49 protein-coding genes (2 of these 49 only partly in view) are annotated in these 57324 nt (G+C 72.2%); 24 read left to right on the top strand and 25 right to left on the bottom strand.

The features are described 5' to 3' along the window. The 5 genes from AERO9AM_RS12795 to AERO9AM_RS12775 all read right to left on the bottom strand — a co-directional run. Positions 1-270 carry the start of a hypothetical protein gene (locus AERO9AM_RS12795; RefSeq protein ID WP_159576479.1) on the bottom strand. The gene continues 303 nt to the left of window position 1, outside the view, so 270 of the gene's 573 nt are visible here — the first part of the coding sequence; its start codon is at positions 268-270; the stop codon falls past the left edge of the window. Further along, positions 270-1232 (bottom strand): glycosyltransferase family 2 protein, encoded by a 963-nt coding sequence (locus AERO9AM_RS12790; protein WP_159576478.1) that lies wholly within the window; start codon positions 1230-1232, stop codon positions 270-272. Before AERO9AM_RS12790 ends, AERO9AM_RS12795 begins: the two co-directional genes overlap by 1 nt. Continuing rightward, positions 1229-3136: a glycosyltransferase gene (locus AERO9AM_RS12785; protein WP_159576477.1), complete on the bottom strand. Its 1908-nt coding sequence runs from the start codon at positions 3134-3136 to the stop codon at positions 1229-1231. Before AERO9AM_RS12785 ends, AERO9AM_RS12790 begins: the two co-directional genes overlap by 4 nt. 109 nt (positions 3137-3245) lie before the next feature. Beyond that, the gene (locus AERO9AM_RS12780; RefSeq protein ID WP_159576476.1) at positions 3246-4541 is read right to left on the bottom strand and encodes an O-antigen ligase family protein; all 1296 of its coding nucleotides are present in this window, start codon (positions 4539-4541) and stop codon (positions 3246-3248) included. After that, positions 4538-5944, bottom strand: a complete 1407-nt coding sequence (locus tag AERO9AM_RS12775) for an O-antigen ligase family protein (RefSeq protein WP_159576475.1) — start codon at positions 5942-5944, stop codon at positions 4538-4540. The genes AERO9AM_RS12780 and AERO9AM_RS12775 overlap by 4 nt, the downstream gene beginning before the upstream one ends. A gap of 212 nt (positions 5945-6156) precedes the next feature. Here AERO9AM_RS12775 and AERO9AM_RS12770 point away from each other — a divergent pair, with 212 nt between their 5' ends. The 3 genes from AERO9AM_RS12770 to AERO9AM_RS12760 all read left to right on the top strand — a co-directional run bounded on the left by AERO9AM_RS12770 (position 6157) and on the right by AERO9AM_RS12760 (position 11222). Further along, entirely contained in the window at positions 6157-6471 is a 315-nt protein-coding gene (locus AERO9AM_RS12770) for a WhiB family transcriptional regulator (RefSeq protein ID WP_159576474.1), read from the top strand. Positions 6472-6594: 123 nt separating this feature from the next. Continuing rightward, positions 6595-9825, top strand: coding sequence for a glycosyl transferase (locus AERO9AM_RS12765; RefSeq protein WP_201298633.1), 3231 nt, complete (start codon positions 6595-6597; stop codon positions 9823-9825). Then, positions 9822-11222: a DUF5719 family protein gene (locus AERO9AM_RS12760; RefSeq protein WP_159576473.1), complete on the top strand. Its 1401-nt coding sequence runs from the start codon at positions 9822-9824 to the stop codon at positions 11220-11222. The genes AERO9AM_RS12765 and AERO9AM_RS12760 overlap by 4 nt, the downstream gene beginning before the upstream one ends. Before the next feature lie 51 nt (positions 11223-11273). Here AERO9AM_RS12760 and AERO9AM_RS12755 read toward each other — a convergent pair whose 3' ends face one another. Beyond that, the gene (locus AERO9AM_RS12755) at positions 11274-11720 is read right to left on the bottom strand and encodes a hypothetical protein (RefSeq protein WP_236602612.1); all 447 of its coding nucleotides are present in this window, start codon (positions 11718-11720) and stop codon (positions 11274-11276) included. Between the two features lie 49 nt (positions 11721-11769). On the opposite strand from AERO9AM_RS12755, the gene AERO9AM_RS12750 reads away from it, so the two are divergent. Next, positions 11770-11976: a DUF3499 family protein gene (locus AERO9AM_RS12750; RefSeq protein ID WP_159576472.1), complete on the top strand. Its 207-nt coding sequence runs from the start codon at positions 11770-11772 to the stop codon at positions 11974-11976. Between the two features lie 51 nt (positions 11977-12027). Here AERO9AM_RS12750 and AERO9AM_RS12745 read toward each other — a convergent pair whose 3' ends face one another. Continuing rightward, positions 12028-12873 carry an RDD family protein gene (locus AERO9AM_RS12745; protein WP_159576471.1) on the bottom strand — a complete coding sequence of 282 codons (846 nt, stop codon included), beginning with the start codon at positions 12871-12873 and terminating at the stop codon, positions 12028-12030. A 16-nt stretch (positions 12874-12889) separates the two neighbouring features. Between AERO9AM_RS12745 and AERO9AM_RS12740 the strand changes: the two genes are divergently transcribed. Next, positions 12890-13882, top strand: a complete 993-nt coding sequence (locus tag AERO9AM_RS12740) for a stage II sporulation protein M (protein WP_159577535.1) — start codon at positions 12890-12892, stop codon at positions 13880-13882. Positions 13883-13921: 39 nt separating this feature from the next. Here the strand turns inward: AERO9AM_RS12740 and AERO9AM_RS12735 are convergent, their stop codons facing one another. The 8 genes from AERO9AM_RS12735 to AERO9AM_RS12700 all read right to left on the bottom strand — a co-directional run bounded on the left by AERO9AM_RS12735 (position 13922) and on the right by AERO9AM_RS12700 (position 23554). Further along, positions 13922-14701: an aquaporin gene (locus AERO9AM_RS12735; protein ID WP_159576470.1), complete on the bottom strand. Its 780-nt coding sequence runs from the start codon at positions 14699-14701 to the stop codon at positions 13922-13924. A 178-nt stretch (positions 14702-14879) separates the two neighbouring features. Continuing rightward, the gene (gene katG, locus AERO9AM_RS12730; RefSeq protein WP_159576469.1) at positions 14880-17123 is read right to left on the bottom strand and encodes a catalase/peroxidase HPI; all 2244 of its coding nucleotides are present in this window, start codon (positions 17121-17123) and stop codon (positions 14880-14882) included. 82 nt (positions 17124-17205) lie between these two features. Continuing rightward, positions 17206-17625, bottom strand: a complete 420-nt coding sequence (locus AERO9AM_RS12725) for a Fur family transcriptional regulator (RefSeq protein WP_159576468.1) — start codon at positions 17623-17625, stop codon at positions 17206-17208. 169 nt (positions 17626-17794) lie between these two features. After that, complete coding sequence (locus AERO9AM_RS12720; protein ID WP_159576467.1) at positions 17795-19105, bottom strand: DUF58 domain-containing protein; 1311 nt, start codon at positions 19103-19105, stop codon at positions 17795-17797. Between the two features lie 18 nt (positions 19106-19123). After that, positions 19124-20047 (bottom strand): AAA family ATPase, encoded by a 924-nt coding sequence (locus AERO9AM_RS12715; protein ID WP_159577534.1) that lies wholly within the window; start codon positions 20045-20047, stop codon positions 19124-19126. Positions 20048-20223: 176 nt separating this feature from the next. After that, entirely contained in the window at positions 20224-21375 is a 1152-nt protein-coding gene (locus tag AERO9AM_RS12710; RefSeq protein WP_159576466.1) for a DUF4350 domain-containing protein, read from the bottom strand. A gap of 74 nt (positions 21376-21449) precedes the next feature. Beyond that, the gene (locus AERO9AM_RS12705; protein ID WP_159576465.1) at positions 21450-22148 is read right to left on the bottom strand and encodes a DUF4129 domain-containing protein; all 699 of its coding nucleotides are present in this window, start codon (positions 22146-22148) and stop codon (positions 21450-21452) included. After that, positions 22145-23554, bottom strand: coding sequence for a glycerophosphoryl diester phosphodiesterase membrane domain-containing protein (locus AERO9AM_RS12700; protein ID WP_159576464.1), 1410 nt, complete (start codon positions 23552-23554; stop codon positions 22145-22147). Before AERO9AM_RS12700 ends, AERO9AM_RS12705 begins: the two co-directional genes overlap by 4 nt. 197 nt (positions 23555-23751) lie before the next feature. Between AERO9AM_RS12700 and mtrA the strand changes: the two genes are divergently transcribed. From mtrA to hpf, 5 genes are all read left to right on the top strand, one after another. After that, the gene (gene mtrA, locus AERO9AM_RS12695; RefSeq protein WP_159576463.1) at positions 23752-24432 is read left to right on the top strand and encodes an MtrAB system response regulator MtrA; all 681 of its coding nucleotides are present in this window, start codon (positions 23752-23754) and stop codon (positions 24430-24432) included. 58 nt (positions 24433-24490) lie between these two features. After that, a complete protein-coding gene (mtrB, locus tag AERO9AM_RS12690; protein WP_159576462.1) occupies positions 24491-26182 on the top strand; it encodes an MtrAB system histidine kinase MtrB in 1692 nt (563 codons plus the stop codon). Continuing rightward, on the top strand, positions 26179-27879 hold the full coding sequence (locus AERO9AM_RS12685; protein ID WP_159576461.1) for an LpqB family beta-propeller domain-containing protein: 1701 nt from the start codon (positions 26179-26181) through the stop codon (positions 27877-27879). The genes mtrB and AERO9AM_RS12685 overlap by 4 nt, the downstream gene beginning before the upstream one ends. A 96-nt stretch (positions 27880-27975) precedes the next feature. Further along, on the top strand, positions 27976-28656 hold the full coding sequence (locus tag AERO9AM_RS12680; RefSeq protein WP_159576460.1) for a ComF family protein: 681 nt from the start codon (positions 27976-27978) through the stop codon (positions 28654-28656). Between the two features lie 154 nt (positions 28657-28810). Continuing rightward, positions 28811-29464 carry a ribosome hibernation-promoting factor, HPF/YfiA family gene (gene hpf / locus AERO9AM_RS12675; protein ID WP_159576459.1) on the top strand — a complete coding sequence of 218 codons (654 nt, stop codon included), beginning with the start codon at positions 28811-28813 and terminating at the stop codon, positions 29462-29464. Between the two features lie 92 nt (positions 29465-29556). Here hpf and AERO9AM_RS12670 read toward each other — a convergent pair whose 3' ends face one another. Together AERO9AM_RS12670 and AERO9AM_RS12665 are read right to left on the bottom strand one after the other, a co-directional pair. Further along, the gene (locus AERO9AM_RS12670; protein ID WP_159576458.1) at positions 29557-30894 is read right to left on the bottom strand and encodes a hypothetical protein; all 1338 of its coding nucleotides are present in this window, start codon (positions 30892-30894) and stop codon (positions 29557-29559) included. An 83-nt stretch (positions 30895-30977) separates the two neighbouring features. Continuing rightward, positions 30978-31571 carry a PadR family transcriptional regulator gene (locus tag AERO9AM_RS12665; RefSeq protein WP_159576457.1) on the bottom strand — a complete coding sequence of 198 codons (594 nt, stop codon included), beginning with the start codon at positions 31569-31571 and terminating at the stop codon, positions 30978-30980. Positions 31572-31821: 250 nt separating this feature from the next. On the opposite strand from AERO9AM_RS12665, the gene secA reads away from it, so the two are divergent. From secA to AERO9AM_RS12650, 3 genes are all read left to right on the top strand, one after another. After that, positions 31822-34623, top strand: a complete 2802-nt coding sequence (gene secA, locus AERO9AM_RS12660) for a preprotein translocase subunit SecA (RefSeq protein ID WP_159576456.1) — start codon at positions 31822-31824, stop codon at positions 34621-34623. A gap of 118 nt (positions 34624-34741) precedes the next feature. Beyond that, a complete protein-coding gene (locus AERO9AM_RS12655; RefSeq protein ID WP_159576455.1) occupies positions 34742-35401 on the top strand; it encodes a GntR family transcriptional regulator in 660 nt (219 codons plus the stop codon). Positions 35402-35520: 119 nt separating this feature from the next. Then, complete coding sequence (locus AERO9AM_RS12650) at positions 35521-36744, top strand: pyridoxal phosphate-dependent aminotransferase (protein ID WP_159576454.1); 1224 nt, start codon at positions 35521-35523, stop codon at positions 36742-36744. A 25-nt stretch (positions 36745-36769) separates the two neighbouring features. Here the strand turns inward: AERO9AM_RS12650 and AERO9AM_RS12645 are convergent, their stop codons facing one another. Both AERO9AM_RS12645 and AERO9AM_RS12640 read right to left on the bottom strand, forming a co-directional pair. Beyond that, positions 36770-38023 carry an AAA family ATPase gene (locus tag AERO9AM_RS12645; protein ID WP_236602611.1) on the bottom strand — a complete coding sequence of 418 codons (1254 nt, stop codon included), beginning with the start codon at positions 38021-38023 and terminating at the stop codon, positions 36770-36772. Beyond that, the gene (locus tag AERO9AM_RS12640; RefSeq protein WP_159576453.1) at positions 38020-38637 is read right to left on the bottom strand and encodes an SAF domain-containing protein; all 618 of its coding nucleotides are present in this window, start codon (positions 38635-38637) and stop codon (positions 38020-38022) included. The genes AERO9AM_RS12645 and AERO9AM_RS12640 overlap by 4 nt, the downstream gene beginning before the upstream one ends. A 97-nt stretch (positions 38638-38734) precedes the next feature. Between AERO9AM_RS12640 and AERO9AM_RS12635 the strand changes: the two genes are divergently transcribed. Further along, a complete protein-coding gene (locus tag AERO9AM_RS12635; RefSeq protein WP_159576452.1) occupies positions 38735-39013 on the top strand; it encodes a helix-turn-helix domain-containing protein in 279 nt (92 codons plus the stop codon). Positions 39014-39058: 45 nt separating this feature from the next. Here AERO9AM_RS12635 and AERO9AM_RS12630 read toward each other — a convergent pair whose 3' ends face one another. Then, the gene (locus AERO9AM_RS12630) at positions 39059-39655 is read right to left on the bottom strand and encodes a hypothetical protein (protein WP_159576451.1); all 597 of its coding nucleotides are present in this window, start codon (positions 39653-39655) and stop codon (positions 39059-39061) included. A gap of 137 nt (positions 39656-39792) precedes the next feature. On the opposite strand from AERO9AM_RS12630, the gene AERO9AM_RS12625 reads away from it, so the two are divergent. Both AERO9AM_RS12625 and AERO9AM_RS12620 read left to right on the top strand, forming a co-directional pair. Then, positions 39793-40176 carry an Rv3235 family protein gene (locus tag AERO9AM_RS12625; protein ID WP_442923282.1) on the top strand — a complete coding sequence of 128 codons (384 nt, stop codon included), beginning with the start codon at positions 39793-39795 and terminating at the stop codon, positions 40174-40176. 65 nt (positions 40177-40241) lie between these two features. After that, positions 40242-41726 (top strand): sensor histidine kinase, encoded by a 1485-nt coding sequence (locus AERO9AM_RS12620; protein ID WP_159576449.1) that lies wholly within the window; start codon positions 40242-40244, stop codon positions 41724-41726. A 111-nt stretch (positions 41727-41837) separates the two neighbouring features. Here the strand turns inward: AERO9AM_RS12620 and AERO9AM_RS12615 are convergent, their stop codons facing one another. Beyond that, the gene (locus AERO9AM_RS12615; RefSeq protein WP_045249333.1) at positions 41838-42086 is read right to left on the bottom strand and encodes a WhiB family transcriptional regulator; all 249 of its coding nucleotides are present in this window, start codon (positions 42084-42086) and stop codon (positions 41838-41840) included. Between the two features lie 251 nt (positions 42087-42337). Here AERO9AM_RS12615 and AERO9AM_RS12610 point away from each other — a divergent pair, with 251 nt between their 5' ends. After that, on the top strand, positions 42338-42742 hold the full coding sequence (locus AERO9AM_RS12610) for a hypothetical protein (protein ID WP_159576448.1): 405 nt from the start codon (positions 42338-42340) through the stop codon (positions 42740-42742). Positions 42743-42775: 33 nt separating this feature from the next. Here the strand turns inward: AERO9AM_RS12610 and bcp are convergent, their stop codons facing one another. From bcp to aroA, 3 genes are read right to left on the bottom strand one after another with little or no spacing between them, the layout of a single operon-like run. After that, a complete protein-coding gene (gene bcp / locus AERO9AM_RS12605; RefSeq protein WP_159576447.1) occupies positions 42776-43252 on the bottom strand; it encodes a thioredoxin-dependent thiol peroxidase in 477 nt (158 codons plus the stop codon). Positions 43253-43288: 36 nt separating this feature from the next. Next, entirely contained in the window at positions 43289-44362 is a 1074-nt protein-coding gene (gene rsgA, locus AERO9AM_RS12600) for a ribosome small subunit-dependent GTPase A (RefSeq protein WP_159577532.1), read from the bottom strand. 5 nt (positions 44363-44367) lie between these two features. After that, positions 44368-45705, bottom strand: a complete 1338-nt coding sequence (gene aroA, locus AERO9AM_RS12595) for a 3-phosphoshikimate 1-carboxyvinyltransferase (RefSeq protein ID WP_159576446.1) — start codon at positions 45703-45705, stop codon at positions 44368-44370. Between the two features lie 63 nt (positions 45706-45768). On the opposite strand from aroA, the gene AERO9AM_RS12590 reads away from it, so the two are divergent. From AERO9AM_RS12590 to AERO9AM_RS12575, 4 genes are read left to right on the top strand one after another with little or no spacing between them, the layout of a single operon-like run. Beyond that, complete coding sequence (locus AERO9AM_RS12590) at positions 45769-46467, top strand: sigma-70 family RNA polymerase sigma factor (RefSeq protein WP_442923257.1); 699 nt, start codon at positions 45769-45771, stop codon at positions 46465-46467. After that, positions 46464-46709: a zf-HC2 domain-containing protein gene (locus AERO9AM_RS12585; RefSeq protein WP_159576445.1), complete on the top strand. Its 246-nt coding sequence runs from the start codon at positions 46464-46466 to the stop codon at positions 46707-46709. Before AERO9AM_RS12590 ends, AERO9AM_RS12585 begins: the two co-directional genes overlap by 4 nt. 57 nt (positions 46710-46766) lie before the next feature. Beyond that, on the top strand, positions 46767-48080 hold the full coding sequence (locus AERO9AM_RS12580; protein WP_159576444.1) for a GNAT family N-acetyltransferase: 1314 nt from the start codon (positions 46767-46769) through the stop codon (positions 48078-48080). Between the two features lie 29 nt (positions 48081-48109). After that, a complete protein-coding gene (locus AERO9AM_RS12575) occupies positions 48110-49453 on the top strand; it encodes an APC family permease (protein ID WP_159576443.1) in 1344 nt (447 codons plus the stop codon). A 7-nt stretch (positions 49454-49460) separates the two neighbouring features. Here the strand turns inward: AERO9AM_RS12575 and AERO9AM_RS12570 are convergent, their stop codons facing one another. Beyond that, positions 49461-53168, bottom strand: a complete 3708-nt coding sequence (locus AERO9AM_RS12570; protein ID WP_159576442.1) for a multifunctional oxoglutarate decarboxylase/oxoglutarate dehydrogenase thiamine pyrophosphate-binding subunit/dihydrolipoyllysine-residue succinyltransferase subunit — start codon at positions 53166-53168, stop codon at positions 49461-49463. A gap of 238 nt (positions 53169-53406) precedes the next feature. On the opposite strand from AERO9AM_RS12570, the gene AERO9AM_RS12565 reads away from it, so the two are divergent. The 3 genes from AERO9AM_RS12565 to AERO9AM_RS12555 all read left to right on the top strand — a co-directional run. Then, positions 53407-54870, top strand: a complete 1464-nt coding sequence (locus tag AERO9AM_RS12565; protein ID WP_159576441.1) for a GuaB1 family IMP dehydrogenase-related protein — start codon at positions 53407-53409, stop codon at positions 54868-54870. 158 nt (positions 54871-55028) lie between these two features. Continuing rightward, entirely contained in the window at positions 55029-56342 is a 1314-nt protein-coding gene (locus tag AERO9AM_RS12560; protein WP_159577530.1) for a hemolysin family protein, read from the top strand. Then, positions 56339-57324, top strand: the 5' portion of a protein-coding gene (locus AERO9AM_RS12555; RefSeq protein ID WP_159576440.1) for a hemolysin family protein. 76 nt of this gene lie beyond the right edge of the window; 986 of the gene's 1062 nt are visible here — the first part of the coding sequence; the start codon lies at positions 56339-56341; the stop codon falls past the right edge of the window. The genes AERO9AM_RS12560 and AERO9AM_RS12555 overlap by 4 nt, the downstream gene beginning before the upstream one ends.

Below are 57324 nucleotides of genomic sequence, written 5' to 3'. Positions count from 1 at the left end.
GGGAGGCGGCGTCGTCGGACCGGTGGTCGGGGCGATGGTCGGCTCTGCGGACGCACTGGGGGAGACCGTGGGCCCCAGGGTTGCGGGCGTCGACGCCGACGGGGTCGGCGTCGCCACGGGTCCTGGGCCGTGCGGGATCAGGAACAGGGCCACGACCGCCGCGGCGATCAGCGCCGCCACCACGAGCCCGATGACGAGGGCGATCCTGCCCCCGCGCCGCTTCTTCTCCTCGGGGAAGATCCAGACCGCTTCCGGCTTCTGCTCGCTCATCAGTCCTCCAGGGCCGGCATGGGGCGCCAGCTGCGGTCTCGGCCGATCTTGCCGCCCTCACGCAGGCCGCGGAACAGGTTGCTCGTGCCCCGCACCGTGCGCTCGACGAACACGAGGCGGATGAGCTCCTTGGCGAAGGTCATCGCGGTGCCGAGCCCGAACAGCACGGGGTTGTAGACGCCGTGCACGCGGTAGTACTGCTTCAGATACGCGCGGTTGCGCATGATGTAGTACCGGTACGCGTTGCTGGAGGCGTTCATGTGCCGGATGCCCATGTCCCACTGCTTGATCTCGCGCGTGCGGCGCAGCACGAATTCGTCGACGATCACCGCCTGGGTCTTGCGCGAGGCCAGCCAGCCGTACATCTGGTCGTCCCAGTAGATGAAGAACCGCGGGTCGGGCAGACCGATCTGCTTCACGATCGAACGGTGGATGAACATGCCCTCGAAGCAGCCGCTGTTCATCGGCTTGAAGCCGGTGGCGTCGAAGCCGGCCGGCGCGAACGGGATCGGGATGCCCATCCGCTCGGCGATCCGGTACTGCCAGTAGAAGGCGCTGCCGTCGTAGTCGTAGCGGCGGCCCTGGATGCTCTTGAAGCGCGGCGCCCAGGCGCCCATCCGGGCGAGGCCGTCGGGGAGCACCTCGACGTCGTCGTCCATCATCCAGATCCACTCGGACCCGAGCTCGTACGCGGTCCGCATGCCCTCGCTGAACCCCCCGGAGCCGCCGGTGTTCGTCTCGAGCCGGCGGTACACGATCTCCGCGCCGAGGCGGTCGCGGTACGACTCCACGACGTCCGTGGTGTCGTCCGAGGAGGCGTTGTCGATGATGACGACCCTGCCGGGCTTCGGATCCATCTGCACGATGCTGTCGAGCAGCCCCTGCAGCAGGTGCGAGCGGTTGAAGGTGACGATGACGATCGTCGCAGTGGCGGGATCGAACCCGGTGGTCGGTGCCGTCATGAGCGTCCTTCGAAAGTCGTGCGCCAGGCATCCGCCGAGACGAGCTCGGACAGATGGGCGCGGTAGGTCTTCTGCAGGTCCGGCCAGCGGCGCCGCAGCTCTGCATGCAGCTCAGCGCTCTCACGCATCAGCGCGCGATGCGTGGCACGATCCCGTCTGTACACGGTGTGCCCGGTTCCATCCGCCGTGCTCACCAGCGCGCTGTCGTACCGCGCCAGACGCCACCACTGGGCGTCGCTCTTGCCGAACTCGGCCTCGGGGCGATCCCGGTGGTGGGGACGCGGAGCGCGGAACCAGTGCGACACGAGACTCGATGCCGTGATCCAGCGCAGTCGCAGACCGGTCGGTGCGGACTCCCGTCGGCGAGAGCGGCGCAGCTCCAGGCGGCCCCGCACGGTGCGGATCGGGCGCTCCGAGGACACGTGCACGACGGTCTCGGCATAGTCGGCGGCGATGGCCCGCGCAGTCGGCATCGCGGTCGCGAGGTCGCGCCGCATGTGCTCCGGTCCTGACAGCACATCGCGCAGCGCCTGCATCCGCAGCGCCGTGGGGTAGTACTGCATCGACATCAGGTGTTTGAGATCGACCCGCCTGCTGTACTTCAGCAGCGCGCCTCCGCGCGGAGCCGTCGAGTGCAAGAGCGCGGCGACGATGCGATTGCGGGCATGGAAGTAGGCCTGCCAGTCGATCTGGTCGTCCTTGCCGACCCACGCGACATGCCAGAGCGCGACTCCGGGCAGGGAGACCGTCGGGAAACCGGCTTCGCCCGCGCGGAGGCAGAACTCCGCGTCATCCCATTTGATGAATGCCGGCATGGCCAGTCCGACCGCACGGATCGCCTCGACCGGGATCAGGCACATCCACCACCCGTTGTACCCGGCGTCGAGTCGCATGTGCAGGGTGGGGTTCTGACGCAGGTTCGACTCGGAGAAGTCGTGCGGCATGTCGTCCTCGAAGAGCCGTCGCCACATGAAGGGGCCCTCATCGACGACTTCGGCCCACGCGTGCAGCGAGGTCCGGTCGAGCAGGTCGAACATGTGCGCCCCGACGAGCGTGGGGGTGGACGCATAGCGCCCGAAGGTGATGGAGCGGCGCAGCGCTTCCGGCTCGATGCGCACGTCGTCGTCGAGAAGCTGGACGAACCCGCTGTCCGGTCGCTTCAGAGTCTCCAGCATCGCTCGGGAGAAGCCGCCCGATCCGCCGAGGTTCGGTTGTGCGATGACCTGCAGCGCGTCGCCGAGCCGGCTGCTGATCTCGGGGAACTCGGAACGCGACTCGACGCGCTGGTCGCCCTGGTCGATCAAGAAGATCCGATCGACGAGTTTCATGACCTCCGGAGCATCGGCGAGCGCCTCGAGCGTGCGGATGCAGTACTCCGGCTTGTTGTACGTGGTGATGCCGAGGGAGGCGAGTCCCGTCCGTACGGGCTCGTGATCGGTGGACCAGTGCGCGCTCTCGAGGATCGTGTCCTCGCGATCGGCGACCAGATCGAACCAGATCCAGCCTCCGTCGCTGAAGCGGTCGAGACGGATGTCGAAGGACTCTTCGGCCTCGGCGTCGACCGCCCGGCTCTCGACGCGCTGGCGGATGCCGTCGCCGTTGGACCGGTACACGATGATCGTCGCTCGTCCCCGGGTGCGCACCGTCAGCCGGACGGCCTCCACCGTCGTCCAGTGCTGCCAGTACGAGGCGGGGAAGGCGTTGAAGTACGAGGCGAACGACACCCTGCGACCTCGGCCGACGCGCACGGAACGCCGGTCCAGCACATCGCCGATGTGTGCCCGGGCGCTGACCCGCACCGACGCGCCGCCGATCGTCGCCCACGTCTCCGGGTCCATGTACAGCGGGAGCAGATCGGGATCCCGTTCGAGGGGGAAGACGACGTGCTGCAGGACGTGGGTCAAGACGGAGCTCTCCGGTGGTGTGGATGGACTCGAACCGAGCCGCCCTCAAGAATACCGTCAGCCTCCGTCGAATCCGCCGCACACGGTGCCGTCCCGGTGATGGCGGGGCTCAGCGATCGGGCAGCGGCGTAGAGCTCGTCTGCACCGCGTCGATGTTCTCCCGCCAGGATCGCGACTGCCCGGCGCGCAGGGCGCACAGCACGAGCAGGAACCAGCCGGGGCCGGTGAGCGTGAAGCTCTCGAACGCCGAGTCCACCGCCAGCGCCACGAGCACGAGAGGAGCCCACGCGTACACGACCGAGCGTCGCACGCTCGCGACGAGCCAGGACCGCACCAGGGCGATGCCGCCGAGCAGGCTGAACAGCAGCAGGCCTCCGCCGCCGACCTGCAGCAGGGCGTCGAAGAACGCGTTCAGGGCGCTGCCGTGATGGTCGTTCGTGAAGTAGTTGATGCTGTTGAACGGGTACAGGTCGTCGTTCCACAGGCCGAACCATCCCCATCCCTGCGCCGGGCGCTGCTGCACGTAGCCGAGCAGCGTCGTCCACAGCTCCACCCGGGTGTTGAAGTCGCTCCCGGCGTCGAGGAGGGCGATGATGCGCCGGCGCAGCACCGCAGCCGCGATGAGGGCGACCAGCACCACGGCGCCGATGGTCCACTGCAGCGGCCGTCTCCTCGCGGGCGGAGCCTGACGCACCATCACGAGCGCCACGCTCGCGATGCCCACGACGGTGGCCAGCACGAGCACGGTGGGGGAGGCCGAGAAGAGCGCCAGGAACCCGGCAACGACGACCGAGGGGATCGCGACGGCCGCGCCGAGCGACTGCGAGCGCCACTCCACGACGAACGTGATGATCGAGATCACCGCGATGAGCCCGAGCATGTTGCGCGTGCCGAACAGCCCCTGGATCGGCCCGCCCTCGGCCAGCCTGCCCTGGATGCCGAGGAAGTGGAACGGCATGTCGAGCAGGATCCCGCTCATGATCTCGGCGATCAGCGAGGCGGCGAGCAGGGTCCGCAGTGCGTCGCCGAGCGCCCGCACCGTCTGCAGCGTGTCCCTGATGTGGCCGATGACGACGGCGATGACCGCGTAGCCGGCGAGGGCGGCCCACGCCTTCACGGTCGCCGTGGGCGCGGTGGACCAGAGCGTGCTGGTCAGCGTCCACACGAGGAAGGCGAGCAGCGTCGATGGCGCGATGCGCAGCGGGCTGAGCTCCTCGCGCCGCACCCACAGGATCCCGACGCCGATCACGCAGAGCACGGCGATGATCGTGTTCCGGGTGGCCGCTGACGTGAACGCGCCGATGGCGAACGAGCCGAACACCGACAGCAGCGCGCACGTCGTGTAGGCGCGGGCCATCTCGACCGAGGCGAGCGTCCTCGCCAACCGCCGCCGGGGAGTCGTCATGCGGTCCGCCGGCGCGATTGCGGCGGCGCGCCCTCGCCAGGACCGGATCCCACGAACGGCGAGATCTTCATCTTGAACGACAGCAGGATCACCAGCAGCCAGCCCCACAGCATGATCGGCGTGGACTCGGCGAGCCCGAGCACGAGGAGCATGGCGACGAGCACCGTCGGCAGCAGCGACAGCGCGGCGTACGGGCGGTCACGGACGAGGTCCCAGCGCGGCCGGTCGACCGCGAAGAACCACGCCCGCCACGCGAAGGCGAAGAAGACGATCGCGATGAGCACGACGCCGACGGCGCCGAGCTGCAGGAAGACGTCCAGCCACATGTTGTGCGCCATGAACACGGTGATGCGATGGTCGACGATCCAGTCGTGGAACGCCGGATCCCACGGCACCCAGGGGGAGGAGTAGCCGCTGCCGAACACGGGGTGCTGCACGGCCCGCTCCCACACCTTGCGCCAGATCTCGACCCGGCCGGTGAGGTCGCTGGACTTGCCGAGAGCCCCGAACAGGGCATTCCGGGCGAACCAGATCACCACCGCCCCGACGGCGGCGACGGCGAGGAACAGCGCGTACATCCGCCCTCGACCGCCGGGCGCCTGCACGCGGCGCATCAGGAGCGCGCCGCCGAGAACCAGGACGCCGACGGCGAGCGAGGCGTACGCCGTGGCGGACCCGGCCCGCACGAGCAGGAACGCGGCGAGCAGGATCCAGACGAGCAGGGCCGGGCGCCGCCGCGCCCCTTGCGCGTACAGGAGCGCGAACACCACGAGCGCGATCGCGCACAGGATGCCCAGGGTGTTCGAGTTGCCGACGATGCCCTGCACGCGGCCGCCGTCCAGCAGATCCCCGCGCACCCAGTACCAGTGCGGATCGGGTCGGCCCGGCGGCAGGTCGGAGAAGAACGGCAGCAGCGGATGCCGCAGCACCAGGGCGACCCAGAGCTCGAGCAGCAGCGACAGCCCGATCACCCACTTCATCGCGCTCGCGAGAGCGCGCGCGATCTCGTGCCAGCTCAAGGTGAACGCGATGAACAGCGCGACCACGGTGATCGGCGCATTCAGCGCCCAGGTGAGCAGCGTCGCCGCCGGCCAGCCCGACCACAGCACGGACAGCAGGGCGAGCGCCAGGTAGCCGAGCGCGGTCCACGGCAGGCGCCGCCAGGGGAAGCGCACCGGCCGCGCCAGCACGATCCGCGGCACGGCGAGCCCGAGGGTGCCCAGCAGCAGCACGCCGAGCACGACCGCCGCGCCGTCGAGGCCGAGCAGGTTGAACACGGCTGTGTGCGCGAACACGCCGAACAGCAGCAGCACGATGTGCGCGCGCAGCAGCAGGTGCCCGGTGGACTCGCGTGCCGGTGCGCTCGGCGGAGGTGCCGTGGAGAGTCGGGAGTGCTGCGCCATCGTGGTTCAGAGTACCCCGCGGGCCTTCGCCGGACAGGAGCACGGGCCGGTCTCCGACACGCCGATGCGACACGCCGGATGCGTCGAAGAACGTTCAACGGATGATTGAGGGTTTACGATCCGCGACTTGACCCACGCGAATGACACGGGTGTAATTAGTTATGCGACGCGGCCCGCGGGGCACCCGGGGGGAAACGAGGGGAGAGGGCGACATGACGGCTTACCGTTCAGACGTTCCCGACGACTGGTTCGTCGATCCGGTCCACTTGGGGGTGCCGGGCGTCCGCCGTCCGACCGAGGATGACAACGCTCTCGCCTGGCAGAGTGAGGCGCTGTGCGCCCAGACCGACCCGGAGGCGTTCTTCCCGGAGAAGGGCGGATCGACCCGCGACGCGAAGCGGATCTGCACGTCCTGCGACGTCCGAGGCGAATGCCTCGAGTACGCCCTGAACAACGACGAGCGCTTCGGGATCTGGGGCGGCTTGTCCGAGCGCGAGCGCCGCAAGCTCAAGCGCCGCGCGGTCTGACGCGTCGACCGCCTCGGAGACCGGCACGGCATCCGGTCCGTGACGATGCGTCCGCCGAGAAAACGGGGACGCGCCCAGCCGGAAGCCGGCCCGCCACGCCGGCCCGCTTAGGCTGACCCCGTCATGTCTGCCCGTGTACACGCCGTCCTCGTCGCCCGTTCGGGGTCGACCTCCCTCGCGCGCCTGCTGCGCGCCCTCGATGCGCTGGCCGCGCAGACGCGTCGGCCCGACGCGCTGACGATCGTCGCCTGCGGGCCCTCCTCCGCGCTGCGCGGCAGCGCGCGCGTCGCGCAGGCGGCGGAAGCCGTCATCGAGACCAAGGCCTCCACGACACTCGCGGCGGCGGTGGCGCTCGCCCTCCCTCGCGTCCCGCAGGATGCGGCCCTCTGGATCCTCACCGAGGACTGCGCGCCCGCGCCCGCCGCCCTGGAGCAGCTCGCCGGCGCCCTGGAGCGTTCGCCCGCCGCGGCGATCGCGGCGCCGAAGCTGCTCAGCGATGTCGACGAGCACCGGATCGCCTCCTTCGGTCAGAGCATGACGCGGTTCGGGCGCGCGGTCGATCCCGCCCGCGGCGAACTCGATCAGGGGCAGCACGACGGACAGGACGACGCGCTCGGCGCGGACGTGCGCGGCATGCTGGTGCGCGCCGGTCGCGGGTTGCGCCCCGACCCCGGTCTGGGCGGACGCGACGAGGGCCTCGACCTCGGCATCCGCGCACGCCTCGCGGGCGGACGCATGGTGCTGGCGGCCGGCGCCCGCATCGCGGTCGACGACGCCGCGGCGACGGAGGGCACGGCTGCCGACGCGTTCGCCCGGCGCCGTGCGCAGCTGCACCGCCGGCTGAGCTACGCGCCCGCCGTGGCCGTGCCGCTGCACTGGCTCTCCCTGCTGCCCTTGGCGCTCTGGCGCTCGATCACGCATCTCACCGGCAAGCGCCCGGCCGCGGTGCTGCCCGAGTGGGGCGCGGCGGCGGTCGCGATGGCCTCCGGCTCCGCCGTGGCGCGCTCGCGCCGGGCGATCCGCGCCGATCGCAGCGCGACGTGGGCGAGCATCGCACCGCTGCGGATGACGCGGGCGCAGCTGCGCGAGCGCCTCGACGACGGCCACGGCACCGAGGCCGGCGTGCACGAGGAGCTCGGCTTCTTCTCCGGCGGCGGCGCGTGGGCGGTCCTCGCAGCGCTGGTCGCCGGCGTGGCGCTGTTCGCCTCGCTGCTGGCGTGGCCGGCGCTGGGGGGCGGCGCCCTGCTGCCCCTGCGGCAGACCGTCGCCGCGCTCTGGCGCGACGCCGCCTACGGCCTGCGCGGATTCGGCGTCGACGTCGTCGGCCCCGCCGACCCGTTCGCCGGCGTGGTGGCGGTGCTCGGCTCGCTGTGGCCCGGGTCGCCCTCGTTCGCCCTGGTCCTGCTGTGGGTCGCCGCGTTCCCGCTCGCGATGCTCGGCGGCTGGTTCGCCGCCACCCGGATCACCGACCGTCCGGGACTGCGGATCCTCGCCGGCACCGTATGGGCGCTCGCGCCGACGTTCCTCGCGGCGCTGTCCGAAGGACGCCCTGCTGCCGTGCTGCTGCATCTGCTGCTGCCCTGGGTCTTCCACACCGCCCTCGTCGCGCACCGCTCCTGGGGTGCCGCGGGCGCGGCCTCTCTGCTCACCGCGGCCGGCCTCGCCTGCGCCCCATCGCTCGCCCCGGCGTTCGTGCTCCTGTGGCTGATCGCGATCGTGTGGTTGCTGGCCCGTCGCTCGGTGCGTGGCGCGGTGCGCATGGTGTGGGTGCTGATCCCGGCGGCGGTGGTGTTCGCGCCGCTGGCGATCTGGCAGGCGGCGCACGGCACGCTGTGGAGCCTGCTGTCGGATCCGGGCGCGATCGTCGCCGCGCCGCAGGCGACGCCGGATGCCGCCGGCCGGCTGGCGCTTCTGGGCGGGCTGCCGACGATGGATCAGGCCGGGTGGCCGGCACTGCTCCACGTGCACAGTGCCCCCTGGGTGCTCTGGCTCGCCGCGCCTCTCGGCCTGCTGGCTCTGGTCTCCACGATCACGCGGCGCTGGAGCGTCGGGATCGGATCCCTCCTCGTCGCCGCCGCAGGGCTCGCCACAGCCTTCGCCGTCGTGGGCATCGCCGTCGCCTTCACGCAGTCCCAGCCCGTGGCGATCTGGCCCGGTCCGGCGCTCAGCCTCGCCTGGATCGGCGCTCTCGGCGGCGCGCTCGTCACCCTGGACTGCGCGATCACCCGCCCGGCGTGGCGCGGCCTCGCCGCGGTGGTCGCGGCTGCCGGAGTCGTGCTGTGCGCGGTTCCGACCGGCGTCGCGCTCGTCACCGGCGATGCGGCGATCCACCGCGGCGCCCTGACGACCCTCCCCGCCTACGTAAACGCGCAGGCCCGCGCCGACCGCGAGCTGGGCACTCTGGTGCTGAGCGCGCAGCCGAACGGCTCCCTCGCGACCACCGTGGTGTGGGGTGCGAGCGCGACCCTCGGGGCGCAGGCGACCATGCTCAGCACCGCGACCGCCGTGCAGGGCCAGGACGTCTCCGAGCTGTCCGTGGATCTGGTGTCGGCGAGGCAGTTCGACGCCCCCAAGGCGCTCGGCGCGCTCGGCGTGCGCTTCGTGCTCGTGGAGTCCGCCACGGAGAAGGAGTCCTCGGCCGCGCGATCGCTGCGGCTGCAGTCGGCGACCGCGCTGGACCAGCGCACCGGGTTCGTGCGCGTCGGAGAGACGCCCCGTGGCGTGCTCTGGCGCATGGAGGCCGAGCCCGCGGCCCGGGCGGAGCTCAGCACGGGCCAGCGCGCCACCGCGCAGCTGGTCGTCACCGTCGAGCTCGTCGTGCTGATCGCGGCGCTCCTGCTGTCCATCCCGACCCGGGCGTCTCGCCGGGCGGCGCGCGGCGTCCCGCGCGCGGTCGGCGTGCTCCCTGAGCGCGCACCCCGGGCGGCGAAGGCGAAGCCGGAGCGCGAACGGCCGGCGCGCGCGCCACGCAAGCGCAAGGCCCCCGCGGCATCGCTCGTGATCCCCGGGGCCGTCGCACCGGAGCAGCCGCAGGACGGCGCACCCGAAGCGCAGCCGGAGCAGCCGCAGGAGACCGCACCCGAAGCGCGCCCGGAGGAGCCGCCAGAGACCGCACCCGAAGCGCAGCCTGCGGAGCCGCCGGAGACCGCACCCGACGCGCAGACGGACGCCGCACCGGAGGAGCCGCAGCCCGGCGCCCCGGAGGCGCAGCCGGAGGAGCCGCAAAGCGCGGCTGCGGACCCAGAGGACGGCACCGAGGCGGAAACCGGGCCCGAGCATGGTGAACCGGCCGAGGTGACCCGCGGCGCCCACCGCGAGTCCGGATCCGCGTCCGCGAAGGAGGGCGACGAATGAGCACCAGGACCTCCACCCGCGTCATCGCCACGGGTGCCCGTCTCATCGCGGGCGCCGTGGTCTCCGCGGCATGTGTGGCGGGCGCCGCCGTCGCCATCCCGACCGCCTGGCCCACTATCGCGCACACTCCGGCGCGCGCGACGATCACGCCCGTCGCCGGCGACACGCTGCTCAGCTGCACCGGGTCCTTCCTCGCCCTCGGGCGCGACGCCACGCAGGCGACGCAGCTCAGCGCGGCCGCGACGCCGCAGCTCGTCAGCGGGGCGGCCGGATCCTCCGCGCTGTCCCCGATCCAGCTCAGCATGTCCGACGTGCGGGACGGGGGCGGCGCCCCCGGATTCAGCGCCCCGCCGGACGGGCGCAAGCCCGCGCTCGCGGCGGCCGCGCAGTCGCTGACCCTCAACGCCGACGATCTCGCCGGTTTCGCCGCGTCGGCGTGCCGGCCGCCCAGCCAGGAGTCCTGGATCGTGGGCGGCGCCGGCACCACCGGCTCCGGCGACATCGTGATGATCGCCAACCCGGGCGCCGTGACCGCGAACGTCGTGCTCACCGAGTACGGCTCCCAGGGCGGCACCCACTCGTCCGAGCTCGTCGTTCCCCCCGGCACGCAGTCGACCGTGCCCCTGGTCGCGGGTTCGGCGGGGGAGAGCAGCCCCGTCGTCAAGGTGACCTCCAGCGGAGCACCCGTGCGGGCGGCGCTGCAATCGAGCCTGATCCGCACGCTGGATCCCGTCGGGGTGGACGTGCAGGACGCGATCGCGCAGCCGCTGAAGAACTTCTCGCTGCTCGGCGTGCGCGCGGTCGTCGGCTCCGACGATGACGACAACGCGTCCACGGCCGTGCGCCTGCTGTCGCCGGAGGCCGATGCCGTGGTGACGCTGCAGCCGCGCAGCGCTGCGGACGGCTCCCGGGTGGGGGATCCGAAGACGGTGAAGCTCAGCGCCGGCCAAGTCGGATCCGTGAACTTCTCCGCGCTGAAGCCCGGACTGTACGCCATCGACGTGACCGCGACCGCGCCGGTCGTCGCGGCGGCCTGGCAGACGACCGGGTTCGTCAAGGGCTCGGACTTCGCCTGGATGACACCCGCCCCGGTGGTCACGGGGGAGACCGCGTTCGCCGTGGCGGACGGCCCGTCGCCGCAGCTCCATCTGCAGAACGCCTCCGACCAGCCCGCGACCGTGCAGATCGCGCCGGTCGGGGGCGGCAAGGCGCAGAGCATCGCGCTGAAGGCCGATGGCGCAGCCACGGTCGCGGTGAGCGCGTCGACCGTGTACACGCTGACGTCGCCGACGGCGGTGCGCGCGGCGGTCGTCTATTCCGGCATCGGGCGTCTCGCGGGCTATCCGGTGTGGGCGGCGGACGCCGCCGCGGCGCCGATCACCGTGTATCAGCGCTAGCCGATCCGGGCGCAGCCGACCGGCGCGTGGAGCGCGTTCTGGCCGGGGGCGTCACTCGTCCGTGTCGAACCCGCGCGGATCCATCTCCCACGGCTCGCGGCCGATGTACTGCGCGGCCGCACGGAAGACCGCGCCCTCGATGGCGACCCGCCGGTGCGCGGCGTCGTCGTGCCCGGGTTCGAGCAGGCGCTCGATCGGCACCCGGAACAGCACGATGCGCTGTGCGGCGGTGTCCACGAGCCAGCGCGGCAGGCCGTCGGGGTCGGCGTGGGCCGGCATCGCGGCGATCTCGATGCGCACCGGACGAAGCTCGGGCCACATCGAGCGCAGCAGCTCCACCGCGGATCCGACGTGCAGGTCGAAGGTGTCGAGGCGGCCGTCCAGCGGCGGCAGCGGCGGGCGGACGACCGAGCTCCGGCCCAGACGGCCGTGCCGGCCGTGGCGGTCACCGCGGCGCGGCGTGACGGCGGCACGACGGGTTCCACGGGCACGGCGCATGCGGCAAGTCTAAGCGGCACGCCGGGTGCCGGCCGCTACCCTGAAGGGGATGTACGGACGACTCTGCTCCAAGGTGGGCTGCGCGCGCGAGGCCGTGGCGACCCTCACCTACGACTATGGCGACCAGATGGCCGCGCTCGGTCCTCTCGGTGTCGAGAACGACCCGCATGCGCACGACCTGTGCGCGATCCACGCCGAGCGCCTCTCCGTGCCGGCCGGCTGGATCGTCGTCCGGCACGAGACGCTGCGGGCCTGACGGATCCGCCGGAGGGCGCGCGTCCGCGGGGGCGGTCCTGGGTGCCCGGCCTCAGGCGCCGACGTCCACGCCGCTCAGCTTCTGCACCCGCTCGTCGGCGATGCGCAGCGCACGCCCCTCGCGCTCCCGGCGCAGCACGGTCGCGGCGACCAGCACGACCTCGGGCGGCGCCGCCGGGACCGGCGAGATGTACGCCGACGCCTCGGTGAGCAGCTCGTGGGCGATCCGGGCGCGCGCGGCGGGAAGCAGCTGCGGCGCGTTGTCGAGGAACTGCGAGATGCGCCGGGCGAGGCGATCGGGCATGCGCGCGACGTCGGCGATCGCGGCCCATGACTCCAGGCCGGCCGGCATCGCGATCGGACGCGGGGTCAGCCGCGGCGTGCGGACCTTCTGGCTGTACGTCCCGGCGACGAGGTCGCCCAGACGCTGCGAGCGCGCCGTGAACGCCGCGGTGAGGAACGCGACCGCGCCGAAGGTGAGATAGGTCTCGAACATGCCGACGAGGGCGCGGATGAAGGCGTGCCGGAAACCCGCGGCGCCTCCGTCGACCCGCACGATGCGTCCGCCGACGGCGAGCCGGCCGAGGCTGCGTCCATGCGTGAGGGTCTCGATCGCGCAGGGCAGGACGACGAACGCGGTCACCAGCGCCAGGACGCTCAGGATCCGATCGAGAGCGGGATCGCCGACGGTGACGATGAGCCAGACCCGCACCACGAGGTAGCCGATGAACACGGCCCAGCACAGCGCGCCGTCGATGAGCGCTCCGAGCGCCCGGAAGAACAGCCCGACCGGCTGCACCTCGATCGCCACCGCCTCGCCGGAGAGCACCTCGTCGTCACGGTCGAGGGCCGCCGAGTGCGCGCTCACGGCGGTGCTCGGGAGCGGGGCATCCGACATGAGTACAGTAAAGCAGGTGGACGCCGATGCACTCGCCGATGCCAGGAGCCGCGAGTGGGCGCGCCTGGACGAGCTCAGCAGGCAGCGCCTGGACGGGGCGGGCGTCGACGAGCTGATCACACGCTACCGCGCCGCGTCGGCCGATCTCGCGGACCTGCGCAGTTCGGTCGGCTCCTCGCCGCAGAGCGCCCACGTGTCGACGATCCTCGCCCGTGCGCGGCTGCGCCTCACCGGGCAGAGCGACAACGTGCTGCGCCAGACCGGGCGCTTCTTCACGCGCCAGCTCCCCGCTGCCCTGTACCGGCTGCGCTGGACCACCCTGGTCATCGCCCTGGCCAGCCTGGGTGTGATCGTCCTGGTGGCCGTCTGGATCACCTCGGATCCGGCTCTCGTCGCGGCTCTCGGATCCAAGGCCGACCTGGAGCACTACACCGAGCACGCCTTCACCGACTACTACACCGAGAACCCCGCGGCCGAGTTCGCCGGCATGGTGTGGACGAACAACGCGTGGATCGCCGCCCAGTGCGTACTGCTCGGCATCACCGGGATCTGGCCGGTCATGGTCCTCATGCAGAACGCCGTGAACGTCGGCCTGGCGGTCGGCGTCATGTTCGCCTACGGGCGCGGCGACGTCGTCGTGCTGTACCTGCTGCCGCACGGCATGCTCGAGCTGACCTGCATCTTCGTGGCCGCCGCGGCCGGCCTGCACATCTTCTGGGCCTGGCTCGTTCCGGGGGAGCGGGGCAGGGGCGAGGCGCTCGCCGCCGCCGGACGCTCCCTCGGCACGGTGGCCCTGGGCCTCGTCTTCGCGCTCGGTCTCTCGGGTCTCGTCGAGGGTTTCGTGACCGGCTGGGGCCTGCCCTGGCCCGTGAAGATCGGGATCGGCGCACTCGCCCTGGCGGTGTTCCTCGCCTACATGCTGATCCTGGGGCGCCGCGCGCAGCGCCTCGGAGAGACGGGCGACCTCACCGAGTTCGAGGCCGGCACGCCGACGCTCGTCGCGGGCTGAGGGGGCACCAGCCGGGCCGGGCGCGGTGGGCCGGGCGCGTCAGCCCCTCGCCTCGCCGGGGCCGCGCCCGTCGAAGAGGGCGCGGTAGGCGAAGCCGGCGATCAGCGCACCGACGCTCGGGAACACGAGGAACACCCACAGCTGCGCGAGCGGGCCGACGCCGCCGTAGATCGCGGTGGCGAGCGAGCGGGCGGGGTTCAGCGAGGCGTTGTCGATCGGCAGCGTCGCCAGCACGCCCAGGGACAGGGTGAGGCCGATCGCGATGCCCGCGAAGGGCGTACCGCGCACCGGGTGGGTGACCCCGAGGATCACGAACAGGAACAGAGCGGTGAAGACGACCTCGGCGATGATCGCCGCCCAGGCGCCGAAGCCGCCGGGGGAGAGCGTGCCCCAGCCGTTGCTCGCGAAGCCCGCGTCCTGCGCGCGGGGCAGCCAGCCGTCGGGTCCGAACGTGCCGATCAGGGTGAGCACCGTGGACGCGATGAGGCCGCCGACGCACTGCGCGACGATGTACGGCCCGACATCCTTCCAGGCGATGCGACCCGCCGCAGCCGCGCCGAGCGTCACCGCCGGGTTGAAATGACCGCCCGAGATCGGGCCGAACGCGTACACGCCCACCAGCACCGACAGGCCGACGGCGAACGCGACGGCGAGGTAGACCGCCCCCTGCGCCCCCGGATCCGTGAACCGGCCCGACGCGAACAGGGCCGTGCCCATTCCGGCGGCGACGAGCAGGAAGGTGCCGAGGCCCTCGGCGACGAGGCGCGGCACGAGAGGCGACGCGGGCGCCGCCGGGGCGTCGATGGGGGAGGAGGACATGGGGCTCCTTGCTCTCGGGCGCGGGCTGCGCCGCCGTCCGTGAGCGAGACTACCGGCGAAGCCTCCACGCGGCCGGCAGCGGCGACGGCCCGCCCCGGGATCGGGACGGGCCGTCGTTGGTTCCGGATCCGGGCCCTTCGACGGGCTCAGGGACCGGATCCGGATCGATCCTCCGGGCTCAGCGGACGTCGAAGCGGTCGAGCTCGGCGACCTTGACCCACGCCTTCACGAAGTCGTCGACGAACTTCTCCTGGGCGTCGTCGCTGGCGTAGACCTCGGCCAGCGCCCGCAGCTCGGAGTTCGAGCCGAACACGAGGTCGGCGCGCGTGCCCACCCAGGTCTTCTCGCCGGTCACGTCGTCGGTCGCCTGGAACGCGTGGGATCCGGGATCCAGCGGCTTCCACGTCGTGTTCAGGTCGAGCAGGTTCACGAAGAAGTCGTTCGTGAGGGCACCCGGCGTCTTCGTGAGCACGCCGTAGGCGGATCCGTCCCAGTTGGCGCCGAGCACGCGCAGGCCGCCGACGAGCACCGTCATCTCCGGCGCGGACAGGGTGAGCAGGTTCGCGCGGTCCACCAGGAGCTGCTCGGCCGGGATCGCGCGCGCCACGTCGCTGACGTAGTTGCGGAAGCCGTCGGCCTGCGGGTTCAGGTACATGAACGACTCGACGTCGGTCTGCTCCTGCGTGGCGTCGGTGCGGCCCGGCGTGAACGGGATCTCGACCGCGCGTCCGGCCGCAGCGGCGGCCTGCTTCACGCCGACGTTGCCGGCGAGCACCACGAGGTCGGCGAAGGAGACCTGGGCGCCGCCGGTGGCGTTGAACGCCTCCTGCACGCCCTCGAGCACCGGGATGATGCGGGCGAGCTCGGCGGGACGGTTGACCTCCCAGCTGCGCTGCGGCTCGAGGCGGATCCGACCGCCGTTCGCCCCGCCGCGCTTGTCGCTGCCTCGGAACGAGGCTGCCGCAGCCCACGCGGTGGACACGAGGTCGGAGACGCTCAGGCCCGTGGCGGCGATGCGCTGCTCGAGATCGGCGATCTCGGCGGGCCCGATGAGCGCGCCGGTGTGCGCGGGCACGGGGTCCTGCCAGAGCAGGTCCTCGGCGGGGACCTCGGGGCCGAGGTAGCGGCTCTTCGGGCCGAGGTCGCGGTGGGTCAGCTTGAACCAGGCGCGGCTGTACGCGTCGGTGAACGCCGCCTGGTCGTCCTTGAAGCGCAGCGAGATCTCGCGGTAGATCGGGTCCTCGCGCAGCGCCAGGTCGGTGGTGAGCATGCGCGGCTCACGGCGGCCCTCGCCGTGCGACTCGGGGACCATGTCGAGGCCTGCGCCGTCCTTCGGCTTCCAGTGCTTGCCGCCGCCGGGGCCGGTGGTGAGCTCCCAGTCGTAGGCGAACAGGATGTGGAAGAACTCGTTGTCCCAGCGGGTGGGGTGATAGGTCCAGGTGACCTCGAGTCCGGATCCGATGGCATCGATGCCGTGGCCGGTGCCGTGGCTGCTCTTCCAGCCCAGGCCCATCTGCTCCATCGGCGCGCCCTCGGGCGACTCGCCCACGTTGCCGGCCTCGGGGGCGGCGCCGTGGGTCTTGCCGAACGTGTGGCCGCCCGCGATGAGGGCGACGGTCTCCTCGTCGTTCATCGCCATGCGGCCGAACGTCTCGCGGATGTCCTTCGCGGCGAGAAGCGGATCCGGGTTGCCCTCAGGCCCCTCGGGGTTGACGTAGATGAGGCCCATCATCGTGGCGGCGAGCGGCTTCTCGAGCGAGCGCTCGCCCTGCTCGTCGGTCGAGATGCGGGCGCTGGAGTCGAGCCAGATCTTCTCGGATCCCCAGTACACGTCGTCGTCGGGCTCCCACACGTCGGGCCGGCCGCCCGCGAAGCCGAAGGTGGGCATGCCCATCACCTCGTGTGCGACGTTGCCGGCGAGGATCATCAGGTCGCCCCAGCTCAGGGCCTTGCCGTACTTCTTCTTGACCGGCCAGAGCAGGCGGCGGGCCTTGTCCAGGCCGACGTTGTCGGGCCAGCTGTTCAGAGGCGCGAAGCGCTGCTGGCCGGTGCCGCCGCCCCCGCGGCCGTCGAACACGCGGTAGGTGCCCGCGGAGTGCCAGGCCATCCGGATCATGAGCGGGCCGTAGTGACCGAAGTCCGCAGGCCACCACGGCTGGGACTCGGTGAGCAGGGCCGCGATGTCCTTCTTCACCGCGTCGAGGTCGAGCGCCTCGAACGCGGCGCGGTAGTCGAAGTCCGCGTCGTAGGGGTCTCCGACCGCGGGGTTCTTCGCGAGCTGGCGCAGGTTGAGGCGCTCAGGCCACCAGTCGGTGTTGCCGGTGCGACGGCCGGCGGGGCGGGACGTTCCGGCGTGATCGATCGGGCACTCCGCGGCGTTCGCGGATGCGGTGCTGATCTCGGATGCAGTGTCGAGTGACATCGCAGGTCCTTTCTCTTCTGGGGTCGGTCAAGAGCGCCGGTCCGCGCCCGGAGGCGGCTGGAGCGGGCGACGCGGGTCTCGGTCAGGCGGCGGTGGGCACCTCGTCGCAGGCGGCGCAGATCGCGCGGTACGTGACGGACGCCTCCAGCAGACGCATGCCGTGGTCCTCGGACGGGTGCAGGCACGGGGAGGCGCCGACGGCGCACGCGACGACCTCCAGACGACCGCAGCGCACGCACTGCATGTGGTGGTGGTTGTCGTGCGGCTCCACCTCGAACAGCGCGCGGTCGGCGTCGGGCAGGCTCACCCGGCGGATGATCCCGGCTGCGGCGAGATCACCGAGGATCGCGTGCACGGTCGGCAGCGCGATGTCGGCCCCGGCGACCGCGTTGTGGATCCGATCCGCCGAACTGTGCGGCGCGAGCGCTAGCGCCTGCAGCACGGCGATGCGCTGCACCGTGACGCGCAGCCCTGCGCCGCGGATGATCGCCGAGGTGTCCATGCCTCCACCGTACCCTTCTTCTGAATGATTCAGGAAAAGGTGCGCGAGGCGGGCGTGTCGGCCCGCTGGATCCGCGAGACGGCAACCACGCGACGAGACTGCAGCAGAGTGTCGCAGTCTCGTCGCTCCGTTGCAGTCTCGCGGTCTGGGGAACGCGGTGGGCCCGGCGTCAGAGACGGCCGGCGGCCTTGAGCTCGAGATAGCGGTCGGCGATGCGCGGCGGCAGGTCGTCGGGATCCGCGGCGAGCGGCTCGGCTCCTGCGCGGCGGATCGCGTCGGCGACGCGGCCGGCGTCGGCGAGGGTCCGCTCCGCCGCCGCGGCGAGGTAGACATCCTCCCTGGAGCCCCGGGCCCGCGCCAGGTCCTCGATCGAGACGTCGGTCGCGGATCCGACGAGGATGGTCGTCGCACGGGAGACGTTCGGGAATGCGCCGAGGAAGGAGCGCGCGCTCTCCACCGCATCCTGCGCGGTGAGCACCACGATCAGGGAGGGACGGGTGGTGACGGTGCGGATCGCCGCGAAGGCCGCGCCCCAGTCGGTGTCGACGAGGCGCGCGTGCACCGGCGCCATCGCGTCCGACAGCGCGGGCAGCAGGGCCGGCCCCTCGACGCCGCTGACGCGGGCGCGCACGGCGCGGTCGAACAGCAGCAGGTGCACGTGATCGCCGGCGCGCTGGGCGAGCGCGGCCAGCAGCAGCGCCGACTCGTACGCCGCATCGAGGCGCGTGCCGTCGCCGACGCGGGCGGCCGCCGTGCGGCCGGTGTCGATGAGGATCACCACGTGCCGGTCGCGCTCGGGCCGCCAGGTGCGCAGCATGGTCGTTCCGGCGCGCGCCGTGGCGCGCCAGTCGATCGAGCGGACGTCGTCGCCGCGCACGTACTCGCGCAGCGAGTCGAACTCGGTGCCCTGGCCGCGCACCTGCACGCTGGTGTTGCCGTCCAGCTCGCGCAGTCGCGCCAGCCGCGACGGGAGATGCCGGCGCGACGTGAACGGCGGGAGGATCCGGATCGCGCCGCGCACCCGGTGCCGGCCCTGGCGCCCGGCGAGCCCCAGCGGACCGGTCGAGCGCACCGCGATGAACTCGCTGGACAGCTCCCCGCGGCGCCGGGGAAGGAGCGCGATCGGCAGCCGGCGGCGCTCGCCGGCAGGAACGTCCAGCCGCGCGCGGCCGCGCTCCGCGGCGCCGGCGGTGGGCTGCCAGCCGTCGCGGATCCAGCCGCGCAGCGGGCGCTCGCCCAGGTTCTGCACGATGACCGCGACGGTCACCGGCTCGAGCTGACGGCCGCGGTTCGGCACCTCCCGTGTGATCCGCAGCGCACCCAGCGGCGCGGCCCGCAGCACGTCGACGCCGACGAGCACCGCGCACAGCGCGAGCCAGCCGAGCAGCACGAGCCACGGCGGCGCTCCGAGCGCGCCGAGGAGCACGATCGGCACCACGCCGAGCGCGGCGACGATCACCAGGCGGCCGGTGAGGAACATGATGCGGTGACTCCGGGGTCAGATCGGGACGCGGGTCTGCTGCACGACGCTCGTCAGCACGGCGTCCGCGGAGACGCCCTCCATCTCGGCGTCCGGACGCAGCTGCAGGCGGTGCCGCCACACCGGGATCAGCATGGTCTGCACGTGGTCGGGGGTGACGGCGGTCGAGCCGTTCAGCCAGGCCCACGCCTTCGCCGCCGCGAGCAGCGCGGTGGAGGCGCGGGGGCTGGCGCCCAGCTGCACGGACGGGGACTGCCGGGTGGCACGGGCGAGGTCGACCACGTAGCCGAGCACGTCGTCGGTCACCTGCACGCGCCCGGCGGCGCGCTGCGCGGCGAGGATCTCCTCGGCGGTGACCACGGGGTGCAGATCCGTGAGCTCCCGTGGGGAGAAGCCGTCGGCGTGGCGGCGCAGCACCGACACCTCCGCGTCTCGCTCGGGCATCCCGACGACGAGCTTCATCAGGAAGCGGTCGAGCTGGGCCTCCGGGAGCGAGTAGGTGCCCTCGTGCTCGATCGGGTTCTGCGTGGCCGCGACGAGGAACGGATCCGGCAGCGGCAGGCTGGCGCCGTCGGAGGAGACCTGGCGCTCCTCCATGGCCTCCAGCAGCGCCGCCTGGGTCTTCGGCGGGGTGCGGTTGATCTCGTCGGCGAGCAGGATGTTCGTGAACACCGGGCCGCGGCGGAACTCGAACTCGCCGGTGCGCGCGTCGTAGACGAGCGATCCGGTGACGTCCCCGGGCATCAGGTCGGGCGTGAACTGCACGCGCTTCGTGTCGAGGCCGAGCGCGCGGGAGAACGAGCGGACCACGAGGGTCTTCGCGACACCGGGCACACCCTCCAGGAGCACGTGGCCGCGCGCGAGCAGTGCGACGAGCAGTCCGGTCACGGTGCCGGCCTGGCCGACGACGGCCTTGTCCACCTCTGCACGCACGCGCTGCATGGCCTGGCGCAGTGCCGCGTCCTCGGACCCGGACGCGGCGGACGCCGACGGGGCGGATGCGGTGGCGGTCGTCGCACTGGTCTGCGCGGCCGGGGCGGGCGCGGCCGGGGGCGCGGGCGGCGCCGGAGGGTAGCTCGGCGCGGCTGTCTGTGCGGGGTCGAAGCCCTCACGGTCGGTCACGGGCTGCTCCTTTCGATGCGGACGGCGTTCTCGACGGCGTTCTCCAGCTCGGCGAGGCGGCGGGCGTAGGGCACCAGCTCGGCGTCGGAGCGGGGCAGGTCACCGGCGAGCAGGGCGCGGCAGGCGGCACGATCGACGCGGATCCGATCCGCTGCGGCGTCGGCGACGGCACCGGGATCGGCACGGGCAGCGAGGCCGAGGCGCGCGGCGAGGCGGGCCAGCGTGCCCGCACGCAGCGCCTCCGCCGCGTGTGCGGCGTCGGCTGCCTTCGCCGTGAGCCGGGCGCGGCCGAGCATCGTCTCGGAGGCCCGCACGGTGACCGGCAGCGTCTCGGCGACGAGAGGCCCGAACCGGCGCCCGCGCCACACGGCGGCGAGCAGGGCCGTGATCATGCCCAGCACGACGACCGGGGTCACCCACCCCGGGGTGAGGTCGGCGAGGCTCTTCGGCACGTCGATGTCTGAGCGGTCGGAGTCGTCGAGGGACGGCACGTACCAGATCACGTGCGGGCGGTGCCCGAGCAGGGCGAGACCGAGCGCCGCGTTGCCGCGTTCAGCGAGCCGCTCGTTGGTGAACAGCGCGGCGCCGTCGACGATCGCCCGGCGCTCGCCGTCGGCGTCCGCGATCAGCACGGCCGCGCCGTCGTCGTCCCCGAAGCAGGCGGTCACCCCCGGCGCCGGCGTGAACAGCTGCCCGGGCGCGATCGTGCCCACGTGCGCGAAGGCGGCGACGGAGCAGCCGACGCGGACGGTCGGCGGGGAAGACGGGAACGCGTACGAGCCGAGATCCAGCATCCGCAGCATCCGGGCGCTCGGCGAGACCAGCACCACGTCGCTCGCCTCGTCGATCAGTTCCCTGGCGGCCGTGTCGGTGAGCGGGTACGGATCGCTCATCACGAGGGTGGTGCTGTCGTCGAGCCGGTGCTCGGCGTCGGCGCGGCTGCGGACGACGTCGACCGTGACGCCCTGCTGCCGCAGGATCTGGGCGAGTGCCTGCATGCCGCCGGGACCGGGGCGTTCCGGATCCAGGCCGTCCCGCTCGGCGACCGACGGCGCACTGAGCAGCAGCCCTGCCGTGGCGGCGATCACGACGAGCCCGATCACGAGGATCCAGCCCAGCGCGCGCCGCCCGCGGCCGGGGATGCGCACGAGCGTGCCCGGGGGCGGAGGGGCTTGCGTCGCATCGGCTTCCGCCCGCGCCGGCGCTGTCGGTGGCGCCGCCGTCATGCCGGCACCGCCTCGGGCAGCACGGGGCGCAGGGCGCGGAGCCGGTCGTCCGTCTGGGCGAGGGACCGGTACAGCTCGGCGGTGCCGGCACGCCCGAGGTAGCGGACGTCGTCGAAGGCCACCGCGGCGTCGTGCAGCGCGTCCCTTTCGGAGGGGAAGGGCACGGCGGCCTCGCGCGCGATGGTCTGAGCGGTCGCGCCCGGCGCCGGCGCGATGAGGTCGCGCTCGATGAGCGCGCGCGCGATCGCCCGGTAGCGCAGCACGATCGCCTCCGTCCAGTCCTCGTCCCGCGCGGCGCGGTCGGCATCGGCGCGCAGTTCGGCGGCGGTGCGGTCGTCGGCCGAGCCGAGCAGCACGGAGCGCGACGGGCGGGACTGGGAGCGCCGCGGGCGCCCCCAGATCAGAAGCACCACGATCAGCGCCCCGACGAGGATGACACCGAGCACGACCGCCGCCCACGGGCCGAGGTCGGTCGCGTGCTGCGGCGTGAGCAGCTCCCTCAGGAACTCCACCACCCCGCGTGCCCACTCGTCGATGAGGGTCGGCTTCGCCGCCTGGTACTCCGGTTTGGCGAGCTCCTTCTCCGCGAGCTCGCGCGCCGCGTCGCCATCCGGGATCAGCGGGATCGCGGCCAGCGCGAAACCCCCTGCCCCGGGGCGGGCGAGCCGTGCGAGACGGACGGAGATCCGGGTCATGGCCGATCGGATCCGGGCGCGGCCCAGCCGTCATCCTGCGCCGGCGCCCACGGGCTCTCCTGTGCGGGCGGGATCGCCTGTGCCGGCGGGATCGGGGCGACGCGAGGCGGCGGCGGGGCGGCGGGCGCCGGAGCAGCATACGGCGACGGCGCCGCCGGAGGTCCCTGCGGTGCCGGTGAGTTCTGCGGTGCCGCGTAGCCCTGCGGGGCCGGATACCCCTGCGGCGGGGCGTAGCCCTGAGACGGCGCGTATCCCGTCGGCGCAGGGTACTCCTGTGCAGGATCCGGAAGCAGCGGGTACGGCACGACCCTGGGCGGACGGAACCCGGCGCGGACGACGCGGGCCGGATCCGTGCGGAACGGATCCGAGCCGTCATCGAGGCCCGCGGCGCGCCGCTCGGTCGCCGCCATCAGATCCTGATCCAGCCCCTCGTACCGCATCCGGCAGTCGATGTAGACGAGCGCGCCCGCCGTCGACTGCACGACCGCGCCGATGGACTGGACGACGACGACCACGAGCTGGGTGATCACCGCCCCCACGATCCCGCTGGCGTCGATCGAGGCGTCCGTCATGCCCACAGGGTTGAAGACCGGGCCGAACAGCGAGGTGACGATGCCGCCGACCATGCCGATCGTCTGCGACACCACCCAGAGGATCGCCCCGATCACGAACACGATCCCGAAGGCGAACCAGAACCGGCCGCGGGTGAGTCGCCAGGACCGGACGATCGCCTCTCGCACACCGATGCCCTCGAGCACCAGCAGGGACGGCACGAGCATGAGCTTGGTGCCGATCCACGCCGAGAGCACGACGAGACACAGGATCCCGAACAGCACCGCCAGCACCGTGAACACGGTTCCCACGGTGTCGAACCCGGTCGGCAGGCCGATCACGACGAACGGCACGCCCAGGATCACCACGGCCGCGAGCATCGCCGCCGTGCCGTAGAGCAGCGTGTAGCCGATCAGCCGCCAGACCGCGGGGCGCACGCGCGTCCAGAGCGCGCCGAGCGACGCCTTCTCGCCGAGCACGGCGGCACGCACGTCGGCCGCCACGACCCCCTGCACGATCGCGGTGAACGCGACGGAGAACAGACCCGTGAGGAGCAGAGCGCCGCCGATGAACGCCATCGACCCGAGGTAGAGGGTGAGCCACTCGTCGCTGCCGGTCTGTACCGTGCGGAGCCGGCTCAGCGTCGCGAAGGCGACGGCTCCGACCACCGCCAGCACGGCGATCGTCACGACCAGCTGCACCACCACCGCGAAGCCGAACAGCACCTTCGGGTTGTGCCGGAGCGCTGCGAACGACTTTCCGAGGATCGTGCCGAAGCCCAGCGGGCGCAGCGGGATCAGGCCCGGTCTGGGGGCAGGGGTCCAGCCCTGCGCGTTCACACTCTGCTGGCTCACGAGTCCTCCGGTTCGCGTGTGGGTCCATCGTGTCACACCACCGGGACGGGGATCCGGCTGCGATGAACGCCGCGGCGGGATCCGCCGACTTCGTCGGGCGGTGAAGTACGCTGGTCCGACGTGGGGGCGCCGACCCGCGCCCCGCACACGCCCGAAGCGATCCGAACAAACGAGATCCGAAAGACGACTGCCCGCCCATGACCTCACGCATCCTCGTGGTCGATGACGACACGGCCCTGGCCGAGATGATCGGCATCGTGCTGCGCACGGAGGGCTTCGAGCCCGTGTTCTGCGCGGACGGCGCCAAGGCTGTGGACGAATGGCGCAGCCAGCGTCCCGACCTCGTGCTGCTGGATCTCATGCTGCCCGGCATGGACGGCATCGAGATCTGCACCCGGATCCGGGCCGAATCCGGCGTTCCCGTGATCATGCTCACGGCGCGCAGCGACACCGCCGACGTGGTGCGAGGGCTCGAGGTCGGCGCCGACGACTACATGGTCAAGCCGTTCAACCCGAAGGAGCTCGTCGCACGCATCCGCACCCGCCTGCGCCCGACCCCGCAGTCCACGAGCGAGGTGCTGCGCATCGGCGATCTCACGATCGACGTCGACGCGCACGAGGTGCGGCGGGGCAGTGCTCCGATCGCCCTGACCCCGCTGGAGTTCCAGCTGCTGGTGGCGCTGGCGTCGAAGCCGCAGCAGGTGTTCTCCCGCGAGATGCTGCTGGAACAGGTCTGGGGCTACCACTACAAGGCCGACACCCGGCTGGTCAACGTGCACGTGCAGCGCCTGCGCGCCAAGGTCGAGCTCGACCCGGACAACCCGCGGATCGTGACCACGGTGCGCGGCGTCGGATATCGCGCCGGGAGCGTGGTCTGACCCGGTCCGCCCGCCTCGACCACCGCTGCAGAGCACTTCCGCCGATGAAGGTCCGCCGATGACGAACACCGTGGCGCTCGCGAACGCGGCGGTGCGCGGCGCGCGGCGCAGCGGCCGGCGGATCGCACGGCTCTGGCGCCAGTCGCTGCGCTTCCGCACGCTGGTGATCGCGCTCGCGCTGACGAGCGTCGCCGTGCTGGTGACCTGCGTGCTGATGGCGCTCGCCGTGCAGAACAACCTCTGGGAGGCGCGCAAGGACCAGGCGCTGCACGATGCCCAGCGCGCGGCGAACTCGGCGCAGGCGGTCCTGAGCTCGGCGAACACGCAGGGCACGCAGACAGCGGTGATCGGGCTCATGCGCGACGTCAGCGACACGGTTCAGACGGTCTCGTCGTCGCGGGTGCTCGGCGTCTTCCCGCTGGACTCGCGTCCGTCGTCGGCGGGATTCACCCTCGGCGGCTTCGACCGGGACGAGCTGGTCACCGACCAGCTGCAGCAGCGCGTCGCCAAGGACGAGGCCAAGCAGTGGTGGCAGCCGGTCGCCCTGCGCGACGCGGACGGATCCGAGCATGCCGGCCTCCTGGTCGGTCAGCAGCTGTCCGCGGCGGGATCCGGGTCGTACGCCCTGTACATCGCGTACGACCTCGCCGACACCGAGCAGACGCTGGTGCTGGTCCAGGGGAGCCTGTGGATCGCGGGTATCGTGCTCGTCGCCCTGATCGGGCTCATCGCCTGGTTCTCCCTGCGCACCGTGGTGCAGCCGATCACCGAGGCCGCCGACACGAGCGCCCGCTTCGCCGGCGGCGACTTCGACGTGCGCCTGCCCGTGCACGGCCAGGACGAGCTGGCCACGCTCGGGCGCTCCTTCAACGCCATGGCGGACAGCATCGAGGCGCAGATCAAGGAGCTGGGCGAGCTCTCGCTCGTGCAGCAGCGGTTCGTGTCCGACGTCTCGCACGAGCTGCGCACCCCGCTGACCACCATCCGGCTGGCGGCCGAGATGCTCAACGACCGCCGCGAGGAGTTCGACCCGACCACCGCGCGCACCGCGGAGCTGCTGCAGACCCAGGTGCACCGCTTCGACACCCTGCTCGCCGATCTGCTGGAGATCAGCCGCTACGACGCCGGCTCCGTGCAGCTGGAGACCGAGGCGACGAGCCTCGCCCATCTCGCGGAGGACCTGGTCGACGAGATGCGCCCGCTCGCGCAGACGCACGACACCGAACTCCGCTTCGTCGCGCCCGGAGGGCACACCCCGGTCGACCTCGATCCGCGGCGGGTCCGGCGCATCCTGCGCAACCTCATCGGCAACGCGATCGAGCACGGGGAGGGCCGCCCGATCGTGGTCACGGTGGACAGCAACCAGAACGCGGTCGCCGTCGGCGTGCGCGATCAGGGCATGGGGATGACGCCCGAGGACGCGGAGCGGGTGTTCGACCGGTTCTGGCGGGCGGACCCGTCGCGGCAGCGCACGATCGGCGGCACCGGGCTCGGGCTCTCGATCGCCCTGGGCGACGCCCGGCTGCATCGCGGCACCCTGGCGGTGTGGTCCCGTCCGGGGGAGGGCACCAACTTCGTGCTCACCCTGCCGCGCGGATCCCGGCCGCTCGACGGGGCGTCGCCGGTTCTGCTGGAGCCCGTCGACGCGATCGCCGAGATCGGCGTGAGCACCGACCCGATCACCATCGCGCCGGCGGGTGCGGCACGCTCGTCGGCCCGGCAGCCGGAGGACGGCGAGGGGGAGTCATGAGGATCGCACGGATCGCCCGCGCCGCCGTCATCGCGATGGCGCTGCTCGGGCTGACGGCCTGCGCGTCGCTTCCGGTGACCGGCGATGTGCGCCCGGGTCTTGCCGCGAATCAGAGCGACGGCGGGTCGGATCTCGCGTTCGTGCCCCAGGGGCCGTCGGACGGGATGGATCCCAAGGAGATCGTGCGCGGTTTCATCGATGCCGCGTCCAGTCCGAAGGACAGCTGGGGCATCGCCCGGCAGTTCCTCACCTCCGGCGAGGCCCAGAAGTGGAAGCCGGATGCCGGGGTCACTATCGACACGGGCTCTGCGGAGCGCCGCTACGACGCCCCCGAGGTGACGAAGGAATCGACCTCCACCACCGTGCGGCTGGGGCTGCAGCAGACGGCGACCGTGGACGAGACCGGTGCCTACTCGGGGCAGCCCGTCGGTCGTGCCGCCGAGCTGCCGTTCGTCCTGGAGAAGAACAAGAACGGCCAGTGGCGGATCTCGCAGGCGCCGGACGGCATCGTGCTGGACGCGGACTCGTTCGCCGCCGCCGACGTGTTCGCGCCCTATTCGCTGCAGTACTTCGACCCGACCTGGACGTACCTCGTGCCCGATGTGCGGTGGTTCCCGAAGCGGGAGAACACCGCGAGCCGCATCGTGCAGTCCCTCGTCGGCGGCAAGCCCAGCCCTTGGCTGGCGAACGGCGTGCGCACGGCGTTCACCGGCGATGTCGCGCTGGGGCGCAACACGGTGACCCCCGAGTCGCAGGTCGCCGAGATCGTGCTCACCGACGCGGCGCTCGACGTGGATCCCGTGACGCTCTCGCGCATGCGCACTCAGCTCGAGCGCAGCCTGGTCGGCGTGGGCGTGCTGCAGGTCAAGATCACGATCGCCGGCCGTGACACGAACGCCGGATCCGCCACGGCGGCGTCCACGGCCGTCGATCCCCGACCGCTCGTGCTCACCGACAAGGGCTTCGGCTTCCTCGCCGGCGGGGCGCTCACGCCGATCGGCGGCGTCTCCGCCCAGGTGGAGGGGTTCCCGCAGCCGATCACGGCGATCAGCGCGGCCACCGGTGCGCAGCGGGTGGCGGTGCAGGGGGCGGACGGTGTCGTGTACGCCATCGCCGACGGCAAGACCGACCAGATCGATGGCCGCGGGGGACTGATCGCCCCGACCCTGGATCCGTTCGGCTACATCTGGACCGTCCCCGCGCAGGCGCCGGCATCGATCGATGCGTGGTCGACGTCGGTGGCGCCGCGACCGATCGCCGGCCCGCAGGACGCGTCCCAGGTCACCTCGTTCGCGGTCAGTCGGGACGGCGCGCGGCTCGCCATGGCCCTGGTCGCGGGCGGCCAGTTCCGGGTGGAGGTCTTCGCGATCACCCGCGACGACCGCGGGGCGCCGACCGCGCTCGGGCAGGCGAACGTCATCGCCTGGCCCAGCGGTGCCGTGGACGTCGGCTGGCTCGACGACACCACGGTGGGGGTGCTGGGCGCCGACGGCTCGAACCTGGTGCTGCGCGAACAGCAGGTCGGCGGTCCCGCGCGGACGGTCGACGCGCCCGACGCCGCGCAGATGCTGGCCCCCGGGTCGCCGACCGCGAACGTGCGCGTCCTGGGCGGGGAAGTGCTGTACCAGCGCAGCGGCCCCAACTGGCAGCAGGAGGGCGCGGGCGTCAAGGTGCTCGCCGTGCAGCTCGGCGGCTGATCCCGGCCGCCCTGCACAGGAGCGACGCCGGGCGCGTTGCGCACCGGATTCGGACGACGCGCCGCTGCGCCCGCGGGAGCGGCGCATGATCGCGGGATGCCCTCCGCCATCCGACTCCTTCATCCCTCAGCCCGTGACAGCGCCCTCCGACTGGTCCGCGAGGTCGCCGATTTCGTCTTCGCCTCGGTGTGCGCGGGATGCGGAGTCGCGGGGACAGCCCTGTGCCCGGCATGCGCGGCCGCTCTCGTGCCGCGCCCCGTCCGCGTGCAGGCCGGGGACGTGCCGCTGTGCGCGGGCCTCGCGTTCGCGGGACCGGCGGCCGCCGTGCTGCGGGCCATCAAGGAGGACGGCCAGACGACGCTGATCCGGCCCCTGCGCCCGGCGCTCGCCGCGGCCGTGCAGACGGTGCGGGCCGGCCTCGGAGAGTCCCGGAGCATCGACGTCGTAGTCCCCGTGCCGACGTCGCGGGCGGCGTTCCGGCGGCGCGGATTCCGTCTGCCCGACGCGCTGGCGCGCACGACCGGCATCCCCGTGCTGCGCGCCCTCGTCCCGGCCCGCCGGATTCAGGATCAGCGCGGACTCGGCGAACGGGAACGACGGCGCAACGTCGCCAGTGCCCTCATCGCCGACCGCGCAGGGGCCGGCCTCACCGCGCTCGTCGTCGACGACGTGATCACGACCGGCGCGACCTGCGCCGAGGCCGCGCGGGCGCTGCGGGCCGCCGGGTTCCGGGTGGTCGGGGCGGTCGCCGTGGCCGCCACGCCGCGACGGGGGTGAGCGGGCGAGCGGGGGCCTGCGGGGCGTGCAGCGGATCCCTACGACACACAGATGAATAGTGGATGACATCGCGGGAAACGGCGACTACGGTGGGGACTCACAAAGGCGACCACGGTCCGCCCTTGGCCGGGCGGACCGGAACAAGGAGGTCAGGATGGAAACGAACATCGTCGGTGTCGGAGTCGGCATCAGCGATCGATTCCGAGCGGTGGTCGAGGAGAAGACCGCGCGGATCGCGACGATCGCGACGAAGGCGCAGAGCCTGGACGTCAAGGTCACTCATCGTTCCTATCGTGGCGGTCATGTCGAGGACGAGACCGTCGAACTCACACTGATCGGCAAGGGCCCGCTGGTCCGGGCCGAGGCGCGCGACGCGGACAAGTTCGTCGCGCTGGACCTCGCCGTCGACAAGCTCATCGAGCAGGTGCGACGGGCCAAGGAGCGCCGCATCGACGGACGGCACCACCCGCGCGGCGCGCGCTTCGAGAAGGGCACCGGCGAGCTCTCGGGCATCGACGTGCACCCGGTCTCCGTCGACACCCTGCGTGCGGTGTCCACCGGATCCATCCCGACGGTGGAGGTCGAGGAGGAGTACTCCCCGGTCGTGATCCGCACCAAGAAGTTCGAGCCCGAGTGGATGACGGTCGAGGAGGCCGTGGACCGCATGGAGCTCGTCGGCCATGACTTCTTCCTGTTCGTGGACGCGCGCAGCGACCACCCGAGCGTCGTCTACCGGCGCAAGGGCTGGGACTACGGCGTGATCTCGCTCACGACCCAGGCGGCTCCCGCCGAGGAGCTCGTCGGCTGACCCGGTGACGAGGATCCCCGCACGGAGGATCCGCCGACACGTAGGAGCGCCCCGGGACTTTCGGTCCCGGGGCGCTCCTACGTGTCAGAGGATCAGTCGAAGATGTCGCCGAGCAGGCCGCCGATCACGAGGCCGCCGAGCACGCCCGAGACGATGTCACCGCCACCGGAGCCGCGACCGCCGCCGCCCCAGCCGTTGCCGCCGCCCCAGCCGTTGCCGCCGCCCCAACCCTGGTTCGGGCGGGAGGAGTCGATGTCGCGCTGCGCCAGCTGCAGCGCCTCGGCGGCGAGCTGGGCGATGCGCCGGGCTGTGCTCAGCGCCTCCTCGCGGGTCTCCTCGGCGGGCAGCAGCGAAGGCACGTCCACGCGCAGGCGCTCGGCTTCGGCGAGACGGGTGCGGGCGTCGGCGCCGATCCAGCCGCGGTGTCCCTCGATCAGGCCGCGCGCGATGCCCAGCTGACGGTCGGCGTCGTCGAGGGCGTGCCGGACGGCGTCGATGGAGGGCAGCGGGTGCTCCGCACGGTAGCGGGCGGCGGCGATCGCCGCGTCGAGCGCGGTGTTCGCGGCACGCAGCCGGGTCAGCTCGCCGAACGGGTCGGTGCGGCTCCCGGCCGGCGCCAGCCCGTCGAGGGCCTGCTGCAGGGCGAGCGCCGCGGCCGCCACGGCCGGCGCATCGGGCGCACTCGGCAGGGCCGCCAGGTCGTTGCGGGAGTCGGCGACGACCTCCGCGAGGGTGGACTCGGCCCGGAGCGCCTCGATCTCGAAGTCGTCGACGGCGTCGAGCAGGGCGGCCGCACGGCGCGTGGCCTCGGTGGCGGTCTCGAGGGCGAGCACCGCCTCCTGGTTGCGGCCGGCGTCCCGGCGGCGCTCGAACACGTCGGCGCCGTGGTTCGCGAACACCACGAGCTGCGCGGCCTCCTCGGCGCTCTTGGCGATGCGCTGCATGGCGGTGTCCGAGTACCGCGTGGCGAGGCGGTCGACCGTCGCCTGAGCCTGCGGCACCCGCGCCTCGAGGGCCGCGGCGTCCGCGCGCACCTTGGCGACCACCTGGGGCGCGTTGCGCACCCGGTTCACCGCGTCGGCGATCGCGGCCGACTTCTCGTCGATGAGGTCTTCGGCCCACTGGCACAGCTGCACGATGCGCGCGTGGCGGGTGCGCAGCTCCTCCGCCGTGTCGGGGATCTCGTCGTGGTTGAGCTGATGCAGCTGGAACGCCTCGCCCATGTGCGTGCGCACCGCGTCCAGGGCGGCGCGGAAATCGGCGGTCATCTCGTCGCCGAGCTCGGCGGTGGCGAAGGCGAGCTCGTCCGCTGAGGTGCGGATCCGCTCGTCCGCGGCGACGATCGCCTGCTCGGCACGGCGCGCCAGATCCGCGTCCTGCGCCTGCAGCTCTTCCTGTTCACGTTTGCGTCTGCCCCAGAAACCGGCCATGGGCCGATCCTATGGTCCCGGACCGTGTCGCGGCTGTGGATCCGCTACGCCGTCGGCGATCAGGGGCAGGCCAGGGCGCCGGCTCAGACGACGACGCGCGCGGGTCGCCCGCGCTTCGGGCGCTCGGTCGAGAGCTCCAGCGCCAGGGTGTGCTGCGGATGCGCGGCGAGGCGCTCCTCGGCACGGTCGAGCCAGCGCACCTCCGCCTCCGCGGCGAGGATCAGGGCGTCTGCGATGAGGGCCTTGGCGAGGTCCTCCGGCCGGTCCGCCGCCGCATCCGCCGGCGCCGCGCGGCGCAGCTCCTCCAGCCGGGCGAGCGAGGCGGCCCGCTGCGTCCGGAACACGGCGGGCGCATCGACGCCCGGCAGCGTCGCCGCGACGGCGAGCTTGATCGCGAGCTCGTCCCTGGCGCTCCCTCCGCGCTCGACGGGGGAGGAGAGCCACCCGGCGACCTCCGCAGAGCCGGCATCCGTGATCGCCCAGTACACGTGCCCCTGCTCGTCCGCCTCGCCGCGCTCCACCAGTCCGTCGCGCTCCAGGCGCTCCAGGGTGTTGTAGATCTGCCCGACGTTGAGGGGCCAGGTGGATCCCGTGCGGCGCTCGAACTCGGCCCGCAGCTGGTACCCGTAGCAGGGGCCCTGGTCGAGGATGGCGAGGAGGCTCTGGCGCACCGACATCGGCATGTCCCTTCCGGAATCTGTTGCCGAGTATATGCATACCTGGAAACCTCGCTGCCCGCTCCCGGCGCCGCGGCGTGTCACCGCCGCGCACGAGGGCGGTCGTGACGCTCCCAGCGAACGCGGTGCGGCCGACGCCCGTGCACAGGATCCGGAGGTCACGGGCCGGTAACATGAACCCGTATGCCGTGCGCGACGCGCGCGGGTCCCGAGACAGATCGGGCACAGAACCCCTAGGGAGATGGAATCCGTGGCGAATCCTCTTGAGAAGCTGCTGCGCGCGGGCGAGGGACGGATCCTGCGTCGCCTGAACGGCGTCGTCAAGGCCGTCAACGCGCTCGAGGACGACTTCGCGAAGCTCAGCGACGAGGACCTCCGCAATGAGACCGCCGAACTGCGGGCGCGCTTCGAGAAGGGCGAGACGCTCGACCAGCTGATGCCCGAGGCCTTCGCCGCCGTCCGCGAGGCCGCCAAGCGGACGCTGGGCATGCGCGCGTACGACGTGCAGATCATGGGCGGCGCGGCGCTGCACGAGGGCAACATCGCCGAGATGAAGACCGGTGAGGGCAAGACCCTCGTGGCGACCTTCCCGTCCTACCTCAACGCGATCGCCGGCAAGGGCGTGCACGTCATCACGGTCAACGACTTCCTCGCGACGTACCAGTCCGAGCTCATGGGCCGCGTCTACCGCGCCCTGGGCATGACCACCGGCGTGATCGTCTCGGGGCAGACGCCCGAGGTGCGCCGGGAGCAGTACAACGCCGACATCACCTACGGCACGAACAACGAGTTCGGCTTCGACTACCTGCGCGACAACATGGCCTGGCGCAAGGAGGACCTCGTCCAGCGCGGGCACTTCTTCGCGATCGTCGACGAGGTCGACTCGATCCTCATCGACGAGGCGCGCACGCCGCTGATCATCTCCGGCCCGTCGTCGGGGGAGGCCAACCGCTGGTTCGCCGAGTTCGCGAAGATCGCGCGCACCCTCGAGCCCGATGTCGACTACGAGGTCGACGAGAAGAAGCGCACCGTGGGCGTGCTCGAGCCGGGCATCGAGAAGGTCGAGGACTACCTCGGCATCGACAACCTGTACGAGTCGGCGAACACCCCGCTGATCTCCTTCCTGAATAACTCGATCAAGGCGCTCGCGCTGTTCAAGCGCGACACCGACTATGTCGTGATGAACGACGAGGTCATGATCGTCGACGAGCACACCGGCCGCATCCTGGTCGGACGCCGCTACAACGAGGGCATCCACCAGGCCATCGAGGCCAAGGAGGGCGTGCCGGTCAAGGCCGAGAACCAGACGCTCGCCACCGTCACGCTGCAGAACTACTTCCGCCTCTACGAGAAGCTCGCCGGCATGACCGGAACCGCCGACACCGAGGCGGCCGAGTTCATGTCCACGTACAAGCTCGGCGTGGTGCCGATCCCCACGAACAAGCCGATGATCCGCCAGGACAAGCCCGACCTCGTCTACAAGAACGAGACGGCGAAGTTCGCGCAGGTGGTCGAGGACATCGCCGCCCGTCACGAGAAGGGGCAGCCCGTCCTCGTCGGCACGGTGAGCGTCGAGAAGAGCGAGTACCTCTCCCGCCTGCTGAGCAAGCGCGGCATCAAGCACGAGGTCCTGAACGCGAAGAACCACGCCCGCGAGGCCGAGATCGTCGCACGCGCCGGACGTCTCGGCGCCGTCACGGTGGCCACGAACATGGCCGGCCGCGGCACCGACATCATGCTCGGCGGCAACGCCGAGTTCCTGGCCGTGCAGGAGCTGAAGTCGAAGGGCCTGGATCCGGTCGAGACGCCGGAGGAGTACGAGCAGGCCTGGGACGAGACCTACGAGGCCATGAAGGCCAAGGTCGAGGAGGAGGGCGCGAAGGTCGTCGAGGCCGGCGGCCTCTACGTGCTCGGCACCGAGCGGCACGAGTCGCGCCGCATCGACAACCAGCTTCGCGGTCGATCGGGTCGTCAGGGCGACCCCGGCGAGAGCCGCTTCTACCTGAGCCTCACCGACGACCTCATGCGGCTGTTCCAGCAGGGCGCGGCTGAGGCGATCCTCGCTCGCACGAACTTCCCCGAGGACATGCCGATCGAGTCGGGCCTGGTGACCCGCGCGATCCGCAGCGCGCAGAGCCAGGTCGAGGCCCGCAACGCCGAGATGCGCAAGAACGTGCTCAAGTACGACGACGTGCTCAACCGGCAGCGCGAGGCGATCTACGCCGACCGCCGGCACATCCTGGAGGGCGACGACATCGCCGACCGAGTCAAGCACTTCATCGAGGACGCGATCGGCGCGATCGTCGACGACCACACCTCCGAGGGGCACACCGAGAGCTGGGACTTCGACGCGCTGTGGACCGAGCTGAAGACGCTCTACCCGGTCGACGTGACGATCGACGAGGTCGTCGCCGAGGCCGGCGGGCGCAAGGGCGGTATCACTGCCGAGGGCCTCAAGCGCGAGCTGGTCTCCGACGCCATGGTCGCCTACGAGAAGCGCGAGGCGGCGCTCGGAGAGGCGGCCACGCGCGAGCTGGAGCGCCGCGTCGTGCTCCAGGTGCTGGACCGCCGCTGGCGCGACCACCTCTACGAGATGGACTACCTCAAGGACGGCATCGGCCTGCGGGCGATGGCGCAGCGCGACCCGCTGGTCGAGTACCAGCGCGAGGGCTACGCGATGTTCCAGGCCATGATGGGCCAGATCAAGGAGGAGTCCGTCGGCTACCTCTACAACCTCGAGGTCGAGGTGCGCCAGGCCGGTGACGAGGGCATCACCGAGGTCGAGGCGAAGGGTCTCGCCGAGTCGGCGGGCGACCAGCGCCTGGAGTACTCCGCCCCCAACGACGCCGGCGACGTGGAGGTCCGCAACGAGCGCGGGCAGGTGCAGCAGGCCGCCACGGACCGCCTCCGCCAGGCCGCGGCGCGAGCACAGGCCGACAGCGAGGAGGCCGCACAGCCGGCCGTGCGCGGTGCGTTCGGGCAGCGCGTGGACGGCGGTGACGCCGCCCCGGCGAACCGTGCGGAGCGCCGCGCCCAGGGACGCAAGAAGTAACCGCCCCGGAACGCGAAGAGGCCGGCCCCCGCTCGGGTGCCGGCCTCTTCGCGTTACGCGGAGTCGATCGCCGTGCCGCCGCATCGGTTGAAGGCTCGTTCGATGGAAGAATGAGCGCGTGACCGGCACTCCTCTACGGCAGCTCGAATCCACCAGGATCGCGGCGTGGCTGCGCGACGCGATCCTCGACGGCGTGCGCGCCCCCGGCAGCCGGCTGATCGAGCGCGACCTCGCGTCCGAGTTCGGCGTGAGCCGTGTTCCGGTGCGCGACGCCCTCAAGGTGCTCGTGGCCGAGGGCCTCGTGGAGTTGCGCCCGCACACATGGGCGGTGGTGCGCGAGTTCACCGAGGCCGACCTCACCGACCTGGACGAGGTGCGTGCCGTGCTCGAGCCCTTGACGTTCCGGCTCGCCGCCGAGCGGCGCCGGCCAGACGGCCTGGCGCGCCTGCAGCAGTGCCTCGAGGCCGAGCAGAGCGGGGCGCGGGCGGGCGACGAGATCGGGTCGCGCCGGGCTGCCGCCGACTTCCATCACGTCGTCACCGAACTGGCCGAGAACCGGCTGCTGAGCGACATGATGCGCGGGATCCGCAGCCGGCTGCGCTGGGCGCTGTCGCAGCACGACGATCTCCAGCACATCAGCGACGAGCACGTCGCGCTGTTCGAGGCGATCCAGGCGGGTGACGGGAAGCGGGCGGCCGACCTCGCCGCGGCGCACGTGGAGACCAGCAAGCGGGCGCGGATCGCGCATGCCCAGGGGCTGCGCGCCGGGGATCGCTGACCTCGCCGGCGCCGGCGCCCGCCTCCTCGCGAGTCGCGTACCAGGCCAATCGGCGGCGCGTGGCCTCTCGGCTGCGCCGTGTGCGAAGAGCAGCCGCGATCGGCGGATAGGCTTTCGCAATGACCCCGAGAACCTTCGACCAGTCGTCCAAGCTGAAGAACGTCCTGTACGAGATCCGCGGAAACGCGCTCGCCGAGGCGGCACGGCTGGAGGCGGCAGGTCACACGGTGCTCAAGCTGAACACGGGCAATCCCGCCATCTTCGGGTTCGAGGCCCCGCAGCAGATCGTGCGCGACATGCTCGCGACGCTGCCCACGGCGCACGGTTACAGCGAGAGCAAGGGCATCATCTCGGCACGCCGTGCGGTGGTGAGCCGCTATGAGCAGGTCGAGGGCTTCCCCCTCGTCGATCCCGAGGACGTGTACCTCGGAAACGGCGTCTCCGAGCTCATCACCATGACGATGCAGGCCCTGCTCGACGAGGGCGACGAGGTGCTCATCCCGGCACCGGACTACCCGCTGTGGACCGCGATGACCAGCCTCGCCGGCGGCACCCCGGTGCACTACCTGTGCGATGAGGAGAACGGCTGGAACCCGGACCTGGAGGACCTCCGGTCCAAGGTCACGCCGCGGACCAAGGCCATCGTCGTCATCAACCCCAACAACCCCACGGGCGCGGTGTACTCCCGGGACGTGCTCGAGGGCATCGTGCAGGTCGCCAGGGAGAACGATCTGCTGCTGCTCTCCGATGAGATCTACGACCGGATCCTCTTCGACGACGCGCAGCACATCTCGACCGCGACCCTCGCCCCCGACCTGCTGTGCCTGACGTTCAACGGGCTCTCCAAGACGTATCGCGTCGCCGGGTACCGCTCAGGCTGGATGGTCATCACGGGCCCTCAGCAGCACGCCAAGGGCTTCATCGAGGGCATCACGCTGCTGGCGTCGACCAGACTCTGCCCGAACGTGCCGGCGCAGCACGCCGTGCAGGCGGCGCTGGGCGGCGTGCAGTCGATCGAGGCGCTGATCGCGCCGAGCGGCCGCCTGCACCTGCAGCGCGACGCGGCCTGGGAGGGGCTCTCGGCGATCCCCGGTGTGACGTGCGTCAAGCCGGCGGGGGCGCTGTACGCCTTCCCGCGGCTGGATCCGAACGTCCACGAGATCCACGATGACGCGAAGCTCATCTACGACCTGCTCGTCGCGGAGCGGATCCTGCTCGTGCAGGGCACCGGCTTCAACTGGCCGACGCCGGATCATCTGCGGGTCGTGACGCTGCCGGAGCCGCGCGTGATCACCGAGGCGATCGAGCGGCTGGGCAACTTCCTGGCGAGCTACAAGCAGTAGCCGGCGGCCGGCGGCCGCCCCATGCTCACACCGCGGCGGCCTCGCGTCGTCGCGCCCGGCGCGTGGTCGCCGGACTCGGCTGCTCGTCGCGCTGCAGAGCGTTCGCGAGCGTGCGTACGGCGGCGGTGAACGCCGAGCGGCCCGACACGTTGGCGACCGGGCGCGCGTGCAGCGCGGCGGCGTCCAGCGCCCGCTGATCGTAAGGCAGGAAGTGCACGTCGCGGATGCCTGAGAAGCGATCCAGGGCGCGGCGGATCTGGCCGCGTGCGTCGATCCCGAGCGGGCCCGGGCGCACCTTGTTCACGGCGACGGTGACCGGCACGTCGCCGACCTCCGCGCGGAGCTCGGCATAGCCGCGCACGAAGCGGGCGATGCCGAGCGGGTCGGCCGCGGCGACGGCGACGACGCGATCGGCACTGTGCAGCGCGGTGAGCGCGGCGGCGTTGCGGCGCAGGCCGTCCAGGTCGCTGACGATCTCCTCGTCGGCCTCGAGGGCGGCGGCCACGTCGACGACCGTGGTCGCGCTCCAGCGCCGGCACGCCTCCAGAGCGGCCCGCAGGCGCGCGGGGGAGAGCTCGGGCCAGCGGGCCGGGCGGTTGATCCCGACCAGCACGTCGACGGTCCCCGCGGAGGTCTCGACCGGGGTGGCGAGCCGGCTGAGCTCGGCGCCGTCGAGCAGCCCGAGCTCAGCGCGCCGGCAGGCGGCCGCGATGCCGGGCCCGTCGTCGGTGAGCCCGAGCATCAGGGCGATCGCGGGGGCGTGCGTGTCGGCGTCGACCAGCGCGACCCCGCGGTCGGGTGCGGCCAGGAGCGTGGCGAGCTGCACGGCCACCGTGCTGCGGCCCGGTGCTCCGTGCGGACCCCACACCACGACGAGGCGGCTCTCGGTGCGCGCGACCTCGGGTGCCGCTTCCGCAGCCGTCTCGCCGCGGTCGGCCCGGGGGCGGAGCGCGTCGGCGACGTCCCATCCGCTCGCCCCGGCCGGCAGCGGCGCGCCGAGCCCGTGCCGGCGCGCGATCCGCGCCGCGGCGGGGCCGTCGCCGAGCGCGAGGATCCGCACGCCCGCGCGGTCGCAGGCGTCGCGGAGAGCGCCGCTGAGCCATGCCCGTTCCGAGGGCAGCAGCAGGGCGTCGGCGTCGCGCAGCTCCTGCGCGCGCGCCGTCAGGCGTGCCGCATGCTCCGGTGCGATCCGGGCGAGCACCTGGACGCCGGCGAGCTCCAGCTCTTCCGCCAGGGGCTCCGCCCGCGCGGGCGGGAGGGCGAGCACGACGGCGGTCACGAGCGCGCTCCGACCGGGACGACGGACAGGGATGAACCGCCCGTCATGGCGGCGAGCACCTCTCCGACCTCGGCGCGGCTCACCACGAGCTCGAGCGTGGTCGTCCTGGCCGAGAGCGGGCCGTCGTCGCGGTCCACCGAGGCCACGGTGGCCTCGGAGAGCAGCACCCGGGGCTCGGCGAAGCCCTTGCCCTCGCTCAGGGGCTCGGCGTCCCACAGCTCGACCACCGAACCGGCCGCGACCGCGGCGGGCACCGGCACCGTGCTGCGCACGACGACCGACGTGGTGCGCCCCTCATCCGCGTCCGCCGCGGCCGCCGACGCGACGAGCTCTCCTTCGGCGATCGTGCGGGTCGCGATGAGCCCGGGTCCCAGGGTGGCCGGGGTGAGGTACCCGGCGCCCGCGGAGCCGAGCACGACATCGACCACGCGCACATCCGCCGAGGTGAGCGGCTCGCCGGGGACGATCGTCCGCACGGCCTGCAGCACGGGGCTGGTCTGCTTGGCGGCGCCCGCGATCAGCCACACCCCGGCCACGGACGCGACGATGAGGAGGAGGCCGATGAAGAAGCGCAGATCGGTCCATGGCCGGCGCCCTGCTCGTGCGGTGCTCATCGGGCCATGGTCACAGAATCCGGATCCCTGCCGGGAAAGTTATCCACAGCGCAGGGTGCCGCGCCGCCCGGCGCCCCCCGCGGAGCACAATGGGTGCATGCCCGACGCATCCGCCGCCGCCCCGCGCTACCTCGCTCCGGCCCAGGTCGCCGAGCTCCTCGACGTGCAGGCGGAGGAGATCGTCGAACTGATCCTGCAGGGGCGTCTGCGGGGCGCCCGCCTCGGGGCTCCAGGAGCCTGGCGGGTCGAGGAGGACTCGATCGCGGAGTATCTCGCGGACCAGGCGGAGGACGCCCGGCGCAGGGCGCTGTGGCGGCAGGCGAATGCGGCGAGCTTCCCCGAACTGTGGGGTCCTGCCGTGCACCGCGCGGAGTGAACGCGCGGTCCGCCGCGGCGGGCGACCCGCGCGGCCCGGCGGCGCTCAGGACGAGCCGGGAGCGGGAGTGTCGGTGCCGATCGAGAGCACCGAGGAGAACGGCACCACGCGGAAGCCGGTGACGGCCCGCGCTCGCCGCGGGGACCCGGCATCGTGCAGCGCCAGGTCGAGGTGGTCGGCGCCGGCACGGTCGATCGTGCCGGCCAGCACCGCCCCCGAGCGCGTGCGCAGCGTGACCCCGCTGCGGCGCCGGGCGAGGTCGCGCACCACGAAGCCGAAGGTCATCCGCTCCCGCAGCGGGGACAGCGGCTCAGCGGCGGCTCCGCTGGTCAGCAGCGCCCCGTGATCGAGCGACCACAGCTCCACGGCGTGCGAGGGCAGCAGCGACAGCCCTGCGGCCTCATGCGGATGCACGGCGGCCCAGTCGGCGCCCACGGCGCACAGTCGGCCCCGAACCCGGGTGGCGTCGGTGAGCACGGCGGTGACGGTGGAACCCTCGTCGGCGAGCACGCCCAGCCGGGTGCGCAGATCGAGCCGCGCGATCCGCAGTCGCTCCGTCTCGGCGTCGAGCGCGGCGCGCTCGGCCTCCCAGCCCGAGGCGATCTGGTCCTCGAGGTCCTCGAAGAGCCGGTCCCATTCCATGCCGACGAGCGTACGGGAACCGGCAGATCCGACATACGGGTTATCCACATTCCTCGCCGGGTGGGCCCCGCGCGACGTGCGGATGTGCTCGAATGCCAGACACGTCACGTCCTGTGGCACTGGGGGGAACATCGATGATGACGCTTGAGGATTTCGCGCCGCAGCCGACGCCGAGCGCCGAGCTGCCGGATCCGACGCCGCTGCTGCAGAGCCTGACGCGCGGCGTGCTCGAGGTGCTCGCCGGCGTGCGCGAGGCGGACCAGCTCGCGCGCTGGCTCACCGAGGACGCGTTCGTCGTGCTCACCGCCCGCGCGAATCTCTCCGCCCGGGCCCGCAGCGCACGAGGAGTCGCCCCGGCCAGGCCGACCTTCCGGATCCTCTCCACGCACGTGTCGGAGCCCGCCGACGGGGTGGTCGAGGCGACGCTGATCGTGCAGACGCCGGGTCGCGCCCGAGCCGTGGCGGTGCGCCTGGAAGGCCTCGACCGGCGCTGGCGCGCGACGTCGCTCGCCATCCTCTGACCTCACGCGCCCGCGGCGGTCGTCGCGCGCGAATGCGCACGCCGGACACGCCCTAGGCTGTCAGGGTGTCGACACTCAGTGATCTCGCCCAGGCCCAGGGCTGCCTCGACGACGACGACGTCGAGTGGCTGCATCGTCTCGCCGGCGACGGGCAGCTGCTGGCCGATCTGGCCTCGGCGGACATCGTCATCTGGATCGCGACGGCCGACGGATCCTTCATCGCGGTCGCGCACACCCGCCCCAGCGGCGCGGCGACGCTGTTCTACCGCGACATCGTGGGGGAGCGGGTGCGTCCGCAGTGGCGCACCCAGGTGCAGGGAGCGTTCGACACCGCGGAGATCGTCGACTCCGCCAACCCGGACTGGTTCGAGGAGACCCCGACCCGGGTGAGGGCCGTGCCGATCGTGCGCGCCCGGGGCAAGGATGCAGAGCCGCCCCGGCCGATCGGAGTGCTCACGCGGCACACCAACCTCGGCGAAGCCCGCACGCCGTCCCGCCAGCAGATCACGTTCAACGAGGCCGCGGACGACCTGTTCCGCATGATCTCCGTCGGCGAGTTCCCCGACCTCTCCGCTCCCACATCGCCGCGCCGCGGCGCCCCGCGCGCGTCGGACGGGCTCATCCGCATCGACGTGGACGGCATCGTGACCTTCGCGAGCCCGAACGCGCTTAGCGCGTTCAACCGGATGGGCTTCGACGAGGAGCTCGAGGGAGAGTCCCTGGTCGAGGTGACCACCCGGATCGTCCCGCCGTCGCGGCAGGTCGACGAGTCGCTGCCCGTCGTCGTCACCGGCCGCGCGCCCTGGCGCACCGACGTGGAGGCGCGCGGCGTCACGGTGTCGCTGCGGGCGATCCCGCTCAAGGACCACGGCACCCGGATCGGTGCGATCGTGCTGTGCCGTGACGTGTCGGAGCTGCGCCATCAGGAGCAGGAGCTCATCACCAAGGACGCGACGATCCGCGAGATCCACCATCGCGTGAAGAACAACCTGCAGACGGTCGCATCGCTGCTGCGGATACAGGCGCGGCGCACGCACTCGGAGGAGGCGCGCGACGCGCTCACCCAGGCCATGCGCCGGGTGGAGTCGATCGCCGTGGTGCACGACACGCTCGCCGGGGGACTCGCGCAGAAGGTCGACTTCGACGAGGTGTTCGCGCGCGTGCTCAAGCTCGTGGCGGAGGTGGCGTCGGCACCGAGCACCCGGGCGCGCACGCAGTCGACCGGACGTTTCGGCGTTCTTCCGAGCGAGTACGCGACCCCGCTGGCGCTGGCCCTCACCGAGGTCGTGACCAACGCGGTCGAGCACGGCCTGGCCGGTCAGGAGGGGCTCGTCACGATCGAGGCGCAGCGCACCGACGAGAACCTGCGGGTGATCGTCCGCGACACCGGCCACGGGCTGCCCGAGGGCCGGATCGGTCAGGGGCTCGGAACGCAGATCATCCGCACCCTGATCCAGGGCGAGCTCGGCGGCACGATCGTCTGGGAGGGTTCGGACGGCGAAGGCACCACCGTCACGATCGACATCCCGATGCGCTGGGTGAACGGTTGATCCGGATCCGGTTCCTGAGCCCGTCGAAGGGCTCAGATCCGGTGGGAATCGGACGTTCGGGCCTCGGACGCTTCGACGCGCTCAGCGGCCGACGCCTCAGCGCGCGGCGGGTCAGCCGGCGCGACGGGCGCGCGCGGCGCGGCGCTTCAGAGCGCGGCGCTCGTCCTCGCTGAGGCCGCCCCACACGCCCGAGTCCTGGCTGGACTCGAGGGCGTACTGCAGGCAGACCTCGGTGACAGTGCACCGGGCGCACACGGCCTTCGCCTTCTCGATCTGATCGACGGCCGGACCGGTGTTCCCGACGGGGAAGAACAGCTCGGGGTCGACGGTGAGGCAGGCGGCCTTGTCGCGCCAATCCATGGGGGCTCCTCAGTGTGGAAATGTCGTGGGCGCGCGACTTCTTCGCGTGCCCGGAATTCGTAGGCGGCGTTCGGGGGCCGACGCCCATCGGTGATGCGAGCGGATGCTCGCCCCACGCCGCTGTGGGAGCACATGGCTGTGTTCTATTCTCTTACATGAAAGGCTAACGATCAAGGTTTTTCTGGACCGCGCGTGAACGGCAGCGGAACCGCGAGCGAACCGCCGCCGACCCCGACACCCCAGGAGCCGCCATGCGCCCGTCGACACCGACCATCGCCGCGGCGGCCCTGCTCGCCCTGGAGGCCGTCGCGCTGCTGGTGATCACGCTGATCGAGGTCTTCGGCCTCAGTGCGGGAGATGCCGGATCGCTGCCGTCGGCACTGGGGCTCATCGGCCTCAGCCTGGTCGGCGCGGCGGGGCTCGCCGTGCTCGCCTACGCCGTGCTGCGCGGTCGCTCGTACGGCCGCAGCGGCGGAATGGTGGCGCAGATCCTCGCCATCGCGGTCGCGCTCAGCGCCGTGGGTGTGCGGCCGTTCCCGGCCGTGTTCGTGCTGTCGCTGCTCATCCCCGCCGTGATCGGCGTGGTGCTGCTGTTCCTGCTGACCCGGCGCGCGGGGGCCGAGGCGCGTCGACAGGCCGATGCCGAGCAGGAGTGACGCCGGCCGCTGCGGACTGCGGACCGCCTCGGGTCAGGCCGCGAGGCCGACCAGCTTGCGGATCCGCGCCACGTGCCCGGTGGCCTTGACGTTGTAGAGCGCGTGCTCGATGACGCCGTCCTCGTCGATGACGAACGTCGAGCGGATCACGCCCTCGATGACCTTGCCGTAGTTCTTCTTCTCCCCCCAGACGCCGTAGGCGCGGTGCACCGCGAGATCGGCGTCGCTGAGCAGCGGGAAGGAGAGCCCGTCGCGCTCGGCGAACTGCTTGAGCTTCGCGACGTCGTCGCGGGAGACGCCGAGCACCGTGTAGCCGGCGCCCTGCAGCGAGGAGAGGCTGTCGCGGAAGTCGCACGCCTCGGTGGTGCAGCCGGGGGTCATCGCGGCGGGGTAGAAGTACAGGATCACCCGGCGGCCGCGCAGGTCGTGCAGGGAGACGGACGCTCCGTCCTGGTCCTGGAGGGTGAAGTCGGGCGCGGTGGTACCGGGTTCGAGGCGCTGTGCAGTCACGTCTCCAGGCTACCCGCCCGTGCGACCCCGGGCCGGTCAGAGTTTGTCGGCGAATGTCGCGAGCAGTCGCTGCAGCGACTCCAGGCGCGCCAGGCCGGCGTCGCCGAGCGCGCCGTCGGCGGCGGCCTCGTTGAGCGCGCAGTCCTCCGCATCGGGCAGGTGCGTGCAGCCGCGCGGGCAGTTCTCTGCGATCGCCGCCAGCTCCGTGAACGCGGCAAGGATGTTCTGCGGATCCACGTGCCCGAGCCCGAACGAGCGCACGCCCGGGGTGTCGATGACCCACCCGGAGCCCAGAGGCACGCCGGGGGCGAGAGCCGGCGCGACGTAGCGCAGCGACACCGTCGACGACGAGGTGTGCCGGCCCCGGCCGGTGACCTCGTTCACGTGGCCGGTCGCGCGGCCCGCCCCGGGCACCAGGGCGTTCACGAGCGTGGACTTGCCCACCCCGGAGTGACCGACGAAGACCGTGGAGTGGCCGATCAGCGCCGCGCCGATCTCGTCGACGGGCATGCGCCCCTGAGCGCTGGTGAAGACCTGCAGGTCCAGCCCGGCGAAGTGCGTGAGGAACTCGGTCGGATCCGCCAGATCCGTCTTGGTGACCACGAGCAGCGGGCGGATCCCGGCGTCGAGCGCCGCCACCAGATAGCGGTCGACGAGGCGCTCGCGGGGCTCGGGATCCGCGGCCGCGACCACGATGAGCATCTGGTCGGCGTTGGCGACGATGACGCGCTCCACCTGATCTGTGTCGTCCGCGCTCCGGCGCAGCAGAGAGGAGCGCTCCAGGATCCCGACGATCCGGCCCAGGGTGCCCTCCTCGCCGGAGGTGTCGCCGACCACCCGGGCGGCGTCGCCGGTGACGATCGGGGTGCGCCTGAGCTCGCGCGCCCGCGCGGCGGTGATGGTGCGCTCTTCGTCGGTGCCCTCGCCGAGCAGCACCGCGTACCGTCCGCGGTCGACGCCCAGCACGCGCCCGATCTCGGCGTCGGCGTGCGCGGGACGGCGCTTCGTGCGCGGGCGGTTGGCCTTGGGATTCGGCCGGGTCCGGATCTGGGACTCGTCGAAGTCGTCGAGGTCGTCCTCGCCGTCCCCGTCGTCCCAGACGCCGTCCATCCAGCTCACGCCGTCTCGCTCCCCGGAGCGCTGCCGGCCAGCAGGCGCTCCCACAGCTGCGTGAACTCGGGGAGCGTCTTCGCGGTGGTGCCGATCTCGTCGATCTCGACGCCGGCGACGCGCAGGCCGATGAGCGCTCCCGTGGTCGCCATGCGGTGATCGTGGTGGGCGGGCCAGGTCCCGCCGTGCAGCTCGGCGGGCACGATCCGGATGCCGTCCTCGAGCTCCTCCGCCTGTCCGCCGAGGTCCCGGAGGTTCCCGGCGAGCGCCGCGATCCGGTCGGTCTCGTGCAGCCGGATGTGGCCGATGCCGGTGATCGTCGTCGGCGCCTCGGCCAGGGCCGCGAGCCCCACGAAGGTGGGTGCGAGCTCGCCGGCGGCCGAAAGGTCGAACTCGCCGCCGCGGATCCGCCCGGTGCCGCGCACCGTGAGCACATCGCCGTCGCGGTGGACCGCGGCGCCGAGGTGAGCCAGCAGCTCCGGCAGGAGCGCCCCTGGCTGCGTGGAGCGGCTCGGCCAGCCGGCGATCGACACCTCGCCGCCGGTGACGAGGGCCGCTGCCAGGAACGGCGCGGCGTTGGACAGGTCGGGCTCGATCGCGGTCTCACGGGCGCGCGGGGAGCCGGCCTCCACCATCCACTCGCCGGGCGCCGGGCGGGTGACCTTGATGCCGCGGCGCGTCAGAGCCTCTACGGTCATGTCGATGTGCGGCATGCTGGGCAGGCGCTCGCCGGTGTGCACGAGGTGCAGGCCCACGTCGAAGCGCGGGGCGGCGAGCAGCAGCCCCGACACGAACTGGCTGGATGCGGAGGCGTCGATCTCCACCCGGCCGCCGCGGATGTGGCCGCGGCCGCGGATCGTGAACGGCAGCGACCAGCTGCCGTGGTCCTCCACGTCGATGCCGAGGTCGCGCAGGGCGTGGACCATGGCGCCCATCGGCCGGTGCAGGGCGGTCTCGTGCGCGGTGAGCAGCACATCGCCGTCGGCGAGGCCGGCCAGCGGGGCGACGAAGCGCATGACCGTGCCCGCCTGACCACAGTCGACCGTGCCGCCGCCGGTGAGGCGGGCGGGCGTGATGCGCAGGTCGGGGCCGAACTCCCCGGAGCCGCGCTCCTCCTCGACCCCGATGCCGAGGGCGCGCAGGGCGTCGATCATACGGGCGGAGTCGTCGGAGTGCAGGGGAGCGGTGACCAGTCCCGGACCGTCTGCGATCGCGGCCAGCACGAGCTCGCGGTTCGTGAGCGACTTGGATCCGGGGACGCGCAGCTGCGCGTGCAGGGCGCCGGCGGCACGCGGCGCCGTCCAGCGGCCGCGCGGTGCGGGGGAATACGTCGAAGCGCTCATCGGTTCCTACCCTACTGAAGGCCTCCGATCGGAGACCGCGGGAAGACGGAGAAGGACGGGCCCATGCTGGCGACGCTCGAGCGAGTGCCCCTCGACGTGGACGGCTCGGTGCACCCCGATCTCGACGGCCTAGACTGGCTGGCGATGAACGATCAGGCACCGCTGGACGCGCAGCCCGACGCGGAGTCCTCCGCGCGCCGGGAATTCGAGGAGCAGGCGATCCCCTTCATGGATCAGCTCTACGCCGCCGCCATGCGCATGACGCGCAACCCCTCCGACGCCGCGGATCTGGTGCAGGAGACGTTCGTGAAGGCGTTCGCCTCGTGGTCGAGCTTCACCCAGGGCACGAACCTGAAGGCCTGGCTCTACCGGATCCTGACGAACACCTACATCAACATCTATCGCAAGCGGCAGCGCGAGCCCTACCAGGGCACGATCGACGAGCTCGAGGACTGGCAGCTCGGCGGCGCCGAGTCCACCACGGCCACGCACAGCCGCTCGGCCGAGGCCGAGGCGATCGACCGCATGCCCGCCTCCGTCGTCAAGGAGGCGCTGCAGGCGGTCCCGGAGGACTTCCGGCTGGCGGTGTACCTCGCCGACGTCGAGGGCTTCGCCTACCAGGAGATCGCCGACATCATGAAGACCCCCATCGGCACCGTGATGAGCCGCCTGCACCGCGGGCGCCGCATGCTGCGGGAGCTGCTGGCGGAGTACGCCGCGGAGCGAGGCATCGCCGCGGCCGGCACGAGGAGCACGAAATGACGGACTGCGGGTGCGCCAAGGCGCGGCAGGACCTGGAGGAGTACCTCCGCAACGAGATGTGCAAGACGGAGCACTCCGACATCCGCGAGCATCTCGAGCACTGCGCATCGTGCGCGGAGGAGGCTCTGGTGGCCACCACGCTGACCGAGGTCGTGTCGCGGGCGTGCAAGGAGACCGCGCCCGAGGAGCTGCGCGATCAGGTGCTGGCGCGTCTGCGCGCCGTCCAGGCGACCGTTCACTGACCTCGTCCCGCCGCCGACGGCGATCCCGGGTGTCAGCCGCCTGGATACGCTGAGGTCATGCATACCTCCGACGCGCGCACCGTCCCGGCCGACCCCCGCTCCCAGGAGCGCTTGAGCCTCTCCGGACTCGACTACCGCGTGGTGGACATGACGGATCCGGACGCGGCCCGTGCCTTCGCGCGCGCCGACGCCCGGGGATTCCTGGACAGCGAACCGCGCGACGAGAACATCGCGCTCATGCGCGAGATGATGCTCGAGCGGCGCAACATCGGGGTCTTCACCGCGGATGCGGACGCGGACGCGCTTCCCGTGGCGACGGTCAGCTCCTGGGTCACCCCGATGACGGTGCCGGGCCCGGCGGGTGCGCACCTGCCCCTGTGGGCGATCAGCGCGGTCACCGTCGCGGCGACCCACCGCCGCCGCGGGATCGCCCGGAATCTGCTGGAGGGCGAGCTGCGCGCGGCCGCGGACGCCGGGGTGCCGATCGCCGGTCTCACCGCCACAGAGGCGACGATCTACGGCCGGTACGGCTTCGGCGCCGCGATCCCGGTCGCCCGACTGCAGATCGACGCGCGGCGTGCGCGCGGGATCGCCCTGCCCGACGGCGACGCCGCGACGCTCGAGTATCTCGAGCCGGACGCCCTGATGGCGGCGCTCGAGGAGGTGCACGAGCGCACCCGGCGCACCCGCGTGGGCGACATCCCTGGCTGGCCCTTGCGCTGGCGGCGGATGGCGGGGCTCGTTCCCGGCGACGAGAAGGCGCGCGCGGTGCGCGGCGTCCGTGCGGTCGACGCCGGCGGCGGCACCCGCGGTGTGCTCGCCTACACGCTCGACGAGGTGCGCGACGAGTTCGGCGCCGATCTCCTCGTGCGCCATCTCGACGCGGAGACGCCCGAGGCGCTGCGTGCGCTGTGGGCGTTCGCCGTGAATCACGACCTCATCCGCACGGTGCATGCCGACCTCCGCCCGGTGGACGACCCGCTGCCGTGGCTGGTGGCGGACCAGCGCGCGGTGCAGACCGTCGTGCACGACCACGGCTGGCTGCGGATCCTGGACGTGCCGGCCGTGCTGCAGTCCCGCGAGTATCGGGCGCCCCTCGACGTCGTGCTGCGCGTGACGGATCCGCTCGGCCTCGCCGACGGATCCTGGCGTCTGCGGATCGCGGCGGACGGCACGGCGACCGCCGCCGCCACGACGGAGGACCCGGATGTCGAGCTCGGCGTGGACGCCCTGAGCTCGCTGTGCCTCGGCGGGGTGAGCGCCACGACCCTGCGCGCGGCCGGGCGGCTCGCCGCGACGGCGCGGACCGCGGAGCAGATCGAGAACGCGTTCAGCCTCCCCACGGCCCCCGCGCTCAGCATCTGGTACTGAATGTCGGACCCTCCCGCTACCGTCGAGGCATGACTGCGATCCGCCCGGCAGAGGGCGCCGACGGCACCGGACTGACTCCGGAACACGGGCGCGCCGGACTGGGGCTCGCGCCGGGCATCGCGCTCTATCTGGCCTCCGTTCTCGGCACCGGACTGCTCGTGCTGCCGGGACTCGCCGCGAAGACCGCGGGACCCGCCAGCCTCATCGCGGTCGGGGTGATCACTCTGCTCGCGGTGCCGCTCGCCGGCGCCTTCGCAGCCCTCGCCGCACGCCACCCCGATCCCGGCGGCGTCGCCAGTTACGCGCGCACCGCGCTCGGCCCCACGGCCGCCAGGGCCACCGGATACTGGTTCCTCTTCGGCGTGGCCGCGGGCGGTCCCGTCGTCGCCGTCCTCGGCGCCCGCTACATCGCCACCGTCGTCGGGATCGATCGGGCGGGCATCCCGTGGCTCGCACTCGGATTCCTCGTGGTGCCGTTCGTGGCGAACCTGTTCGGCGTGCGGCTCACCGGCTGGCTGCAGCTCGTGCTCACGGGCCTGCTGCTCGCGATCGTGGTCGTGGTGGTCGCGGTCGCCGCGCCCGCGGTGCGGCCGGAGAGCTTCACGCCGTTCCTACCGCACGGCTGGGGCGGCGTGGGCACCGCCATCGTGATGTTCGTGTGGGCGTTCGCGGGCTGGGAGGTGGGCACCCACATCTCCGGCGAGTTCGCCCGCCCACGGCGCACGATCCCGCTGGCGACCGCGATCACGCTGGTGCTCGCCGGCGGGTGCTACCTCGCGCTGCAGCTCGTCACCGTCGGCGCGCTGGGGGAGCGGGCCGGCCAGGGCGACGTCGTCCTGCTGGATCTCGCGGAGTCCGGCGGGGTGCGCGCCGCTCCCACGCTCATCGGCGTGGTCTCGGCCGTGGTGGCGCTCGGCGTGCTCAACGTGTACCTCGCGGCGTTCGGCAAGCTGGGGGCCTCGCTGGCGTCCAACCGCGACCTGCCGCGCTGGTTCGCGAAGGGCGTGGAGTCCGGCGCCGTCCCGCGCCGGGCGCTGATGCTGTCGATGGTGCTGGTGCTGGCCTACTTCGGGGTGTCGTGGGCGACCGGGTTCGACCTGCAGCCGTTCATCCTCATCCACACGGCAAGCATGGTCGCGGTGTACACGATCGGCATGATCGCCGCGATCCGGATCCTGCCCCGGCGCACGCCCGGTTGGTGGATGGCCGTGATCGCGTCGCTGTGCACGGTCGGCCTGCTGCTGCTCGCGGGGGCGGCGCTCGTCGTCCCGGTCGTGGTCGCGGTCATCGCGGTGGCGGTGACCCTCGTGCGCCGCGCGCGGGAACGACGACGCGGTGCCCCGGAGAACCGGGACACCGCGTCGGTGGTCTGAGCCGGGCTCAGAGCGTCAGTGCTCGCGCGAGCAGGTCGGCCTGCTCCGCCGCGTGCACCTTCGAGGATCCGGTCGAGGGCGCCGCCGAGGCCGGCCGGGTGATCGGGCGCACCACGCGCGGACCCGGCACGGTCTGGAAGTGCAGTGCGAGGAACGGCCAGGCTCCCTGGTTCTCCGGCTCCTCCTGCACCCAGACGATCTCGGCGTTCGGGTAGGTGTCGGCGATCGTCTTGAGCGCGCGCAGCGGCACCGGGTACAGCTGCTCGACCCGCACCAGGGCGATCTCCGGGTTGGGGTTCTTCTCCAGCTCGGCGAGCAGATCCCAGTGCACCTTGCCCGAGTGGAAGATGACGCGCTTGACGGCGTTGCGGTCCAGCTCGCGGGTGTCGTCGATGACCGTCTCGAAACGGCCCTGCGTGAAGTCCTCCACCGCGCTCGTCGCGCCGCGCAGGCGCAGCATCGCCTTCGGCGTGAACACGATGAGCGGCTTGCGCGGCTTGGCGTACGCCTGACGCCGCAGCAGGTGGAAGTAGCTCGCCGGGGTGGACGGCCGCGCCACGGTCATGTTGTCCTGCGCGCACAGCTGCAGGAAGCGCTCCATGCGGGCGGAGGAGTGGTCCGGCCCCTGGCCCTCGTAGCCGTGCGGCAGCAGCAGCACCACGCTCGACTGCTGGCCCCACTTCTGCTCGGCCGCGGAGATGTACTCGTCGATGACCGACTGGGCGCCGTTGACGAAGTCGCCGAACTGCGCCTCCCAGAGCACGAGGGCCTCGGGACGCTCCACCGAGTAGCCGTACTCGAAACCGAGCGCGGCGTACTCGCTGAGCAGCGAGTCGTACACGAAGAAGCGGGCCTGGTTGTCCGAGAGGTTCGCCAGCGGCAGCCACTCCTGGCCGTTCGCCCGGTCGTGCAGGACGGCGTGGCGTTGCACGAACGTGCCGCGGCGCGAGTCCTGGCCGGCCAGGCGCACCGGGGTGCCCTCGACCAGCAGCGAGCCGAACGCGAGCAGCTCGCCGAAGCCCCAGTCGATCCCGCCGTTGCGGCTCATGTCGACGCGCTTGTCCATCGCCTGCTGCAGCTTCGGGTGCACCGTGAAGCCCTCGGGCTTGTTCGCGTGCGCGTCCCCGATGAGGTGGATGACCTCGAGCGGGACGCCGGTGACCTCCGGGGTACCGATCTGCTCGTCCACCGGCGGCAGGTCGGGGGCGATCGGAGTGGCGCCGGTCTCGGCCGCGTGCGTCTCGGCGAAGGCGATCTCCAGGCGGTTCTGGAAGTCGGCCTTGGCCTGGTCGTACTCCTCCTGCGTGATGTCGCCACGGCCGACGAGGGCCTCGGTGTACAGGCTGCGCACCGAGCGCTTGGCCTGGATCAGGTCGGTCATGAGCGGCTGCGTCATCGACGGGTCGTCGCCCTCGTTGTGTCCGCGGCGGCGGTAGCAGACGAGGTCGATCACGATGTCGCGGTGGAACGCCTCGCGGTACTCGAAAGCGAGCTGCGCGACGTGCACGACGGCCTCGGGGTCGTCGCCGTTGACGTGCAGGATCGGCGCCTGGATCGTCTTGGCGACGTCGGTCGCGTACACCGAGCTGCGCGAGTCGTTCGGCAGCGTGGTGAATCCGACCTGGTTGTTGACGACCACGTGGATCGTGCCGCCGGTGCGGTAGCCGCGCAGCTGCGACATCTGCAGGGTCTCCACGACGACGCCCTGGCCGGCGAAGGCCGCGTCGCCGTGCACGAGGATCGGCAGCCAGGTGAAGGTGCCGATCGGCTTGCGGTCCTGCTTGGCGCGCGCGATGCCCTCGAGCACGCCGTCCACGGTCTCCAGGTGCGACGGGTTCGCGGCGAGGAGGATCGGCAGCTCGGCGCCATCGTCGGCGATGAACGTGCCCTCCTTGCCCAGGTGGTACTTGACGTCGCCGGATCCGCGCTGGTTGCCCGGGAGGGTGGATCCCTCGAACTCGCGGAACACCTGGCCGTACGTCTTGCCGGCGATGTTCGCGAGGACGTTCAGGCGGCCGCGGTGCGCCATGCCGATCGCGGCGCCGTCCAGGCCCGCGCCGGCTGCGCCCTGCAGGATCTCGTCCAACAGCGGGACGAGCGACTCCGCACCCTCGAGCGAGAAGCGCTTCTGGCCGACGTACTTGGTCTGCAGGAAGGTCTCGAACGCCTCTGCCTCGTTGAGCTTGCTCAGCACGCGCAGCTGCTCGTCGTGACCGGGCTTGACGTACTTGACCTCGACCTTGTCCTGGAACCAGCGGCGCTGCTCGGGATCCTGGATGTGCATGTACTCGATGCCGATCGTGCGGCAGTACGAATCCCGCAGCACCCCGAGGATCTCGCGCAGCTTGAGCTGGCGCTGGCCGCCGAAGCCGTTCGTGACGAACTCGCGGTCCAGGTCCCAGAACGTCAGGCCGTGGGTCTCGATCTCGAGGTCGGGGTGGGTGCGCTGCACGTACTCGAGCGGGTCGATGTCGGCCATGAGGTGGCCGCGCACGCGGTAGGAGTTGATGAGCTCCTGCACGCGCGCCGTCTTGTCGATGCGCTCGGCCAGGTCGACCGCGATGTCCTTGTTCCAGCGGATCGGCGCGTAGGGGATCCGGAGAGCCCGGAAGATGCCCTCGTAGAAGCCGCGCTCGCCGATGAGCAGCTCGTGCACCTTCTTCAGGAACTCGCCGGATCCGGCGCCCTGGATGACGCGGTGGTCGTAGGTGCTGGTGAGCGTGATGGTCTTGCCGATGCCGAGGACGTCCAGCGTCTTCTGGCTGGAGCCCTGGAACTCGGCCGGGTACTCCAGCGCGCCGGCGCCGATGATGCAGCCCTGGCCCTTCATGAGGCGGGGCACGGAGTGCACCGTGCCGATGCCGCCGGGGTTCGTGAGCGAGAGCGTGGTTCCCTGGAAGTCCGCGGCGGTGAGCTTGTTGCCGCGGGCGCGGACGACGAGGTCCTCGTAGGCGGAGAGGTACTCGCTGAAGGTCAGCGTCTCGGCGCGCTTGATCGACGGGACGAGCAGGGCACGGGTGCCGTCGGCCTTGGGGATGTCGATCGCGATGCCGAGGTTGATGTGCGCGGGGGCGACCACGCTGGGCTTGCCGTCGACCTCGGCGTAGTAGACGTTCTGGCTCGGGAAGTCCTTCAGCGCCTGGATCAGCGCCCAGCCGATGAGGTGGGTGAAGCTCACCTTGCCGCCGCGCGTGCGCGACATGTGGTTGTTGATGACGATGCGGTTGTCGATCATCAGCTTCGCCGGGACGGTGCGCACGCTCGTCGCGGTCGGGACGGTCAGCGACTCGTCCATGTTGGCGGCGAGGGTCTTCGGCATGCCGCGCAGCGGCGTCACGACGTCCTCGTGCTGCTCGGCGCCGGGATCGCCGGTGGCGCGGTCCTGGGCCTGCGCGGGGATCGGCGCCTGACGCGCCGGCTTCGTGGTGGTGCGGGCGACCGGCTGCTGGCCGATCACGGGCACCGGCGCGGTCACCGGGTGCGCACCGGAGGCCGGCGCAGGCGTGGCGGTGCCGGGGGCCGCGGGTGCGGACGGAGCGACGGGAGCGGCGGTCGCCGCCTCGGACGGACGATAGTTCTCGAGAACCGGCCACCACTCCTTGTCGACGGAGTTCCGGTCGACCTTGAACTGCTCGTACAGCTCGTCGACGAGCCAGGAATTGGCCCCGAACTCTCCATCTCCAGAAGTCCCGACGCCGGTCACCTGGCTCGACACGCTCGATCGCCCTCTTTCATCGCTGAATCGGTGGGATCCGTCCCCGGTGGTCTCCGGGTATGGCCACTCATCCGGGTGTCAAGCCTAACGTGTCGACGACCCGTACCGGGCCCCGGCACGGAGGTTCCGGCGGGTCCGATCCGAACGGGCTTCGAGGGCCGCTCCACCACGCGCGCTCGCGGGCCGCGGCCGGGCACGTCGCCGGACGGAGGGGAGAGCGGACGGCTACCCTGAGACCATGCAGTTCTCCGGCGAGCTCCCCATGGTCGACCTCACGTATTCCGACGTGTTCCTGGTGCCGCGTCACTCCGATGTGACGAGCCGGCTGCAGGTGGATCTCGCGCCCCACGACGGCACCCCGGCGACCATCCCGCTGGTGTCGTCGAACATGAACTCCGTCACCGGTCCGCGACTGGCCGCGACGCTCGCCCGCCGGGGCGGGATCGGCGTGCTGCCGCAGGACATGCCCCTGCAGCAGCTGGACGAGGCGATCCGCTGGGTCAAGCGCCAGCCGGTCGCCTGGGACACCCCGATCGTGCTGTCGCCCCTCGCCACCGTCGAGGACGCGCTCCGCCTGATGCCCGCCACCGAGGGGCGCGGCATCGTCGTCGCTGATGCGCCCGACGGCCCCGACGGACTGCACGCCGACGCCATCCACGGCGTCCTGCCGGCCACCCGCCTCGCGACAGCCCTGCGCGACGCGCAGCTGGGCGACCTGACCCGCGCGGACTCGCCCTCGCTCGACGCGGAGGACGTGGCCGACCCGCGTGCCGCGTTCGACGCGATCACCGCCGTCGAGGCCGAGATGGTCACGGTGCTGCAGCACGGGCGCCTGGTCGGCACGCAGACCGCGCGCGGCGCGCTGCGCTCCACGCTCTACCGGCCGGCCGTCGACGCGTCGGGCCGCCTGGCCGTCGCCGCCGCGGTGGGCATCAACGGCGACGTCGCCGCGAAGGCGAGGGCCCTCGCCGCCGCCGGCGTGGACGTGCTCGTGGTCGACACCGCGCACGGCCACCAGGCGGGGATGCTGCAGGCGCTGCGCACGGTCGCGGCGCTCGAGCTCGGGATCCCGATCGTTGCGGGCAACATCGTCACCGCCGACGGCGTGCGCGACCTCGTGGAGGCGGGCGCATCCATCCTGAAGGTCGGCGTGGGGCCGGGCGCGATGTGCACCACGCGGATGATGACCGCGGTCGGGCGCCCCCAGTTCTCCGCCGTGCTGGAGACCGCCCAGGCGGCCGCGGACGCCGGCGCCCACGTCTGGGCCGACGGGGGAGTGCGCTACCCCCGCGACGTCGCGCTCGCGCTCGCCGCGGGGGCGGCGTCCGTGATGATCGGATCCTGGTTCGCCGGGACGATCGAGGCCCCGGGCGAGCTGCAGACCGACGCGGACGGGCGCATCTACAAGGAGTCCTGGGGCATGGCGTCGACGAAGGCCGTGCAGGCGCGCTTCGGGCGTCTCGACGCGTATGAGCGGGCGCGCAAGGAGCTGTTCGCCGAGGGGATCTCCTCCTCGCGGATCTACCTGGATCCGCTGCGCCCCGGCGTCGAGGACCTACTCGACATGATCACCTCCGGCGTGCGCTCCTCGTTCACGTACGCCGGCGCGTCGTCGGTGCAGGAGTTCCACGAGCGTGCCCTCGTCGGACTGCAGTCGGCGGCCGGCTACGAGGAGGGCAAGGCGCTCCCGGTCAGCTGGTGACGCCTGCAGGATCGACGTTCTCCTGCGGCCGCTCGGGGCGATCGCGCAGGTTCGCGACCGCCGGGTGCCAGTAGACTCGTGCGCACCATGGACGACCCTCCCTCCAGTAGTACCTCGCCCCACTGCCCGCTCTCCGCCTCGGCGGAGGTGACACCGTGATGGATTACATCTGGTTGGGCGTGGGGCTTCTGCTCATCGTCGGGACGGGGCTGTTCGTGGCCAGCGAGTTCGCCCTGGTCAACCTCGACCGTGCGGATCTGGAGGCGCGGCGGGAGCGCGGCGAGAGCCGGCTGAGCATGACGATCGCCGCGCTGAAGATCACCTCGACGCATCTCTCCTCCGCCCAGCTCGGTATCACGCTGACGACTCTGCTCACCGGTTTCACGATGGAGCCGGCGCTGTCGAACCTGCTGCGTCCGGTGCTGACGGGCTGGGGGATCCCCGAGCCGGTCACCGTCACGATCGCCGTGGTCGTGGCGATGACGGTCGCCACGATGCTGTCGATGATCCTCGGCGAGCTCGTCCCGAAGAACTTCGCGATGGCGCTGCCCGTCGCGACCGCCAAGCTGGTCATCCCGTTCCAGACCGCGTTCACCTGGGTGTTCCGCCCGGTCGTCGCCCTGCTGAACGGCAGCGCCAATGCGGTGCTGCGGGCGATGGGCATCGAGCCCAAGGAGGAGCTCAGCGGAGCCCGGTCCGCGGAGGAGCTCAGCTCGCTCGTGCGGCGCTCGGCGAGCGCCGGCGTGCTCGAGGAGGACACGGCGACTCTGCTGGACCGCAGCCTCGGCTTCGCCCGGCTCACCGCGGGCGACGTGATGACCCCGCGCCCCAGCATGCACGCGATCGCGGCGGCCGATTCCGCCGACGACGTGATCGGCCTGGCCCGGCGCACCGGGCACAGCCGCTTCCCGGTGTACGACGAGGACCTGGACGACATCACCGGCGTCGTGCATCTGAAGGCCGCCGTGTCGGTGCCCCGGGACCGCCGCACCGAGGTGCCGGTGGGAGCCCTCTCCTCCGAGCCGCTGCGCGTGCCGGAGACCGTCCACCTGGACGCGCTCGTGGCGGAGCTGCGCGGCGGCGGGTACCAGCTGGCCATCGTGGTGGACGAGTACGGCGGCACCGCGGGGATCGTCACCCTCGAGGATCTCGTCGAGGAGATCGTCGGAGAGGTGTCCGACGAGCACGACCGCAGCAGGGCGGGCGTCGTGAAGGGCCGCGACGGGATCACCTTCCCGGCCGAGCTGCGCCCGGACGAGCTCCGCGCGAGCACGGGCATCGAAGTGCCGGAGGGCGACGTCTACGACACCGTCGGCGGATATGTGATGAGCGTGCTGGAGCGGCTGCCCAAGGCCGGCGACGAGGTGCCGGTGCCCGACGGCACCCTGCACGTCGTGCGCATGCAGGGACGCCGAGTGGACCGGATCCGCTTCATCCCGGCGCCGTCCGCCGAGGAAGGGGGCGAGCGATGAACGATTGGGCCGGAATCGCGTGGCTGTTCGTGCTCCTCGCCTGCAACGCGTTCTTCGTGGCCGCGGAGTTCGCGGTGATCTCGGCGCGGCGCTCGCAGATCGAGCCGCTCGCGGAGCGCGGCTCCCGATCCGCGCGCACCGCGCTGTACGCGATGGAGCACGCGACCCTCATGCTCGCCACCTCGCAGCTGGGCATCACGGTGTGCTCGCTGCTGATCCTGAACGTCTCCGAGCCCGCCATGCACCACCTGCTCGAGGCGCCGCTGCACGCCATCGGCCTGGCCGAGGCGGCGGTGGACGTCGTGGCTTTCGCGATCACGCTCGTGCTGGTGTCGTTCCTGCACGTCATCTTCGGCGAGATGGTGCCGAAGAACCTTGCGTTCTCGGTGCCGGACCGCTCGGTGCTGATCCTGGCGACCCCGCTGGTGTGGGTCTCGAAGGTGTTCTACCCGGTGATCCGGGCGCTGAACGCGACCGCGAACGGCGTCGTGCGGCTGTTCCGCGTCGAGCCGAAGGACGAGGCCGCCTCGACGTTCACGCTCGAGGAGGTCGCGACGATCGTGGACCAGTCCCGCCGCGAGGGCGTGCTGGACGACTCCGCGGGAACGGTCAGCGCGGTGGTCGAGTTCACCGACAAGGACGCGCGCGACGTCGCCGTCCCGCTGGCGGGCCTGGTCACCCTTCCGATCGGCGCGACGCCCGACGACGTGGAGCGCGCCGTGGCCAAGCACGGCTTCTCGCGCTACGTCATCGTCGACGCCGAGGGCGCGCCCGTGGGCTACGTGCACCTGAAGGACGTGATCCGCTCGGCGGAGGGCCCGGAGGCCGCAGCGCGGGCGGGACTTCCCATCCCGGCGAAGCGGATCCACCAGATGGTGCCGATGCAGGAGGACACCGACCTCGAGGACGCGCTGGCGATCATGCGCCGTGCGGGGCGTCACCTGGCGCAGGTGCGCGACGCGGCCGGTGAGACCACCGCGGT

The sequence above is a fragment of the Microbacterium sp. 8M genome (assembly GCF_902506375.1).
In the GTDB taxonomy this organism is placed as follows: Bacteria; Actinomycetota; Actinomycetes; order Actinomycetales; family Microbacteriaceae; genus Microbacterium.
Note: the sequence above shows the minus strand (reverse complement) of the source record. Positions and strands in the feature narration are given on the sequence as shown.

Coding starts and splice junctions, on each gene's coding strand:
- AERO9AM_RS12720 (WP_159576467.1), bottom strand. CDS start 19,105: ATGTTCCTCACCGGCCGCCTGGTGATCGTCGCCGCGCTCGGCGTGGTG.
- mtrB (WP_159576462.1), top strand. CDS start 24,491: ATGACGAACACCGTGGCGCTCGCGAACGCGGCGGTGCGCGGCGCGCGG.
- AERO9AM_RS12760 (WP_159576473.1), top strand. CDS start 9,822: ATGAGCACCAGGACCTCCACCCGCGTCATCGCCACGGGTGCCCGTCTC.
- AERO9AM_RS12665 (WP_159576457.1), bottom strand. CDS start 31,571: ATGTCGGTGCGCCAGAGCCTCCTCGCCATCCTCGACCAGGGCCCCTGC.
- mtrA (WP_159576463.1), top strand. CDS start 23,752: ATGACCTCACGCATCCTCGTGGTCGATGACGACACGGCCCTGGCCGAG.
- AERO9AM_RS12715 (WP_159577534.1), bottom strand. CDS start 20,047: ATGCAGCGCGTGCGTGCAGAGGTGGACAAGGCCGTCGTCGGCCAGGCC.
- aroA (WP_159576446.1), bottom strand. CDS start 45,705: ATGAGCGCTTCGACGTATTCCCCCGCACCGCGCGGCCGCTGGACGGCG.
- AERO9AM_RS12725 (WP_159576468.1), bottom strand. CDS start 17,625: ATGGACACCTCGGCGATCATCCGCGGCGCAGGGCTGCGCGTCACGGTG.
- AERO9AM_RS12560 (WP_159577530.1), top strand. CDS start 55,029: ATGGATTACATCTGGTTGGGCGTGGGGCTTCTGCTCATCGTCGGGACG.
- AERO9AM_RS12610 (WP_159576448.1), top strand. CDS start 42,338: ATGCGCCCGTCGACACCGACCATCGCCGCGGCGGCCCTGCTCGCCCTG.
- AERO9AM_RS12780 (WP_159576476.1), bottom strand. CDS start 4,541: ATGACGACTCCCCGGCGGCGGTTGGCGAGGACGCTCGCCTCGGTCGAG.
- AERO9AM_RS12625 (WP_442923282.1), top strand. CDS start 39,793: ATGACGCTTGAGGATTTCGCGCCGCAGCCGACGCCGAGCGCCGAGCTG.
- AERO9AM_RS12775 (WP_159576475.1), bottom strand. CDS start 5,944: ATGGCGCAGCACTCCCGACTCTCCACGGCACCTCCGCCGAGCGCACCG.
- AERO9AM_RS12670 (WP_159576458.1), bottom strand. CDS start 30,894: ATGGCCGGTTTCTGGGGCAGACGCAAACGTGAACAGGAAGAGCTGCAG.
- AERO9AM_RS12580 (WP_159576444.1), top strand. CDS start 46,767: ATGCATACCTCCGACGCGCGCACCGTCCCGGCCGACCCCCGCTCCCAG.
- AERO9AM_RS12755 (WP_236602612.1), bottom strand. CDS start 11,720: ATGCGCCGTGCCCGTGGAACCCGTCGTGCCGCCGTCACGCCGCGCCGC.
- AERO9AM_RS12770 (WP_159576474.1), top strand. CDS start 6,157: ATGACGGCTTACCGTTCAGACGTTCCCGACGACTGGTTCGTCGATCCG.
- AERO9AM_RS12590 (WP_442923257.1), top strand. CDS start 45,769: ATGCTGGCGACGCTCGAGCGAGTGCCCCTCGACGTGGACGGCTCGGTG.
- AERO9AM_RS12650 (WP_159576454.1), top strand. CDS start 35,521: ATGACCCCGAGAACCTTCGACCAGTCGTCCAAGCTGAAGAACGTCCTG.
- AERO9AM_RS12750 (WP_159576472.1), top strand. CDS start 11,770: ATGTACGGACGACTCTGCTCCAAGGTGGGCTGCGCGCGCGAGGCCGTG.
- AERO9AM_RS12680 (WP_159576460.1), top strand. CDS start 27,976: ATGCCCTCCGCCATCCGACTCCTTCATCCCTCAGCCCGTGACAGCGCC.
- AERO9AM_RS12565 (WP_159576441.1), top strand. CDS start 53,407: ATGCAGTTCTCCGGCGAGCTCCCCATGGTCGACCTCACGTATTCCGAC.
- AERO9AM_RS12630 (WP_159576451.1), bottom strand. CDS start 39,655: ATGGAATGGGACCGGCTCTTCGAGGACCTCGAGGACCAGATCGCCTCG.
- AERO9AM_RS12585 (WP_159576445.1), top strand. CDS start 46,464: ATGACGGACTGCGGGTGCGCCAAGGCGCGGCAGGACCTGGAGGAGTAC.
- rsgA (WP_159577532.1), bottom strand. CDS start 44,362: ATGGACGGCGTCTGGGACGACGGGGACGGCGAGGACGACCTCGACGAC.
- hpf (WP_159576459.1), top strand. CDS start 28,811: ATGGAAACGAACATCGTCGGTGTCGGAGTCGGCATCAGCGATCGATTC.
- AERO9AM_RS12640 (WP_159576453.1), bottom strand. CDS start 38,637: ATGAGCACCGCACGAGCAGGGCGCCGGCCATGGACCGATCTGCGCTTC.
- AERO9AM_RS12615 (WP_045249333.1), bottom strand. CDS start 42,086: ATGGATTGGCGCGACAAGGCCGCCTGCCTCACCGTCGACCCCGAGCTG.
- AERO9AM_RS12735 (WP_159576470.1), bottom strand. CDS start 14,701: ATGTCCTCCTCCCCCATCGACGCCCCGGCGGCGCCCGCGTCGCCTCTC.
- katG (WP_159576469.1), bottom strand. CDS start 17,123: ATGTCACTCGACACTGCATCCGAGATCAGCACCGCATCCGCGAACGCC.
- AERO9AM_RS12685 (WP_159576461.1), top strand. CDS start 26,179: ATGAGGATCGCACGGATCGCCCGCGCCGCCGTCATCGCGATGGCGCTG.
- AERO9AM_RS12745 (WP_159576471.1), bottom strand. CDS start 12,873: ATGTCGGATGCCCCGCTCCCGAGCACCGCCGTGAGCGCGCACTCGGCG.
- AERO9AM_RS12575 (WP_159576443.1), top strand. CDS start 48,110: ATGACTGCGATCCGCCCGGCAGAGGGCGCCGACGGCACCGGACTGACT.
- AERO9AM_RS12765 (WP_201298633.1), top strand. CDS start 6,595: ATGTCTGCCCGTGTACACGCCGTCCTCGTCGCCCGTTCGGGGTCGACC.
- AERO9AM_RS12635 (WP_159576452.1), top strand. CDS start 38,735: ATGCCCGACGCATCCGCCGCCGCCCCGCGCTACCTCGCTCCGGCCCAG.
- AERO9AM_RS12705 (WP_159576465.1), bottom strand. CDS start 22,148: ATGACCCGGATCTCCGTCCGTCTCGCACGGCTCGCCCGCCCCGGGGCA.
- AERO9AM_RS12790 (WP_159576478.1), bottom strand. CDS start 1,232: ATGACGGCACCGACCACCGGGTTCGATCCCGCCACTGCGACGATCGTC.